The sequence below is a fragment of the Chromatiales bacterium genome (assembly GCA_014762505.1).
GTDB lineage: Bacteria > Pseudomonadota > Gammaproteobacteria > SpSt-1174 > SpSt-1174 > SpSt-1174.
This window is the reverse complement of record JABURS010000032.1, coordinates 162,520-211,449: the sequence shown is the minus strand read 5'-3', so window position 1 is coordinate 211,449 and position 48,930 is coordinate 162,520. Positions and strand designations below refer to the sequence as shown.

Below are 48,930 nucleotides of genomic sequence, written 5' to 3'. Positions count from 1 at the left end.
GCATTTTACCGGACGCCGATCCGCTTGTGGATTGGGTTTTTCAACAGCCTGCTAGGTTTGAAACTTCGATTCTCCCGCCTTTAATCGCCCTTTACCAGCCGCTTAAAAACCACACTCCCCAGCACCCGCCGCCGGATGGTTTCACTGTCCGCGTGGTTCGCGTGGGCCACCCATGAGGCGATGCGCTGGCGGATCTCCGCCGGGGCGATCAGACCCCTTGCGTACTGCCACTCCATCTCCCGCATCCGGCGCTTCATACGCCGCACCGAGTCCTTGCGCAGCAGGCGCTTATGGGGCCAGATCCGGTAGCCCAGAAAGTTCACGCCTCGGCTGGCCGGCAGCACGCTGGTCTTGCTGAACCGAAAGCCCATGCTGGCCAGCTTGTCGTCGAACGCCTGGCGCAGCGCCAGGGCCTCCTCTTTGGTGCGCACCAGCACCACCATGTCGTCCATGTAACGGGCGTAGCGCCGAAGGCCGATCTCGCGCTTCGCCCACTGGTCGATGCGGTTGCCCACCAGGTTGGCGATCCACTGGCTGGTCAGGTTGCCCACAGGGATGCCTACGGGGTCCGGGTCGGACGGGTCCGCCGTGCTGTCGATGATGGCATCCAGCACCCGCAAGGTGGCCGGGCAGCGCACGCGATCGCGCACCACGGCCTTGGCCAGATCGTGCCGGATGGAGAAGAAATACTTGCTGACATCCATCTTCAGCACCCAGGTGTCGCCGCTGGCGACCATGCCGCGCAGCCACTTCTCGACGCGATCCGCACCCACGTGGGTGCCCTTACCGACGCGGCAGGCGTAGTTGTCGAAGATCATGGCCCGGTCCCAGATCGGGCCGGTGATGTTGCAGATGGCGTGCTGCGCCACCCGGTCGCGGTAGGGTGCCGCCAGAATCTCGCGCCGCTTGGGCTCGTAGACCACGAAGGAGCGGTAGCGGCCCGGAGCATAGGTACCCCACAGCAGCTCCATCTGGAGCGCGCCCAGCTCCTCCCATAGATTCGTCTCGAAGGCTGCAACCTCGCCCCGGTCGCGCTTTCCGCGACGCGCCAGGCGGTGCGCCTCCAGCAGGTTGTCCCAGTCGATGATCTGCTCGATCAGTCGCTTATTCTTGCTTCCCATGTGTCGTCCATTTGATTCAGAGCGCCCGGGAGGGGCTTTCGCTCGGGGCTACTCACGCCGCCCGGGCTATCGTGTTCGGCCCACCGGAGCGGGACCGGGATAGATCGGCTGACCCCCCTGTTAGGGATCTCAGGTGACGGCAACACCGTTGCCGCCCTCTCTGGTATTGGTGGTCACAGACGCCGCGCAGCCCCACATTGCCATTCGCGTTCCACGGATTCGCATTGGAGTTCAGGCAGCGAGAGCCGCAGCGGACACCGTTGTCGAATTGACCGCCGCCAATGAAGCAGCGCCAATCGGCGTCGAAACCCGACCTACCCCTAAACGGTCAGGCGCCCAGCCGCTGGCGCCAGGCGCCGATCATGGCGCCGATCTCGGATAGCTGCTTGCTGGCATCGCCCACACGCTTGATGCCCAGCAGCTTGCGTTCTGCCGCATGACGCAGCAGGGCGTGAAGGTATCGGACCTGTTCATCTGCGCGGTAAACCTTGCTTTTCTGGTTGCTCATGGCCGCCTCGATCAGGCGCCGCACCAGCTCCCACAATCCGTCCTCCAGACGGAGGGCGTAGCGGTATCGCTGGCGCTTGGGGATTTTGTCGATATGCGGCCCCAGATCGAGTATCAGCCGCTCTGCTTTATTGACGATAACCAGGCCCCGCTGTCGCGGGGCCCTTTCAGGGCTCGGGCTCACAGGGCGTCACAGACGCAGCGCAGGCCCACATTGCCAGACGCGAGCCACGGAATCGCGCTGGAGCTCAGGCAGCGAGAGCCGCAGCGGACACCGTGGTCGAATTGACCGCCGCCAATGAAGCAGCGCCAAGAGGCGTGGGACACCGCACCGCGCGGGGTGCCGGAATCCTTGCCGACATTAACCACGGAGGTGGTCCAGGCGTAGGAGCCGCCCAGGTCGTGATGATTGTCCAGCCAGTCCCAAAGGTTGCCGGCCGCATCCACCACGTTGAACATGGAGACCGCCTTGGCCACTGCCCCGGCAGTGGTTGGGCCGGTGTTTCCGGTGGCTGACCACGCCGTGTCGTTGTTGCCGTCATTGCCCTGGGGCGCGCCCTCGGCGTAGGTCAGGAACTCCTCGGCGGACGGCAGGCGCTTGCCGGCATTGCGGGCCAGCAGGTGGAAGTCCACCCGGGCGTAGATGTCGTCCTTGATCGGCGGCACGCCGTAGCGGCTCACAGGGATGTTCTCCGGCCACGTGCCGCTGCCCTCACTGTTCAGGTAGATGTCCACCCACAGCTTGCCGGGGACCACTTCCACCATGCCGGTGGGGTCGCAGGTCGGGGAAGGGCCAGGAAGGCGCTACCGGCGGCAACACCACTCACATCACGGTGGGCGACATCGTGGTGGACTTCAAGGCCCTGGGGGGGGCGGCCCGCGATGCGCGGCGCCCGGCCTCCTTCGCCGAGCAGGAGGCCATGCTGCGCGAGCTGGCCCGGGCCAGGAAGGGCAAGGGCGGGGGCTGAGCGGGGCTCAGCAGATCCTGGGCAGCTGCTCGCCCACTAGCATGTCGACGATGCGCTCGCCGCCGAAACCCGTGGCCAGCACCACCATCTCGGCGGGCGAGGCGGTGACCTCGCCGATGGCGGCGCTGTCCCGCCCGGCCGGATGGGCCCGCATGGCCGCCAGCACGGCCTCGGCATGCTCGGCGGGCACCACCGCCACCAGCTTGCCCTCGTTGGCCAGGTACAGCGGGTCCCGGCCCAGCAGCTCGCACATGCCCCGCACGGGCTCGCGCAGGGGGATGGCCGTCTCCTGCAGGCGGATCCCGCAGCCGCTGGACTGGGCGAACTCATTGAGCACCGTGGCCAGGCCGCCGCGGGTGGCATCGCGCATGCAGTGGATGTCCGGGCAGGCCGCCAGCATCGCCTCCACCAGGCCGTTCAGCGGCTGGCAGTCGCTCGCGATGTCGTTGTCCAGCGCCAGCTCGCCGCGGGCATCGACGATGGCCGCGCCGTGGTCGCCGATGTAGCCGTTGACCAGCACCACGTCGCCCGGACGGGCGCGGTCGGCGCGGATGTCCACGCCCGGCGGGATTACGCCCACCCCGGCGGTGTTGATGAACAGCTTGTCGGCGGCGCCGCGATGCACCACCTTGGTATCTCCGGTGACGATGCGCACCCCCGCCGCGTCGGCCGCGGCCTTCATGGAGGCCACCACCCGGCGCAGGTCCTCCACCGCAAGCCCCTCCTCGATGATCATGCCGCAGGTGAGATACAGCGGCCTGGCACCGCCCACGGCCAGGTCGTTGACCGTCCCGTTCACCGCCAGGGCCCCGATGTCGCCCCCGGGGAAGAACAAGGGGTCGACCACATAGGAATCGGTGGTCAGGGCCAGGCGGTCGCCGGCGGTGGCCAGGGCGGCCAGATCGACCCGGGCCTGGTCCTCCAGGGTGGCGAGGATCGCATTGTCGAAGCCGCCGAGGAACAGGTCCTCGATGAGATCGCGCATGGCCTTGCCGCCGCTGCCGTGGGACAGGGTGATGACCTCCCCGCGCAGGCGCGCGCGGCCTCTGCGCATGGGTCCGCCCCCGGCGCTCACGAGACCACCTCCCGGCGGGCCGCCTGTGCCGCGGGCTTCACCGCGCCGTAGTTGTAGTAGGCGGCGCAGGCCCCCTCCGAGGAGACCATCAAGGCGCCCAGCGGTTGCTCCGGCGTGCACTGAGTGCCGTAGACCTTGCACTCCCAGGGACGGATCACCCCCTTGATCACCTCACCGCACTGGCAGGACTTGGGATCGGCGATCTTGAGATTGGGCACGGCGAAGCGGCGCTCGGCGTCAAAGCGCGCATAGGCCTCGCGCATGCGCACCCCGGAGTGGTCGATGGAGCCCAGCCCCCGCCACTCGAAGAACTCGCGCAGCTCGAAGACCCGGTCGATGGCCTGAAGCCCCGGGCGGTTGCCCTCGGCGGGGACCACCCGCGAGTACTGGTTCTCCACCTCGCAGCGGCCCTCGGCCAGCTGGCGGACGACCATCCACAGGCTCTGGAGGATGTCCAGGGGCTCGAAGCCGGTGATGACGATGGGCTTGCCGTACTGCCGTGCCACGAACTGGAACGGCGCCTCCCCCACCACCATGCTCACATGCCCCGGCGCGAGGAAGCCGTCGAGCTGCATGTCCGGCGAGTCCAACACCGCCTTGATGGTGGGCACGGTGGTGATGTGGTTGCAGAACAGGGAGAAGTTCCCGATGCCCTCGCGCTCGGCCTGCAGCACGGTGAGCGCGGTGCTGGGCATGGTGGTCTCGAAGCCTAGGGCGAAGAAGATCACCTCGCGGTCGGGATGCCGGCGCGCCAGGGCCAGGGCGTCCAGGGGCGAGTAGACCATGCGCACGTCGGCCCCGTCGGCCTTGGCCCCAAGCAGGCTCTTGCGCGAGCCGGGCACACGCATGGCATCGCCGAAGGTGGTGAAGATCACCTCCGGCCGCTCGGCCAGGGCGATGCAGTCGTCCACCCGTCCCATGGGCAGCACACACACCGGGCAGCCGGGGCCGTGCACCAGCTCGATGCCCTGCGGGAGCATGCGTTCCAGGCCGTAGCGGAAGATGGTGTGGGTGTGACCGCCGCAGAACTCCATGATCTGCAGCGGACGCTCGCGCAGGCGGGGCATGCCCGCCACCAGCGCCTCGATCTCCCTGACCAGGCGCTCGGCCAGCCGTGGGTCGCGAAACTCGTCGGTGTACTTCATGTCGACTGCCCTCCCGCGCTGCCGCGGTGGTCGGCCAGCAGCGTGTGGGTGAGGTCCCAGAGGATGTGGTACAGGGACACGTGCACCTCCTGCACGCGATGGATGGAGTCGGTGTCCACCACCAGGCAGTGGTCCAGCAGTCCGCTGCGGCGCATCTGGCCGCCGTCGCCGCCGGCCAGGCCGATGGTCACCAGCCCCAGCTCCCGGGCCTTGGCGAAGGCGCTCATGAGGTTCTCCGAATTGCCGCTGGTGGAAAAACCGATGAGCCCGTCGCCGCGGCGGGCGTGGGCCTGGAGCTGGCGGGTGAAGACGTGGCGCGGCCCCAGGTCGTTGGCCACGGCGCTGAGCATGGCCGTATCCATCACCAGGTTCATGGCCGCCAGTGCGGGACGCCCGGCGGTGACCGGGTGCTGGAATTCCACGGCGAAGTGCGCCGCATCACAGCTCGAGCCGCCGTTGCCCATGGAGAACATGCGCCCGCCGTGCCGATAGACCTGGGCGATGGCGCGGGCACAGGCCACCACCTCCTCGGCATGCTCGCGGTAGAAACGCGCCTTCACCTCCAGGCTGTGTGCGCTTTTCTGTCGGACCGACTCCAGCAGCGCCTGGTGCTCGCGCGCCGGGTCCTTGTGCCCGCCGTGAAGAAAGGGGTACAGCCCCGAAAGCGGCCTTTGCTCGTCCATCTCAGCCTTCCCCCTGCATAGCCGCAAGCTCCTCGCGGACCTCGCCCAGCTCCTGCAGTAGGGCCAGGGTCTTGCGCGCCTCGTCCTCGTCGATGCGGCTCATGGCGAAGCCCACGTGCACCAGCACCCAGTCGCCCACGCAGGATTCGGCGGGATGCTCCTGATCGATGACGCAGGCGATGTTGACCTCGCGCCTGACACCGGAGACCTCCACCTTGGCCAGGCCCTGCGCGCCGTCGACGATCTCCACAATCCGCCCAGGAATTCCCAGACACATAGCGATACCTCCGATTCGGACCAGGACGGGAGGCGCCCGTCCGATGTACGCGCTCAATGCACCGTGCAGACCATGCAGGGGTCGAAGGAGCGCACCACGTGCTGCAGGGCCACGGCCTCAGGCCCCTGCTCACCTACGGGCGTGCCCACCAGCGCCTGCTCCAGCGCCCCGGGCACCCCGCTGCCGTCGCGCGGGGAGAAGTTCCAGGTGGTGGGGGCGATGATCTGATAGTTCAGGATGCGCCCGTTGCGCACCCGCAGCCAGTGGCCCAGGCTGCCGCGCGCGGCCTCCACCAGCCCCGCGCCCTCACCCTCCTCGGGCAGCGGCGCGTGGGCGCAGAAGGCCGCCCCCGGCTTCAGGGCGCGCACCCAGGATTCCATGGCCGGTACCACGCGCGCCAACTCCAACACCCTGGCCACCACCCGGTTGCGGACGTTGCCGCCGCTTGCGGCCACCAGGTCGCGGATCAAGGGGTGTCCGTCCACCACCTGCCGGGCCAGGGCACCGGTCTCCACCACCTGACCGTTGAGCCGCGGCGCCTTGCACCAGCTGTAGGCCCCCTGCTTTTCGGCCGCCGGCAGCGTGGCCCCCTGATAGGGATGCTTGGGGCCGTTCTGGGACTGCATCCAGCTGCAACTGACGTCCTCGGTAATGCCCGCCGGATCCAAGGCCCTCAGTTCCCCGTCCCAGACCCCGCGCCGGAACAGGTGGCCGTCCTCCTGGGCATAGGCCCCGTAGCTCATGAAGCGGTCCGAGGCCCGACCCAGCGCATCCAGCCCCAGATCGTCGGAGAGATGCAGGAAGCGTCCGAAGTCGCTCTCGGCATGGGCCTCGGCCCATGCCGCCAGGGCCTGGGCCGAGTCCAGGGCCGCCACGTTCTCCAACCGGTCGGCGAACAGGGTGCGCTCCAGGAAGCGGCGGAACAGGCCCACCACGGCCGCCAGCTGTACCTTGTCCTGAGCACCGGCCGCGCGCGTGCTGCCGCCCGGCTGGATGGCGAGGCTGTGCGGCCACTTGCCGGCGAGGATGCCGGTGAGGTGCAGCAGCCGGGCGCGGGCCGGGAGCACCTCGCCGGCGGCGCTGCCGCTCTGCGCCTTGAAACGCGCACGCACGGCCTCGAACCAGGGGCGGTCCCGATAGGCCTCGCGGGCGAAATCCGGCATGAAAAACAGATAGAAATGGGTCAGATGATCGGCGAGGTTTTCGCAGGCCAGGATGAGATTGATCGCCAGGCGCCCGTTGGGCGGGGGCTCCAGGCCTATGAGCTCGGCTAAGGCCGCGGCCGCCGCCACCGATTGGGAGACCGAGCAGATACCGCAGATGCGCGGGGTATAGACCAGGGCGTCGCGCGGGTCCTTGCCGTGCAGGATCTGCTCGAAGCCGCGGAAAAGCGGCGGGTTGACCCAGGCGCCGGTGACCCGGCCGGCGTCGATCTCCACCTGCACCTCCAGGTCGCCCTCGACACGGTTGAAAGGGCCGAACAGACGCCGACTCACGGCCCGCTCCTGCGCTTGGTGGAGGGATGAATCTTGATGTATTCGGAGGTGGCGTTCTCGCGCAACCTGTCGGGGGTGGCCGCCTTGGCCAGGGTCGAGAGCGCCACGAACCAGGCCTTGGGCATGTCGCTGGGCAGGCCCACGGGGATGCCCGCGACCTTGGGCGTTTCGGTGAAGGGATGACCGGGCTCTTCGAACCGCGGGGCGGTGCAGTTGATGCAGGCATAGCCCCCCTTGAGGCAGGAGCCGCCGCCGTTCCAAGGACGGATATTGCAGTCGGCCCGCGCCTGGGTCCCGAGGCAGCCCATGTGCTCCATCATGCAGCCTTGATCGGCGGGCTTTTCGGCACTGGCCTTGTATTCGTAGAACTCGTTGCGCGGGCCACCGTGGTGGACCAGGTGGTCGGTGTAGCTGCGCGGCCGGCTAAGCTCGTCCAGGACGTCCTCCCCCAAGGCCCCGGCGGCCAGCAGCGCCAGGGTGTCCAGCACCCAGGCGGGATGGACCGGACAGCCGGCGATGTTGATCACCGGCAGCCCGCCCGGCGAACGCCAGTCCGCAGGCAGCACGGCACCCTCGGCCCAGCCGTCGTACTGCAGGCCGCAGGCCTCACCGGGGTTGCCGCCGGCCGCCGTAATCCCTCCGAAACAGGCGCAGCTGCCCACCGCCAGCGTGTAGCGGGCCCGCGCGGCCAGGTCCCGCACCCAGTCGATCATGGGCCGGCCGGTGCCGGCCAGCATATGGAAGCGCCCGGTGCCCTGGGGACCGCGCATCAGCGAGCCTTCGATACACAGGGCGTCCAGGCGGCGACGGCCCTGCACGATGGAGCGGATCAGCTCGATGAACTCCTCCGAACCCGCCTCGCTGAGGGAGGGATGCCAGAGCAGCTCGATACCGGCCAGATCCAGGGCGTTGTACAGATCGGGCGACTCGGCGTTGAGCAGCGACATGCTGCAACCGCCGCATCCGCCCGACTGCAACCACAACAGGGTGAATCGCTCAACCGTCTCCATCACTGGCCTCCACCGGTATGATCAGGGTGAACTCGGCCCCGCCCTCGGGATGGTTGCGCGCGGTCAAATCCCCCGCGCACTGGTCCTTGGCCAGGCCGTAGCTGATGTACAGCCCCAGCCCCGTGCCCTTGCCCACCGGCTTGGTGGTGAAGAAGGGATCGAAGATGCGGATCAGGTCATGTTCCGCGATGCCGGGGCCGTGGTCGCGCACGCTGACCATGGCCTGATCCCCCTCCTGCCAGACCCGAATCTCGACCACCGGCTCGCCCTGGCCCTCCATGGCATCCAGCGAGTTCTGCACCAGGTTGATGAGGATCTGGTGTACATAGCCCTCGGTGCCGTGGACACTGAGCTCCGAGGGCATGTCGAATCTCAGCTCGGGGGCGTGCCTGGCGGCCTTGGCCACCCAGCTGGCCGCCGAGTCCACCACGCGCACCAGATCGAAACGGTGGCGGTTGGGCCTTTGCGGGGTGGCGAAGCGACGCAGGTTCTGGACGATGTCGCTGACCCTCCCCGCGCCCTCCAGCGAGCCGTCGATCAGCGGGGCCATATCCTTGCGGATGCGGTCGATCTTCAGCTTCTCGCGCAGCGCATGCAGCTCCTCGGGGCCCACGCCCCGATGCACCGCGTCGAGGTACTGGCGCAGCCGGCCCTCGTAGCGCTTGAGCGCGTGCATGTTGCCGAACACGAAGCTGATGGGGTTGTTCAGCTCGTGGGCCACCCCCGCCACCAGCCGCCCCAGCGAGGCCATCTTCTCCGACTGCAGCAACTGCTGCTGGGTGCGCTTGAGCTCCTCATGGGCCTTGCGCAGGTCGCGGTAGGCGCGGCGCAGCTTGCCCAGCTCGTGCCCGGTGAGCACAATGCCCGAGAGGCTGCCGTCGCTGTCGTAGCGCGGGTTGCAGCTGATGGCGATGGGCACGCTCACCCCCTGGGCGTTGGGAATGAAGACCTCGCAATCGGCGATGGCGCCCCGGCGGATGCGTTCGGGAAACTCCCGCACCTGTTCCGCCGACTCCGGGCTGAACAGATCGGTGAGCAGACTGCCCACCAGCTGCGCCTCACCCCGCCCGGTCAGGTTCAACAGCGATTGGTTCACCCGCTGGATGCGCCCGTTCACGTCGGCCACGATCAGCACGTCGGACATGGCCGAGAGCACGCTGTCGATGAACCGCTGCGCCTCCTCCAGGACTGCGTTCTTCTCCTCCAGCTCCACCTGGGAGCGCACCAGGTCCGCATGGATCTCGTCCATGCGCCGGATGACCTCGATCCAGGCCTCCTCGCCGATGGCCTGCTGCGGCGTGGACGGCAGCGTGACCTGGCCGCTCAGCAGCGAACGGTCACCCGCGCCCACGGCCGCCTCTCCACGCGCCGCGACCGACATCAGCCGTTGCCCCTACGCTCATCCTCCACCTCACGGTCGATGCTGTCGATCTTCTCCAGGCCGTAACGCTCCAGCTTGCTGCGCAGCCCCACGCGCGACAGCCCCAGCTCCTGAGCCGCCCGCGTCTTGTTCCAGCGATGGCGGATCAAGGTCTCCTTCAGGATCTTGGCCTCCAGGGCCTCGATGCGCTCCTTGAGCGTGCCGTCGATGCCCATGAGCAGCTCCATGTCGGGGGCCGCCTCCTCCGGCGTGGCCCGCAGCACATGGGGTGAGATCAGCTCCGCGCCCAGGTAGTCCTCCTGGGCCAACACCAGCATGCGCTTGATCTCGTTTTGCAGCTCGCGCACGTTGCCCGGCCAGTCGTAGGCGCATAAGCAGTCGATGGCCTCATCGGTGAAGCCGCGCGCCTTCTTGCCGAGCTGCTCGGTGATCTCCTCCAGGATGCTGCGGGCCAGCAGCGGTATATCCTCCTTGCGCTCGCGCAGCGGCGGCACATGGACGGTGAAGGTGGCGATGCGGTAGTAGAGGTCGCGGCGGAAGCGGCCCTCCCGCACCTCCTCTTCGACGTTGCGGTTGGTTGCGGCGATGATGCGCACGTCTACGCTGCGGCGCTTGTTGCTGCCCAGCGGCCGGATCTCCCCTTCCTGCAGCACGCGCAGCAGCTTGACCTGGAAAGCGGGCGAGATCTCGCCGATCTCGTCGAGGAAGATGGTGCCGCCATCGGCCCGCTCGAACAGACCCACCCTGTCCTCCACCGCGCCGGTGAAGGCGCCGCGCTTGTGGCCGAAAAGCTCGGACTCCAGCAGCTCGTCGGGCAGTGCCCCGCAGTTCTCGGCGAGAAAGGGCTTGTCCAGACGCAGGCTGTTGTAGTGAAGGGCCCGCGCCAGCAGTTCCTTGCCCGTACCGGACTCGCCCGTGATCAGCACGTTCACGTCGTAGGGGGCGACCCGGCGCACCGTCTCGCAGATCCCGTCCATGCGGCTGCCGGGGGCGCGGATGATGCTCTCGCTGCAGCCGAAGCGCGCCTGCAGGACCCGGCGCTTCTCCGCCATGGCCTCGGCCAGGGTGGAGGGCTTGAGCTTGAGCTCCACCGACAGCTGCTCGTTGTCGCGTTGCAGGCGGAACAGCTCCACCGCGTTGCGCAGCTTGAGCAGCAGATCGTCCGGGTGCCAAGGCTTGCTGATGAACTGATAGATGCCCGCCTCGTTGACCGCGTCGATGATATCGCCCGCGTCAGTGTAGCCGGAGATGATGATACGGATCACCTCCGGCCACTGGTCACGCACCCGGGCGAGGAACTCCACCCCGCTCATGTCGGGCATGCGCTGGTCGCATAGGATCACCTGCACCCATTCGCGGCTCAGGATCTGCTCGGCCTCGCTCACGGAGGTCGCGGTGAAGACCTCGAACTCGTCCTCGAGGATGCGCTCCAGCGCCTCCACCGAGCGCGGCTCGTCGTCGACGACCAGTATGCTCGGCAGCGTGGGCATGGCCTCAGACCGCCCGGGCGCCGTCGGCCCGCACCTGCAGCACCGGATGTCCGATGAGCCGCGAGCGGCGGGTGAGACGTATCCATTGATACCAGTCGTCCATGCCCTCGCCGCTGGTGGCCGAGACCTTCAACACCTGGATGCCCGGATTCACCCGCCGCGCGTATTCCACGCACCTGTCCACGTCGAAGTTCACGTGCGCCAACAGGTCGATCTTGTTGATAAGCATCAGATCGGCGGCGTGGAACATATCCGGGTATTTGATGGGCTTGTCCTCACCTTCGGTCACCGACAGGATCACCACCTTATGCGCCTCGCCCAAATCGAAGGCCGCCGGGCAGACCAGATTGCCCACGTTCTCGATAAACAGCACCGAGCCGTCCTGCGGCGCGAGGCCCTCGAGGGCGTGGCCCACCATGTGCGCATCCAGGTGGCAGCCCTTGCCGGTGTTGATCTGCAGGGCCGGCACCCCGGTGGCGCGGATACGGTCCGCGTCCTGGCTGGTCTCCTGATCGCCCTCAATGACACACAGGGACAGCTCGTCCTTGAGGTCGGCCAGGCTGCGCGTGAGCAGCGTGGTCTTGCCCGAGCCGGGGCTGGAGACCAGGTTCAGCGCCAGCACGCCGTGGGCGGCGAACCAGCGCCGGTTCTGCGCCGCATAGCCGTCATTCTTGCTGAGTATGTCCTGCTCGATACGCAGCATGCGGCCCTGATCCATCCCCGGCGCATGCGCGCGGGCCGGGCCGAGGCCGTAGTGGTGGTGACCGTCCCCGTGGGCCTGCGCCCCCTCGTGCCCGTGATGGTCGTGGTGATGGTGATGGTGGTCGTGGTGATGGGCCTGTTCCAGGCCCTCGATCCGGGTCTCGCCCTCGCCGCATCCGCATACCGTGCACATGACTATTCCACCTCCAGTTCTCGAATTCTCATCTGGTCGCCGCCGGTGACCTGTACTTGGAAGCCACCGCAATCCGGGCAGGGGTCGTAGCGACGCATCACCGGCACGGACTTGGCGCAGCTCATGCACCAGCCCTGGCCCGGGATCTCATCGATGTGCAGCGCGGCCCCCTCGGCCAAGCTGTCACGACAGACCACGTCGAAGCAGAAACGCAGCGCCTCGATCTCCACCCCCGCCAGGGCGCCGATCTCCAGCCACACCGCCCTCACCCGGGAGAAGCACTGCTCCCGCGCCTGCGCCTCCAGCACCTGCACGATGCCCTCGCACAGCGACATCTCATGCATGGCCGGCCGTCTCCCTCAGGGCCGAGGTTTGAAGCTCCAGCCGATAGCCCACGCAGGGGTCCACCGCCTGGATCACCAGCGCCGCGTGCCCGCGCAGCTGTTCGGGGCGCTGCGCCTTGATCCCGCGGAGCATCTTCGACACCACGCCCTCGGGATGGAAATTCCATTCGGTGGGTGCGAGGATGCGGTAGCGCCGGATGCGCTCATCGTCACAGAGCACGCGGTGCACCAGGCGCCCACGGGAGGTCTCGACCGCCGCGAGCCCCGCCTGCACCGGGGGCCGCGCCAGGCCCTGCACCCCGGGCTGGGACAACCCCTCCAGGGCCGCGGCCAGCTCCACCAGGCGGGCGGCGAAGCGCGCCGTCAGCGTCCCGTCGCCTTGGCTCTCGAGCAGATCGCGCAGCAGCGGCCGTTGCACCTGACGGGCCAACGGGCCGGTCTCGCGGCAGCGCCCCTCCCAGGTGGGACGGGCGACGAACGGCAGCCAGTCCTCCCCGTCCAGCAGGGCCCGCAGGGGCACGGCCGCCAGCTCCGGCAGGGGGTCGACGAGCACCTCGGCGCCGCGCGGCGCGCGTCCCTCCAGCCAACGCAGGAACGCGGCGGGCAGGGTGGCGGCCTGCCGCGCCCAGCGCCGCAGGCCTTCGGCGGTCTCGATACCGAGAAAGGCGCGGGTACCCCCGGCCAGCAGTTCGCTCTCAACGAAGCCTCGCAGCGCCGCCACCGCCTCGATCAGCTGGCGCGTGTGCACGGCGGCGCGGCACGGATCGCGGCCCGCGGCCGCCGCCAGGGCCTCGGTCAGCGCCTTGACCTGGGCCAGGGGGCCCGGCCGCGGGCTGCGCCCCATCAGCACCGGCCAGTCCATGAACACGCGCAGCAGGTGCTCGCGCAGGTTCTCGGCCTCCACCCAAACCCTGCGGGCCAGCACGGTCTGATCGTCGGCCGCCGCACCCAGCGCGCCCTCGATGGCGTATTGCGCCGCCGCCAAATGCGCCCGGCCGCAGACGTGGAACAGGGCCGGCAACACGGCCTGGACCGCCGTCTCGGGGGGCTTGCCCTCCAACAGCCGTGCGGCCTGCACCGGGCGGGAGGATTCGATGCGCACCTGCCGGACGGCGGCCCCTTCCAGCCGCAGCGAGATCTTCAGACCGCCCTCCAACGGACCGCTCATCGCCGCCCGCCCCGCAGAAAGGCCCCGCGCAGCAGATCCCGGCGGCTCATGGGTTGCTTAAGGCGCGCCTCCATCACGCGCTCGGGCGCGCGCTGCTGCGCGGCCTGGCCATGGTCTTCGGCCTCGGGGAGCAGCAGGGCGTTCAACGCGGCCCGGGCCGTGGCCCGCGCCGCCTCCTGCGTCTCGAACTCGAACATGGGCGAGAACAGCGAACAGCTCTCGTAGTCGCCCAGCCCGGGCTCGTGGCCGCGGATGAAGGCGTAACTGCCGGAGGGCAGACGGTGCTCGCGCACGGTGCCCACCGCCACAGGCGCCCAGGCGCCCTCGGCGCCGGGCAGCAGCATGGCGTTCATGAACCAGGGCGTGAGCAGCACGCCGATCCAGTCCTCCTGCCAGCGCTGAAAGCCCACCGCCTCCACGCGCAAGGCGGCGTTCATCACCGGCAGCCCGCGCATGCGCCCCAGGGCGATGGCCTCGAAGACGCTCTCGATGCGGCGCGAGAGCGCAACAGCGGGGTCGGCGGCCGCGCCCGTCATGGGCCCTCCTGCACCACCATGAACTGGTCCTTGGCGCCGTCACACTCGGGGCAGCGCCAGTGCCCGGGCAGACGGCTGAACGGGGTGCCCGGTGGAATCTGCCAGTACTCGTCGCCCTCGGCGGGGTCGTAGACGTACCAGCAGATCTTGCACTCCATGCGCGCATCGTCGGGGATGCGGCTGTCGTCGCCGAGATAAGAGCCCTCGAAGGTCTTCATCGATACTGCTCCAGGATCTCCTTCAGCCGCTCGGTGCTGTCCTCGATGTCCTCGGGCGCGGCCATGGCCACGGCCGGGACGTCGACCACCTCGATGGTGTTGAGGATCAGCGCGTCCTGCGAGTTGTAGTACTTGATCCACCACAGATTGTCCTTGGCCGTGGCGCCGATGCGGCAGTTGCCGTAGCCGCGCGAGAGGATGGTGGTGGGGCCCACGCCCAGGCGCTCGCCGAGGAACACCAGGTCCTGCGCCGTCAGCGGCAGGAGGCTGAGATTGATCACGTGCGGCTCCATGCCCGGGCGCCACTCGCGGATCTTGTCGGCGATCTCCACCAGCAGCGCCGGCGCGTTGTGCACCCCCTCGGGGATCGCCTCCAGCCCCGTGTCCACCGTCTTGTCGCCGGAAAAACTGGCATCGCGCACCGCGGCGGGGATGTCGGCCACCTCCAACCACTCGCGCACGGGGCGCCGGCGCTCGTCCAGGCGGCGTACCCGCCAAAGGCCGGTGAGCACCGACTCCTGCGCCTGCACATGCAGGCCCGGCGCCTCGACGCTCACGCTCACCTCGCCCTCGCCGAGGATCTGGTTGACGAACTCCACCATGCGGGGCTCCAGCCCCTCCAGCTCCAGCGGGATGGCCGGATCGCCGGCGCGATAGCCGGCGATGGCCGTATACAGGCGCTCGAGCAGCTCGCGCAGCTGCGGCAGGTCGGCGAGCTCGTCCTTCTCGGGCAGGGACACGACCTCGTGCCGGAACATGCCCTTGGGCATCTCCAGATAGGCCAGCGCCTCGCCCTCCTCGGGCTGGGATCCGGGGCCGATGCCGATGACGGGGATGTCGATGGGTTTTGGCATGATCTGGCTCCTGGTTCAGGCGCTGACGACGGGGATGCCGACACTGGGCGGGCGCTTGGGCGGGCCCTGCAGCAGGGCCTCGATGGTCTGCAGATAATCGGACCAGTCCCGGATGCGGCAGATGCTGCCCAGGTATTCGCGCCCGCGCAGGAAGACCAACGCGGGCCAACTTTCGAAGCCGTAGAGCGCCTGCAACCGGGCCTCGTCCTCGTCGGCCACCAGGGCCGGGGCGAGGCGCCCGGCGAAGTGGCGCACCAGCTCGGGCAGCACCACGGCCACGTCGTTGGCCTCGGGATACTTCGCCGGGTCGCCGGCGAAGAACAGGACACTGTGAGCGTGGGCGTCGAGGAACTCGTTCAGGCTTTCCGTATCCACCCGGGGGTAGCCCAGCTCGGTGGTCAGCCGTTCGATCAACGGTGAGGACATGGCGGTCTCCTCGCTTGCATGCCGGTCACTCGGCCTCGCCGGTGGCCGCTTTGGGGGTGGCGGCCGCAAGCGGCCGCAGGTGTTCGGGCAGCTGGGGTTCGCGGTCGCCCAGGTCGGCGAACAGGTGGTCGATGTTCTGCTCGCCGTCCATGACCGCGCCCAGCGCCTTGAGCGCATCGTCGATGCGCTGGGCCTCCTGTGCCGAAAGCACCTCCCGGGCCGCGTCCAGGAAGGTCAGCACCCAGGTCCCGGCCGGCTGGGGCCCCACCAGCGAGAGGTCGATGTGTCGCCGCTCGCCCTCGCGCTCGCACAGGGCCCGCAGACCGTCGACGGAGACGATGCGCATGGGGACGCCGATACACATCAGTCCTGCCTCCGCCGGTCCAGGTCCACGCCCAGCGCCGGCCCCTCCAGGGGCGAGGGCTTGGGGTCGAAACGGCAGCCCTGCTGGAAGATCACCCTCGGATCGCCCACGCGCGGCGCCATCTCCTCGCTGGGGCGCCCGGCCTCGTAGCTGTCCAGGCCCACCTGTGGGGAGGCCAGCAGGGTGGACTCGGGCAAGGGCCTCGCGCGCCGCCTCAGCTGCACGCCGAGCCTGGCCAGCCAGTCCACCGCAACCCGTATGGCCGGTTCGATCTGGGCCTTTACGCAGGGACGCAGGCTGCCGCCGTAGTCCTCCAGCTCCTCGGGCTGCACCCCCACCAGCAACAGGCGTTGCGGATACGAACCCAGCAACTGGGCCATGGACAGCACCTCCTGAAACCCAGTCTGATGCAGGCTCATCTTCTTCGCCCCCATGAAACTGGGGACCTCGTCGTCCTCCACGACCTTGAGCGTGCCTGGGGCCAGGCCGTAGTCCACGGCGTCGAAGACCACCAGGTAGTCGGCCGCCTTGACGTAGGAGACCAGGTAGATCCCCTGGGTGCCGCCGTCCAACAGCGTCACGCCCTCGGGCGCCTCGTAGTTGCGGTTGAGCATCTCCACCGCCCGGACGCCGAAGCCCTCGTCCGCCCACAGGATGTTGCCGATGCCGAGGATCAAGGTTTGAGGTGTGGCTGCTTCGCTCATGGTGCGGAAAGTCAGTTTTCGATTCGACACCCGAATGCATTCGCAAGAGTCGGACCATCGGCCCTGCGGACGTTTAACTCACTGAAAAGCTGGGACTTTATCTCGAGACCCGGGCCCGGCCGGCGGCAAGAAAAGGAATGAATGCTTTCACCTAGGGTAGAAAACTGATCACCTTTCATCCAGTTTTACGCCGCGGTGGCTGAGAAACCGCAATTCCTGCGCCCTCGCAGCCCGGGCGGCAGATGAAAACTGGGTTTCCGCATTGAGCCGGCAAAAGGCTAGGGTCCATCAACCGGCACAGCGCCGCAGACCGGCCCCGGCGGAAAAACTCCTTTCTGATAAAGCCCTTAAGATTCCTGGCACGACTCCTGCTCTGGCAATGCCGTCCCAGACGCCACCGCGGTGGACAAATGCCTGACCACGACAGGAGGCAGATAAAGATGACAAGCACCGAAACGTTTTATGAGGTCATGCGGCGGCAAGGAATCTCGCGCCGCAGCTTCTTGAAATACTGCAGCCTGACGGCTGCGGCCTTGGGACTGGGTCCGCAGTTCGCCGGGCGCATCGCCCATGCCATGGAGACCAAGCCGCGCATCCCCATCCTGTGGCTGCACGGCCTGGAGTGCACCTGCTGCTCCGAGTCCTTCATCCGCTCGGCCCACCCGCTGGCCAAGGATGTGGTCCTGTCCATGGTCTCGCTGGACTACGACGACACCCTCATGGCCTCCGCCGGCCACCAGGCCGAGGCCATCATCGAGGAGACCATCGCCAAGTACAAAGGCAACTACATCGTCGCGGTGGAGGGCAATCCCCCCCTCAATGAGGACGGCATGTACTGCATCGTCGGCGGCAAGCCCTTCGTCGAGCAGCTGCGTTATGCCACCGAGCACTGTAAGGCCATCATCTCCTGGGGCTCCTGCGCCTCCTATGGCTGCGTGCAGGCGGCCCGGCCCAACCCCACCCGCGCCACGCCGGTGCACAAGGTCATCACCGACAAGCCCATCATCAAGGTGCCCGGCTGTCCGCCCATCGCCGAGGTCATGACCGCGGTGGTCACCTACATGCTCACCTTCGACCGCATCCCTGAGCTCGACCGCCAGGGCCGGCCCAAGATGTTCTACAGCCAGCGCATCCACGACAAATGCTACCGCCGCCCGCACTTCGACGCCGGGCAGTTCGTGGAGAGCTTCGATGACGAGGGGGCGCGCAAGGGCTACTGCCTGTACAAGGTGGGCTGCAAGGGCCCCACCACCTACAACGCCTGCTCCACCATCCGTTGGAACGAGGGCACCTCCTTCCCCATCCAGGCCGGCCACGGCTGCATCGGCTGCTCCGAGGACGGTTTCTGGGACAAGGGCTCCTGGTACGCCCGCCTCACCGACATCCACCAGTTCGGCATCGAGCAGAACGCCGATAAGGTCGGCGGCACCGTCGCCGGCGTGGTGGGCACCGCCATCGCCGCCCATGCCGCCGTCAGTGCCGTGAAGCGCGCCCGTCAGAAAGGAGACCAGCAATGACCGTGATCAAGACCCCCAACGGATATCAACTCGACAACTCCGGCCGGCGCGTGGTGGTCGATCCGGTGACTCGCATCGAGGGCCACATGCGCTGCGAGGTCAACGTGGATGAGAACAACGTCATCCGCAACGCCGTCTCCAGCGGCACCATGTGGCGCGGCCTGGAGGTGATCCTCAAGGGCCGCGACCCGCGCGACGCCTGGGCCTTCGTGGAGCGCATCTGCGGGGTGTGCACGGGCTGCCACGCGCTGGCCTCGGTGCGCGCGGTGGAGGATGCGCTGGGCATCCGCATCCCCAAGAACGCGCACCTGATCCGCGAGATGATGGCCAAGACCCTGCAGGTGCACGACCACGTGGTGCATTTCTATCACCTGCACGCCCTGGACTGGGTCAACCCCGTCAATGCGCTGAAGGCCGACCCCAAGGCGACCTCGCAGCTGCAGCAGGCCGTCTCGCCCCACCACCCCCTGTCCAGCCCCGGCTACTTCCGCGACGTGCAGACCCGCGTGCGCAAGTTCATCGAGTCCGGGCAGCTGGGGCCGTTCAAGAACGGCTATTGGGACAATCCCGCCTACAAACTTCCGCCGGAGGCGGACCTCATGGCGGTGGCGCATTATCTCGAGGCGCTGGATCTCCAAAAGGAGTTTGTCAAGGTCCACACCATCTTCGGCGGCAAGAACCCCCACCCCAACTATCTGGTCGGCGGCGTGCCCTGCGCTATCAACATGGACGGGGAGCTGGCCGCCGGCGCGCCGCTGAACATGGAGCGGCTGAACTTCGTGCGCGCCCGCATCCAGGAGATGGTGGACTTTTGCAAGAACGTCTACGTGCCCGACGTGATCGCCATCGCCAGCTTCTACAAGGACTGGCTCTACGGCGGCGGGCTGGGCGCCTACAGTGTGATGGACTACGGCGCCTACCCCAAGGTGCTCTACGACAAGTCCACCGACCAGCTGCCCGGCGGCGTGATCCTCAACGGCAACTGGGACGAGATCTACGAGATCGACCCCCGCGACCCGGAGCAGGTGCAGGAGTTCGTCGCCCACTCCTGGTACAGCTACCCCGACGAGAGCCGCGGCCTGCATCCCTGGGACGGCGTGACCGAGCCCAAGTTTGAGCTCGGCGCCGGCTTCAAGGGCAGCAAGACCGACATCAAGCAGCTGGACGAGTCGGCCAAGTACTCCTGGATCAAGGCGCCGCGTTGGCGCGGGCACGCCGTGGAGGTGGGTCCGCTGTCACGCTACACCCTGGCCTATGCCCAGAAGGTGGACTATGTGCGCAACCAAGTGGAGCGCAGCCTGGCCTTCTTCAACCAACTGGCGGGTACGCAGCTCGACGCGCGCACCGCGCTGCGATCCACCATCGGCCGCACCCTGGCCCGCGCGCTGGAGGCCGAGTACTGCGCGGACATGATGGTCGATGACTGGAACGAGCTGATCGCCAACATCAAGGCGGGCGACACCGCCACCGCCAACATGGACAAGTGGGACCCCTCCACCTGGCCCCGGGAGGCCAAGGGCGTGGGCACCGTGGCCGCGCCGCGCGGCGGTCTCGGCCACTGGATCCGGATCAAGGACGGGCGGATCGAGAACTACCAGTGCGTGGTGCCCACCACCTGGAACGGCTCGCCCCGCGACCCGGCCGGCAACATCGGCGCCTTCGAGGCCTGTTTGATGAACACGCCCATGGAGCGCCCCGATGAGCCGGTGGAGATCCTGCGCAGCCTGCACAGCTTCGACCCCTGCCTCGCCTGCTCGACCCACGTCATGAGCGAGGACGGCGAGGAGCTGACCCGGGTGAAGATCCGATAAACCGCAAGCAGCGGGGCCGCGGTGCGGCCGCGGCCCCGTCGGAGGATTCGTCATGTCGAGCAAGGCAGAGCACATCCATGCCGAACCGGCGGTCTACGTCTACCAGGCGCCCGTGCGCATCTGGCACTGGGTCACGGCGCTGAGCATCGTGGTATTGGCCCTCACGGGTTACTTCATTGGCTCGCCGCTGCCCTCGGTGCCCGGGGAGGCCAGTGACAACTACCTCATGGGCTATATCCGCTTCGCCCATTTCGCCGCCGGGTATGTCGTGGCCGTCGCCTTCTTGGGCCGAATCTATTGGGCCTTCGTCGGCAACGAGCACGCCCGCCAGATCCTGCTGCCGCCGGTGACCAGCGGCCAGTGGTGGTTGGGGGTGTGGAACGAGATCAAGTGGTATCTGTTCCTGGCCAAGGCGCCGAAGAAGTACATCGGCCACAACCCGCTCGCCACCCTCACCATGCACCTGATGTTCGTGTGGGGGATGGTGTTCATGATCGTCTCGGGCTTCGCCCTGTATGGCGAGGGCACGGGCATGGGCAGCTGGCAATACGAATTGTTCAGCTCCTGGATGATCCCGCTGTTCGGCCAGAGCCAGGACCTGCACACCTGGCACCACCTGGGCATGTGGTATGTGGGGATCTTCGTCATGATCCACATCTACGTGGTCATCCGCGAGGACATCATGTCCCGCCAATCGCTGATCAGCTCCATGGTCAGCGGTTGGCGCACCTTCAAGGACAGTCGTCGCGAACAGGGCGACGAGATCTGAACGCGCCAAGCAAGGGACTGCGCACTTCCTCCTCTAGTGAGTCTTACCCGGCCGCCAGGCCGGGTTCTCTTTGCGCAGGGCAAAGACGCCGCGGCGCGGCTCAGGAGGTCAGGGTGGCGAACAGCACGGGCAGCTTCTCCGGCAGGCGCTGCACGTGGTCGATGATCGTGTAGTTGTTGGCGCCGAAGATGCGCTTGACGTAACTGTCGGCGTTAGGGTCCAGGGTGAGGCAGTAGCTCATCACGCCCCTGGCATAGAGTTCCTCCACAGCCTTCTTGGTGTCGTGGCGCAGATGCTGAGGATCGCGCTCGTCGATGTCCGCCGGTTCCCCGTCCGTGACCACCAGCAGCAGCTTGCGGCGCTCTGGCTGGCGCAGCAGATGCCGGGCGGCGTGGCGCATGGCCGCGCCCATACGCGTGGACAGCGCCCCGCGCATCCCCGCCAGCCTGGCCTTCACCTCATCGCCCCACTTCTGTTTGAAGTCCTTGAAACGGAAGTACTGCACGTCGTGGCGCCCGTCGGAGCAGAAGCCGTGAATGGCGAAGGGGTCGCCGATGCCGTCGATGGCGGTGGCCACCAGCGCGCAGGCCTCGCGGGTCAGCTCCAGCACCGTCTTCTCCGTACCCGTCACCGTCTCGTTGGTGGACTCGGACAGGTCCAGGAGGATGAGCACCGCCAGGTCGCGGTTTTTAATGACGTTGCGCATGGTGATCCGCGGATCCGGGTGCTGCCCCATGCGGATGGCGACCATGGCGTCTATGGCCGCGTTTATGTGCGGGTAGTCAGCGGGATCTCTTTCACCCAGTGAAGCGGGCCACCAAGGTGCGGCGAGGCGACCTCTACGCCCAGGCTGTACTGGCCGGTGTTCTTCAAGCGCAACGGCCTGCGCCTGTGGCTGGTGTTCCTGGACAAGTTCGGCCAGCCCACCGCCAAGGGCACCTTCCCCCATTCTCCGTGCCAGTCCCTGGCTGCTGGTTGCCCTGGTGGCGCTGGCCCTGGTGACCTGGTGGAACTGGCCGCCCTGGTGCCGGGCTATGTGGGTCGAACCGCCAAGGACGGGTACCGGCTGATGCTGCACGAGGTGGCCGGGGTGGATTCCGCCAAGGACCAGCCCGACCTGGCTGTGGGCGGCGACCGACGCCATCGTGGCGGCGGGCTCGCTGGCCATCGACCCGGAGATGGAGGCGCGGGAAGCCCGCATCAAAGAGCAGGAGGCGGCGCTGGCCGTCGTACTGCGGCGCGTAGACGATCTCGCAGCCGAACGCGCCCGCCACCATATTGGCCAGCATGGCGATGTGTGCCGGCGGCGTCCTTGTCGCTGCTGACCCGCTTCTATCGGGGCGAGGCCGAGGCGGCGGACGTACTGCAGGGGGTCACCCTTGCGATGCAACAACTGGCCGGCCATCGTGTCATTTGTACCCCCTCGTCCAGACAGCACTCCAAACGCCGCCCCGCTCTGCACCTAGGCGGGCGCCAGGGGCGGGCCTAAGCTGAGAACAAAACAGCAACGGAGTCAGAATCATGCGGCCTTCCTTTCCGCTGAATCCCGATGCCCTTTGCGGGCCTGAGTGGTATCCTTACCCTGGTAACGGCTCGGCCAGATCTCGGCCGGATCGATGCCGATGGCGTCCGCAATCAGCTGCTGGCCTTTTGGCCAAGGGCGCTCCATGGCGACCGACAACGTGGTCGGGGAGGCATAGCCGTGGTGGGTCGCCAACCGGCGCAGACTCCAACCGGCCTTACGCAGTGCGGCCACGATGTCGGCGCGGTGCCAGTCCTTGAGGCTGGCTTTTTTTGGCGAGGTGCGTTTAGTCATGTAGTAAGGCTCTTTTTCGCTCGTTGGGTTACTGCATGACTTAAATATTGAACCAATATTGCGGTCACGTCAACCGAGATTTCGGTTGTAGCTTTGGCCGTGCGCGGTTGGGCGTGCCTAATAGCTCTAAGTAACTGTTTTAACAGGTGAAACTATGGAAGCTACAACCTTTCGAGAAGTGACAACCCGTGGTTGTAGCTTTGGGGGTGCGAAGTGACAACCGAGATCGGGGGCCGACTTGTTCAAATTCGCGGTCATAAAAGCCAGGCAGCGTTCGCCAGAGACCTGGGCGTCCACAAGAACACCCTGGGCGGCTATGAGCGAGGGGAGAGGAAGCCGGACTCTGAGTTCCTGTGCGCCTTGATGCGTGCAGGCTATAACGCGAACTGGGTGCTTACAGGCGAGGGGCCGTCGCTGCTGAAGGACCTGCAGGCGCCCTCCGGCCCGGCAAGCGGCATCGACCTGGACCTGCTGGAGCACGTGACGCGCACCACCTTCGAGGAGCTGCAGCGGCGCGGCCTGCGCCTGGAGCCGGCCGCCCAGGCCCGCCTGGTGCGGGTGCTGTATCGCCACTTCGCCAGCAAGGGCGAGCAACCAGACCACGACACAGTAAGCAATATCATAGACTTGGCCGCCTATAGGTAGCGGCAGCGCGGGGGATTCATGACAGACGAGGTAACAAAGGAGATCCAAGACATACTGGACCAGGGACAGGCCAGGCAGGACGACCGGGGTGGCTCAATCAACATCACGGTGGGCGACATCACGGGCGACAACAACACGGTCATCATCGGCGACCATCCGCGCCGGCGGCGGGAAGATAGGGAGGATGGCGACGGCAGCCACGGCCGGCGCGCCAGCGATCGCGCCCTCCACCAGGAGCTGCGCTCACTGCGCCGCCAGGTGCGCACCCTTAAACAGCTGGTAACCCACCTTTATGCGCGGTGTTCCGTAAACGCTGTTAAACGCCCTGAATGCGCCGCCGCGCCTTGTCGCACTTCTAGCGGCACAACTGGCGCTCACCAGGTCAATGTCTCAAACTATCACCCGCCAGCGTTCGCCGACCGGCAAGCTGCTGAATCCCGCGCCATGCGTGGCTTCCGCTCACATCAACCCACGCCAACCCACATTAACCCGGGTATCTCATTCCTTCTGGCCCCTAACAGAGGGGGTTTGTTACGGGTGCACTACGGCCATATTAATGTTTTCTAATTCTTGAGTTACACGACCGACCGGGCCGCGCTGCGGCCGGCCGGCGCTTTCATGCCCGGCCGAGGTGCAGGATGGCGTCCATCTCCACGCCGGCGCCCTTGGGCAGGCTGGCCACGCCGATGGCGGCACGCGCCGGATAGGGTTCGGCGAAGTACTCGGCCATCACCTGGTTGACCAGCGGGAAGTGCGCGAGGTCGGTGAGGAAGATGTTGAGCTTGACGATGTCGGCAAGCCGGCCGCCGGCGGCCTCCGCCACGGCCGCGAGGTTGTCGAAGACGCGACGGATCTGGGCGTCCATGTCGCCCTCCACCAGCGCCATGGTCTCGGGGATGAGCGGGATCTGCCCGGAGATGTAGACGGTGTTGTCGACCCTCACCGCCTGCGAATAGGTGCCGATGGCCTTGGGGGCCTTGTCCGTGGAGATGATGTCGCGCGCCATGGGTGCTCCTTGGGAAGTGCTGTGGGTGCGTCAAGAATGTGGCATCAGAGAATACCGGATCGGGCGCCGGCTGTAAGTGCCCGAACGGGGTCAGCCGCGGGCGCGGGCGATCTTCATCACGGCCGGGGCGTTGCGGATGCTGCGCATGATGCGCGCCAGGTGCCGGCGGTCGCGGACCGAGAGCAGGAAGGTGATGGTGGTGGTGGTGGCGTCGCGCTCCTCGAAGGAGACGTTCTCGATGTTGGCGTCCATGCTGGCGATCTTGCTGGCCAGCGTGGCCAGCACGCCGCGCTGGTTGGCGCTTTGCACGCGCACGGAGGCGGTGAACTCGCGATCGATGTCGTCCGACCACTGCAACGGCACCCACTTGTCCGGGTTGTCGCGGAACTCGGCGACGTTGCGGCAGCCCTCGCGGTGGATGACCATCCCGCGCCCGGTGCTCATCACGCCGACGATGGGGTCGCCCGGGATCGGGTAGCAACACTTGGCAAAGCTCACCACCATGCCCTCGGTGCCGCGGATGGCGAGCGGCGCGCGCTTGCCGTCGGCGGGGACCTCCGCGTCGCCGACCAGGCGGCGCGCCACCAGCGGGGCCATGCGGGTGCCGAGTCCGATGTCCTCGTAGAGACGTGCGACATCCGGGATGCCGAACTCCTCCAGCAGGGCGTGCATCTGCACCTCGTCCACGCCGTCCAGCGAGCGCCCGAGCGAGGTCAGGGCCTTTTCCAGCAGGCGGCGGCCCAGCACCCCGGCCTCGTCCTCCTTCAGGTTCTTGAGATGGTGGCGGATGTTGGCGCGGGCCTTGCCCGTGACGACGAAGCCGAGCCAGGCGGGGTTGGGCCGGGCATTGGGCGCGGTGATGACCTCCACCGCCTGCCCGCTCTCGAGCTGGGTGGACAGCGGCGCCAGCTGACGGTCGATCTTGGCGGCCACGCAGGAGTTGCCGATGTCCGAGTGCACGGCATAGGCGAAGTCCACCGGGGTGGCGCCGCGCGGCAGCTCCATGATGTCGCCCTTGGGCGTGAAGACGTAGACCTCGTCCGGGAACAGGTCGACCTTGATGTTCTCCAGGAACTCGATGCTGTCGCCCGCGCTCTGCTGCATCTCCAGCACGGTCTTCATCCACTCGCGGGCGCGTGCCTGGGCGGTGGCGGAATGGCGGTCGCCGCTCTTGTACAGCCAGTGCGCGGCGATGCCGGACTCGGCGACGTGATCCATCTCCTCGGTGCGGATCTGGATCTCCAGCGGGATGCCGTGCGGCCCGAACAGGGTGGTATGCAACGACTGGTAGCCATTGGCCTTGGGGATGGCGATGTAGTCCTTGAAGCGTCCCGGCACCGGCTTGTAGAGGTTGTGCATGATGCCCAGGCAGCGATAACAGGTGTCGACGTCCTCGACGATGATACGGATGGCATAGACATCGAAGACATCGGCGAAGGACAGGCCCTTCTCGCGCATCTTCTTGTAGATGCTGTAGAGGTTCTTCTCGCGGCCGATGATGCGCGCCACCACCCCGGCCTCCTCCATGCGGTTGACCACCGAGGCCTCGATGCGCTGCAGCACCTCCTTGCGGTGGCCGCGGGCGCGCTGCACGGCGCGCTCCAGGGTGGCATAGCGCTGCGGCCAGTAGGCGCGAAAGCCCAGCAGCTCCAGCTCGCGGCGCATGGCGTTCATGCCCAGGCGCTGGGCGATGGGGGCGTAGATCTCGAGCGTCTCGCGGGCGATGCGGCGACGCTTGTCGGGGCGCAGGGCGCCGACCGTGCGCATGTTGTGCAGGCGGTCGGCGAGCTTGACCATCATCACGCGCACGTCGCGCACCATGGCCAGCATCATCTTGCGGAAGTTCTCGGCCTGGGCCTCGGCCTTGGATTCGAAGTGCAGATGGGTCAGCTTGCTGACACCGTCCACCAGCTCCGCCACCTCGGCGCCGAACTCGCGTTCGAGCTGTTCCTTGGCGGTGGCCGTGTCCTCCATGACATCATGCAGGATCGCCGCCACGAGGCTGTGGTGATCCATGCGCATCTCGGCCAGGGTCTTGGCCACGGCGATGGGGTGGTAGATGTAGGGCTCGCCGGACTGGCGCGTCTGCCCTTCGTGTGCCTCGGCGCCGAAGAGGTAGGCGCGGTAGACCTCACTGATCTGATCGGGGTCGAGATAGGTCTCGAGAATCGAGCACAGGTCGCTGACCAGAAACCGCGTGGTGTCCTTGGGGTTCTGGGGACTCAGGAAACCGGTGGTCGCGCTCTCGGCCATACAGGGGGGCGGGCCTTCAGATCTCGGCCCGCACCTCGTCCTCGCTCACGCCCTGCTCGACGGGGGCGTGTTCACGGGCGTCGACCTCGTCGAGCACGCTCTTGCCGATCAGGCCCTCGGCGATCTCGCGCAGGGCGAGGACGGTGGGCTTGTCGTTCTCCAGCTCCACGTGCGGCTGATGCCCCAGGGAGATCTGGCGGGCGCGCTTGCTGGCGACCAGTACGAGCTCGAAGCGGTTTTCCACGTTTTCGAGACAGTCTTCGACGGTGATACGGGCCATGGGTTACTCCTGAAAAGTGCGGGCCGTTTTTCGACGGCGAACCGTTGATTCTATAGGATGCAGGCCGGTTCAGGCCAGCAGCGCGCGCAGCAGGCCCTCGTGCTCGGCCTGCTGGCGGGCGAGCCGCTGGCGATTGGCGACGAAGATCGCCTGCAGTTCGTCCAGCGCCTCCTCGAAGACCTCGTTGATGACGAGGTAATCGAACTCGGGGTAGTGCGACATCTCGTTGACGGCATCGCGCATGCGCCGCGCGATCACCTCGTCGCCGTCCTGGCCGCGCCCGCGCAGGCGCCGCTCCAGCTCCTCGCGCGAGGGCGGCAGGATGAAGACGGTCTCGCAGTCCGGCATCAGGCGACGCACCTGCTCCGCGCCCTGCCAGTCGATCTCGAGGATCACGTCCTGACCGGCGCGCAGCTGGTCTTCGACGGCCTGCTGTGAGGTGCCGTAGTAGTTGTCGAAGACCTGGGCGTGTTCGAGGAAGTCGCCGGCCTCGACCATCTTCAGGAAACACGCGCGGTCGACGAAGTGATAATGCACGCCGTCCTCTTCGCCCGGACGCATGGCCCGGGTGGTGTGCGAGACCGAGGCGGCCACGCCGTCGAGTCGTGCGACCAGCGCCCGCACCAGACTGGTCTTGCCTGCCCCGGAGGGCGCGGAGATCACGTAAAGCGTACCCTTGCTCACGGCTAACTCACTGATTTTTCGGAATGCCTGCCAGTCTACCCCGGATCACCCCCGGGGAAAACCGGCACCGTAAATGACAAAGGCCACCCGCTGGGTGGCCTTTGGAATTGGTCGGGCATGCAGGATTTGAACCTGCGACCCCTTCGTCCCGAACGAAGTGCGCTACCAGGCTGCGCTAATGCCCGTGGTCAGTCAGTGGCTGCGGTTGACGGAGAATTCCGCCAGGGCGGCCAGCGCCTCCCTGTAGGGTGAAGCCGGCAGGGAGGCCAGTCGCGCGATGGCCTGTTCGGCCTCCGATCGCGCAGACGCGGCAGTGTACTCGATTGCCCCCGTCGATTCAATGGCCGCCATGACCTCGTCGATGCGCTCCAGGCCGCCCTGTTCGATGGCCTCGCGCACCACGCGGGCCTGCGCCGGCGTGCCCTGGCGCATGGCGTGGATCAGCGGCAGGGTGGGCTTGCCCTCGGCCAGGTCGTCACCGACGTTCTTGCCCATCTCATCGGCCGAGGCCGAGTAGTCCAGCACGTCGTCGATGAGCTGGAAGGCCGTGCCCAGGTGCATGCCATAGGCCGCCAGGTCGTTCTCCACCGCCGCCGGCTGGCCGGCGAGCACGGCGCCGAGGCGACAGGCCGCCTCGAAGAGCTTGGCGGTCTTGGAGTGGATCACCTCCAGGTAGCGCGCCTCGGTGGTATCGGCATCGTGGCAGTTCAGCAGCTGCTGGACCTCGCCCTCGGCGATGGTGCAGGTCGTGCTCGACATGATCTCCATCACCCGCATGGAGCCCACCGCCACCATCATCTCGAAGGAGCGCGAGTAGAGGAAATCGCCCACCAGCACGGCGGCGGCATTGCCCCACACGGTGTTTGCGGTATCCTTGCCACGGCGCAGGTCGGATTCGTCCACCACGTCGTCGTGCAGCAGGGTGGCGGTGTGGATGAACTCGACGATGGCGGCGATGTCCACGTGGCGGTCGCCGTCGTAGCCGCAGGCACGCGCGGCCAGCAGCGCGAGCTGCGGGCGCAGGCGCTTACCACCGCTATTGATAATGTATTGGCCGAGCTGGTTGATGAGGACGACGTCGGACTGGAGACGCGCCTCGATCAGCGCGTTGACCGCCTGCATGTCGTCGGCGATCAGGGCCTGGATCTGGCTCAGTTCCATCGGGGCTGCCGGTTTCAAGGTCTGCGCATGCTAGGAAGCGCCCCGCGGGGTGTCAAGCCTGTGTGGCGCCGCGCCCGGCAGCCGGGCGCGGGCGCCGCACAGGGGGTTTGACGCGGGCCCCGACTCCCGTTAGAATTCCGCCTCTTTTTCAAGCACCGTTTCCGGAGTAGTACCATGTACGCCGTTATCGCCACGGGTGGTAAGCAGTATCGAGTCGCGGAAGGCGACGTGATCCGCGTTGAGAAGCTCAGCGCCGAGGCCGGTTCGTCGGTTGATTTCGACAAGGTCCTCCTGGTCGGCGAAGGCGAGAGCGTCAAGGTCGGCGCCCCCTACGTCGAGGGCGGCAAGGTCTCCGCGACCGTCACGGCCCATGGCCGCGGCAAGAAGATCGAAATCGTCAAGTTCCGTCGCCGCAAGCACCACCGCAAGCAGATGGGACACCGTCAGGATTACACCGAAGTGCAGATCACCGGCATTTCGGGCTAAGAACGCAGTCGAGGTAGTACACAATGGCTCACAAAAAGGCAGGCGGCTCTACTCGTAACGGTCGCGATTCCATTTCCAAGCGCCTCGGCGTGAAGCGCTTCGGTGGCCAGCTCGTCAGCGCCGGCAGCATCATCGTCCGCCAGCGCGGCACCAAGGTGCACCCGGGCGTGAACGTGGGCTGCGGCAAGGACCACACCCTGTTCGCCAAGGCCGACGGCAAGGTCGTCTTCGAGGTGAAGGGCCCGCTGAAGCGCAAGTTCGTCAGCATCCAGCCGGTCTGAGCGCGGCCCAGGCCCGCTACCGAAAAGCCCCGCGACGCGGGGCTTTTTTCGTTGGGCGCGGTACACTCTCGTTTCCAGGCACTCATCCACATCTACGTAGCATCGCCATGAAATTCGTCGACGAAGCAGTCATCAAGGTCAAGGCCGGCGACGGCGGCAACGGCTGCGTGAGCTTCCGTCGCGAGAAATACATCCCCTTCGGCGGCCCGGACGGCGGCGATGGCGGCGACGGCGGCAGCGTCTACCTGGTGGGCGACTCCGACCTCAACACCCTGATCGACTTCCGCCACGAGCGCTACTACGAGGCCGAGCGCGGCCAGAACGGCCAGGGCCGCAACATGACCGGCAAGGCCGGCAACGACAAGTTCGTGCCCGTGCCGCTCGGCACCCTGGTCTACGATCGCGACACCGACGAGCTCATCGGCGACATCACCGAGGCCGGCCAGCGCCTGCTGGTCGCCCAGGGCGGCTTCCATGGCCTGGGCAACACGCGCTACAAGAGCTCGACCAACCGCGCCCCGCGCCAGTCCAAGCCCGGCACCCCGGGCGAGCGCCGCGAGCTGCGCCTGGAGCTGAAGCTGCTGGCCGACGTCGGCCTGCTGGGCATGCCCAATGCCGGCAAGTCCACCTTCATCAGCGCGGTCTCCGCGGCCCGGCCCAAGATCGCCGACTACCCCTTCACCACGCTCTACCCCAACCTCGGCGTGGTGAAACTCGGCGCGGGAGAGAGCTTCGTCATCGCCGACGTGCCCGGGCTCATCGAGGGCGCGGCCGAGGGTCAGGGCCTGGGCATCCAGTTCCTCAAGCACCTGCAGCGCACCCGCCTGCTGCTGCACCTGGTCGACATCGCACCGCTGGACCCGGATGCCGACCCCGCCGAGGAGGTGCGCATCATCGCCGACGAGCTGGTCAAGTTCAGCCCCGAACTGGCCGGCCGCGAGCGCTGGCTGGTGATCAACAAGATCGACCTGCTGGCCGAGGACGAGCGCGATGCGCGCTGCCAGGCGCTCATCGGGGCCCTGGCCTGGGATGGCCCGGTATTCCGCGTCTCGGCGGCCACCCACGAGGGCACGCAGGATCTCGTCAACCACATCCACCGGTACCTGAAGGCGCATGACGAAGAACAGGACAACGCTGGGTAGCGCGCAGCGCTGGGTCATCAAGATCGGCAGCTCGCTGATCACCAACGACGGCCGCGGCCTGGACCACGCCGCCATCGCCACCTGGGCCGAGCAGATCGCGCGCCTGCGCGAGGCGGGCAAGCAGATCGTGCTGGTCTCCTCCGGCGCCGTGGCCGAGGGCATGAGCCGCATGGGCTGGAAGCGCCGCCCCCACGCCCTGCACGAGCTGCAGGCCGCCGCGGCCATCGGCCAGATGGGCCTGGTGCAGGCCTACGAGCACCACTTCAAGGGCCACGGCCTGCACGCCGCCCAGGTACTGCTCACCCACGAGGACCTGGCCGACCGGCGCCGCTACCTCAACGCCCGCAGCACCCTGCAGACCCTGCTGGGGCTGGGCGTGATCCCGGTGGTGAACGAAAACGACACCGTGGCCACCGACGAGATCCGCTTCGGCGACAACGACACCCTGGGGGCGCTGGTGGCCAACCTGGTGGTGGCCGATGTGCTCGTGATCCTCACCGACCAGCAGGGCGTCTACGATCGCGACCCGCGCCAGCATGCCGATGCCGAACTCATCCACGAGGCCGCCGCGGAGGACCCGCGCCTGCTGGAGGTGGCCGGCCCCTCCGGCACGCTGATCGGCAGCGGCGGCATGACCACAAAGATCACCGCCGCCCGCCGCGCCGCCCGCTCGGGCGCCGCCACCCTCATCGCCTCCGGCCGCGAGCCCGGCGTGCTCATGCGCCTGGCCGAGGGCGAACGCCTGGGTACCCTGCTCACCCCCGGCCAGGAACCCCTGGCCGCCCGCAAGCAGTGGCTCGCCAGCCACATGCGTGCCAAGGGGCGCCTGCAGCTCGACGCGGGGGCCAGCCGCGTCATCCGCGAGTCGGGACGCTCCCTGCTGCCCGTGGGCGTGAAGGCCGTGGACGGCCAGTTTGCCCGCGGCGACGTCGTCGGCCTCATCGACGATCAGGGGCGGGAGATCGCCCGCGGCCTGGTGAACTACTCGGCCGACGAGGCCCGCAGGATCATCGGCAGGCCCAGCGAGGCCATCGAGGCACTACTGGGCTACGTGGACGAACCGGAACTGGTGCACCGGGACAACCTGGTGCTGGTGTAGGGATGTGAGGAGTGAGGCGGATTTTCATACCGACGCCTCACGCGCATAAAAAAGCCGGCCCAGGGCCGGCTTTTTTATGCGCTGCAGGCTGGGACTCAGTCCATCGCCTTGATGGCAGCGTTCATGCGGCTCTTGTGACGAGCGGCCTTGTTCTTGTGCATCAGGCCCTTGGTCACGCCGGCATCCATCATCGGCACGGCTTCCTTGTAGGCGGCCTGCGCGTTGGTCTTGTCACCCGCGGCAATCGCGTTGACGACCTTCTTCATGTAGGTGCGCATGCGCGAGCGCAGGGCCACGTTGTGTTCGCGACGCTTTTCGGCCTGACGGGCGCGCTTGCGGGCGGAAGCTGAATTGGCCAAGGTACTCTCCTGAAAAATTCGGTGTAAAGCCTGAAGGCCGCGTAGTCTGCCCGTTTCCACCCGCGATGTCAACGCCCCGTTCACCGGCGAAACCGTGCGGCACGGCGGCTTTGCGGGTCGGCCCGGTTTCCGGTAAAACCCCTGTGATCGGCCCTCTCATGCCATGGAGCCCCCACTGAGCCGCAAACTCTTCAGATCCGGCGCGATCGTGAGCGCGATGACGCTGGTCTCGCGCCTGTTCGGCTACCTCCGCGATGCGGTGATCGCGGTCATCTTCGGCGCCTCGGGGGCCACGGACGCCTTCGTCGTGGCCTTTCGCATCCCCAACCTGCTGCGGCGCCTGTTCGCCGAAGGGGCCTTCTCGCTGGCCTTCGTGCCCGTGCTCTCCGAATACAAGGAGCGCCGCAGCCGGGAGGACATGCAGGCCCTGATCGACCATGTCGCGGGCGCCCTGGCGCTGATCCTGTTCCTGGTCACGGCCGTGGGCATCCTGGCCGCCCCCTGGATCATTAACGTCTTCGCCGCGGGGTTTCACTTCGAGGACAAGCCCGAACAGCATGCGCTGGCCACCGAGATGCTGCGCATCACCTTCCCCTACATCCTGTTCATCTCGCTGACGGCCTTTGCCGGGGGGATACTCAACAGCTTCGGTCGCTTCGCCATACCGGCCTTCACGCCGGTATTCCTCAACCTGGCGCTGATCGCCTGTGCCCTGTGGCTGGCCCCGCTCATGGCCGACCCCATCACGGCGCTGGCCTGGGGGGTGTTCATCGCGGGGGTGCTGCAGCTGGCCTTCCAGCTCCCGTTCCTCTGGCGCCTGGGGCTGGTCCCCCGCCCGCGGGTCGACTTCCGTTTCGAGGGGGTGCGGCGCATCCTCCGGCTGATGCTGCCCACCCTGTTCGGCTCCTCGGTGGCGCAGGTGAACCTCCTCATCAACACCACCATCGCCTCGTTCTTCGTCACCGGCAGCCTCACCTGGCTGTACCTGTCGGACCGCTTCGTGGAGCTGCCCCTGGCCCTGATCGGCGTGGCCATCGGCACCGTGATCCTGCCCAGGCTCTCCCAGCAGCACGCGGCGGAGAGCGCGGACGGCTTCAACGCCACCCTGGACTGGGCGCTGCGCCTGGGCGTGCTGGTCTGCATCCCGGCCATGGCGGGCCTGATCGTGCTGGCCGCCCCCATCCTGTTCACGCTCATCCAGTATGGCCAGTTCACGCGCCTGGACGTGGACATGGCGGCGCTGAGCCTGATGACCTATGCCACCGGCCTGCCGGCGTTCATCCTGGTCAAGCTCCTGGCGCCCGGCTTTTATTCGCGCCAGGACACGGCCACGCCGGTGAAGATCGGCATCACGGCGATGTTCGCCAACATGGCCTTCAATGCCCTGATCCTCACGCCCTGGCTGCTCACGGACACGCCGGCGCCGCACGCCGGCCTGGCCCTGGCGACGGCCCTGGCGGGCTTCGTCAACGCCGGGCTGCTCTATGTCAACCTGCGCCGGCACGGCATCTACCGGCCGCGGCCCGGCTGGCTCGCCACCTGGTCGCGTACGCTCGCCGCCACGGCGGTGATGGCGGCGGTACTGCTCGCGCTCAACCCGGCAGCCGACCAGTGGGAGCTCATGGGCGGGGCCATGCGCGCGGCCTGGCTCGCCGGCCTGGTCGCTGCCGGTGCGCTCAGCTATTCCGCGGTGCTGGTGGCACTCGGCCTGCGCCCGGCGGACCTGACCCGCGACTGACGGCGCAAAGCCACGTATAATCGGGCCTTTTCCGCGTCGGCCACCGGCCGCGCCCAGCCCGACTGCCCATGGAACTGATACGCGGCCTGCACAATCTGCGCGAGCGTCATCGTGGTTGCGTTGCCACCATCGGCAATTTCGACGGCGTGCACCTCGGCCACCAGGCCGTGCTCGGCCAGCTGGCGGAGAAGGCCGACGCCCTCGGCCTGCCATCCACGGTGATCACCTTCGAGCCGCTGCCGCACGAGTACTTCCTCGGCGACCAGGCCCCGGCCCGGCTGACGCGGTTTCGCGAGAAGCTGCAGGCGCTGCGGCGTTTCTCGGTGGACCGGCTGCTGTGCCTGCGCTTCGATGCGCGGCGCGCCGCCATGCCGGCGCAGGACTTCATCGAGCGGGTGCTGGTGGACGGCCTGGGCGTGCAATACCTGGTGGTGGGCGACGACTTCCGCTTCGGCCAGGGCCGTGCGGGGGACTTCGCCATGCTCCAGGCCGCCGGCGCGGCCCGGGGCTTCCAGGTGGTGAACATGCACACCTTCCGCATCGGCGCGGCGCGGGTGAGCAGTACGCGCATCCGCGAGGCCCTGGAGGCGGGCGACATGGCCGCGGCCGAACAGCTGCTCGGCCGCCCCTTCCGCCTCTGCGGGCGGGTGGCGCATGGCGACAAGCGCGGGCGCAGCATCGGCTTCCCGACCGCCAACCTCAAGCTCGAGCGCCAGATCTCGCCGGTGCGCGGCGTGTTCGCGGTGGAGCTGTTCGGCGTGGCGGGCGAACCGCTGCCCGGCGTGGCCAACGTGGGCCGGCGCCCCACCGTGGACGGGGTGGAGAACCGCCTGGAGGTGCACCTGCTGGACTTTGACGGCGACCTCTACGGCCGCCACGTGCAGGTCGACCTGCTGCACCGGCTGCGCGACGAGCAGCGCTTCGACTCGCTCGACGCCCTGATCGCGCAGATCGGCCGCGACGCCGAGGCCGCACGCGCCTTTTTCGCCAACAAGTATTCCGACCCGGCCTAACGTTCAATAAACGGGATTTGATGTGACCGACTACAAGCACACGCTCAACCTGCCCGACACCGAGTTTCCCATGCGCGGAAACCTTGCCCAGCGCGAGCCCGACATGCTCGCGGCCTGGGACGCGGCGAAGCGCTACGAGAAGATCCGCGAGATCAGCGCCGGCCGGCCGAAGTTCATCCTGCACGACGGCCCGCCCTACGCCAACGGCGACATCCACATCGGTCACGCGGTGAACAAGGTCCTGAAGGACATCATCGTCAAGAGCAAGACGCTGGCCGGTTTCGACGCCCCCTACGTGCCGGGCTGGGACTGCCACGGCCTGCCCATCGAGCTGCAGGTGGAAAAGAGCGTCGGCAAGGCCGGCGTGAAGGTCGATGCGAAGACCTTCCGCGACAACTGCCGCGCCTACGCCGCCGAGCAGGTGGCCGGGCAGAAGCGCGACTTCCGCCGCCTGGGCGTGCTCGGTGACTGGGACCGCCCCTACCTCACCATGGACTACGCCTTCGAGGCGAACATCATCCGCACCCTGGGGCGCATCATCGACAACGGCCACCTGCACAAGGGCGAGAAGCCCGTGCACTGGTGCGTGGACTGCGGTTCGGCCCTGGCCGAGGCGGAAGTGGAATACGAGGACAAGACCTCGGCGCAGATCGACGTGCGCTTCGAGGCGGTCGACCCCGATGCCATGGCCGCCCGCTTCCAGGATACGACGGGCATGGGCCCGGTCTCCATCGTCATCTGGACCACCACCCCCTGGACCCTGCCGGCCAACCAGGCCGTGGCCCTGCACCCCGAACTCGAGTACCTGCTGCTGCAGGCCGGCGACGAGCGCCTGGTGCTGGCCGCCGAGCTGAAGGACGCCGCGCTCGCGCGCTTCGGTCTCGAGGTGGCGATCACCGAACTCGGCCGCTGCCAGGGGGCCGACCTCGAACACCTGCTGCTCAAGCACCCCTTCTACGACCGCCAGGTCCCGGTGATCCTCGGCGAACACGTCACCACCGAGAGCGGTACCGGCGCCGTGCACACCGCGCCCGGCCACGGCCAGGACGACTACATCGTCGGCCGCCGTTACGACCTGCCGGTGGAGAACCCGGTGGGCGGCGACGGCTGCTTCCTGCCCGACACGCCGCTGTTCGCCGGCGAATCGGTGCACAAGGTCAACGGGCATGTCATCGAGGTGCTGCGCGAACACGGCACACTGGTGGCCGACGGCAAGCTGCGCCACAGCTACCCACACTGCTGGCGCCACAAGACGCCGATCATCTTCCGCGCCACGCCGCAGTGGTTCATCAGCATGAACCAGAACGGCCTGCGCGACGGCGCCGTCGCGGCCATCGGCAACGTCGAATGGATGCCGGACTGGGGCCAGGCCCGCATCCGCGGCATGGTGGAGAACCGCCCCGACTGGTGCATCTCGCGCCAGCGCACCTGGGGCGTGCCCATCGCCCTGTTCGTTCACAGGCAGACCGGCGAGCTGCACCCCAACACCCACGAGCTCATCGAGGAGGTGGCCCGCCGTGTGGCGGCAGACGGCATCGACGCCTGGTTCGCGCTGGAGCCCGAGGAACTGCTCGGCGCCGAGGCCGGCGACTACGACAAGGTCGCCGACACCCTGGACGTGTGGTTCGACTCGGGTGTGACCCACGCCTGCGTGCTGGACGACCGCGACAACCTGCGCAGTCCGGCCGACCTGTATCTCGAGGGCTCGGACCAGCACCGCGGCTGGTTCCAGTCATCGTTGCTGACCTCGGTGGCCGTGCACGGCCGCGCGCCCTACCGGCAGGTGCTCACCCACGGTTTCACGGTGGACGCCAAGGGGCAGAAGATGTCCAAGTCCAAGGGCAACGTGGTCGCCCCGCAGAAGGTGGTCAACAGCCTGGGCGCCGACATCCTGCGCCTGTGGGTGTCGAGCTGCGACTACTCGCGCGAGATGACCGTCTCCGACGAGATCCTCAAGCGCACCGCCGACGCCTACCGCCGCATCCGCAACACCGCGCGTTTCCTGCTGGCCAACCTCAACGGCTTCGATCCCGCCGCACACATGGTCGCGCCCGAGGACATGCTGGCGCTGGACCGCTGGGCCGTGGACCAGGCCCAGCAGCTGCAGGCGACGCTCGCCCGCGCCTACGAGGAATACGCCTTCCACACCATCTACCAGGAGATCCACAACTTCTGCTCGGTGGAGCTCGGCAGCTTCTACCTCGACATCATCAAGGACCGCCAGTACACCACGCAAAAGGACAGCATCGCGCGCCGTTCGGCGCAGACCGCGATGTACCACGTGATCGAGGCGCTCACCCGCTGGATCGCCCCGGTGCTGAGCTTTACCGCCGAGGAGATCTGGCCGCTGATCCCGGGCGAGCGCGGCGAATCCGTGTTCTTCGAGACCTGGTACGAGGGCCTGTTCGCCCTGGACACCGACGAACCCATGAACGCCGACTACTGGGCGCAGGTCATCGAGCTGCGCGAGGGCATCAACCGCGAGCTGGAGCGGGTGCGCGCCGCCGGCGACATCGGCTCGGGCCTGGAGGCCGAGGTCGATCTCTACGTCGAGGACGACGCGACCATCGCCGGCCTGCTGGCCATGCTCGAGGACGAGCTGCGCTTCGTGCTGATCACCTCCTACGCCCGCCGCCACCCGGCGGCCGAACGCCCGCAGGACGCCGTCGCCGTGAAGCTCCGCAACGGCGAGACCGTGTGGGTGACGGTGTCGAAGAGCGCACACGCCAAGTGCAGCCGCTGCTGGCACCACCGCGAGGACGTGGGTGCGGACGCCGAGCACCCCGAGCTCTGCGGTCGCTGCGTGAGCAACGTCGCCGGCGGCGGCGAACAACGCAGCTTCGCCTGAGGCCATCCGGATGCTGCGCTGGCTGTGGCTCTCGGTGGCGGTGATCCTGGTCGACCAGGCCAGCAAGCTCTACGCCGAGCATGCCCTCACCCTGTATGCGCCCAAGGCGGTGTTGCCCTTCTTCAACTTCTCACTGGCCTACAACCCGGGGGCGGCCTTCAGCTTCCTGGCGGACGCCGGCGGCTGGCAGCGCTGGTTCTTCGTCGCCCTGGCCCTCGGCATCGGCGCGCTCATCATCCACTGGCTATGGCGCCTGCCGCGTGAGGAAAAGGTGGTGGCAGCGGCGCTCTCGCTGATCCTCGGCGGGGCCGTCGGCAACCTCATCGACCGGCTCTGGCATGGGCACGTGATCGACTTCCTCGACTTCTACTACGGCCGCTATCACTGGCCGGCCTTCAACATCGCCGATTCCGCCATCACCATCGGCGCGATCCTGCTCATCGCCGAGGCCCTGTTCCTCTCGCGCAAGTCGCGCACCTGAGTGTCATGACCGGATTCGTGCGCCGGCTGCAGTCACGTCTTCGCGCCATCGGGCGCGACCCCGGACCGCGCCGCCCGCAGGACGACCCCAGTGGCCGCATCCCGCCCGGCCAGCGCGTGGTCGACCGCTTCCCGGTGCTGGACCTCGGGCATCGGCCGAAGATCCGGCCGGCCGACTGGCGGCTCACCCTCAAGGGGGCGGTGGAACGCCCGCAACGCATCGACTGGGCGCAGCTCAATACGCTGCCGATGGTGGACATCACCTGCGACATCCACTGTGTCACCCGCTGGTCGCGGCTCGACGTGCCCTGGCGGGGCGTGCGCCTGCGTGACGTCCTGGCCCTGGCCGGACCGAGACCGGAGGCCCGCCACGCCCTGCTGCACGGCATGGACGGCTACAGCGCCAACCTGCCACTGGAGCTGCTGCTGGCGGACGATGCCCTGCTCGCCATCGCGGCGGACGGCAAACCGCTCAGCACCGAGCACGGCGGCCCGGTGCGCGCCCTGGTGCCGAGCCGCTATTTCTGGAAGAGTAGCAAGTGGCTGGTCGCGATCAGCCTGCATGCAGAAGACGAACCCGGGTTCTGGGAGACCCGCGGCTATCACAACGAAGGCGACCCCTTCAGGGAACAGCGCTATGCCGGATCCAAGACCTGAGATCGGCCCGGGCAGCCGGGTCACCCTGCACTACACCGTCATGCTGGAGACCGGCCTGGTGGTGGACAGCACCGAGGGCGACGCGCCGCTCGAATTCACCCTGGGCGACGGTACCTTCATCCAGGGCCTCGAGCTCGCCCTGATGGGACTGCGGGCCGGCGACACCCAGACCCTGCGCATCGGCCCCGAGAGCGCCTTCGGCTTTCACGACCCGGATGGCATTCAGGAGCTCACCCGCGCCGACTTCCCCGGCGACATGGAGCCCGAGGTCGGGCAGATCATCGGCTTCACGACGCCGGCCGGCGACGAGATCCTGGCCGCCGTGAAGGAAATCGACGGCGAGCGCATCGTCATGGACTTCAACCACCCGCTGGCCGGCCACGAGATCACCTTCAGCGTGGAGATCCTGGACGTGCTGTCGGGTGCGTGAGGTCCTTGGCCACTGGGTAAAAACGGCACCGTAGGAGCACTGCAAGGCGCGATCGAGGAACGTCAACCAATGCCAATCGCGCCTTGCAGCGCTCCTACGACACCATGGCCGGCGAATTCCCTTTTGCCGAATACCCATATGTCCCATCCGGGAACTGTTGCCCGTCCCCGACAAACCCCCTAAGCTTCCGCCCATGCAGGTACTCCTCGCCAATCCCCGCGGCTTCTGCGCCGGCGTCGACCGCGCCATCGACATCGTCGAGCGCGCGCTCGAGCTCTTCGGTGCGCCCATCTATGTGCGTCACGAAGTGGTGCACAACAAGTTCGTCGTGGAGGGTCTGCGTGCGAAGGGCGCCGTCTTCGTCGAGGAACTCGACGAGGTGCCGAACCAAGCCACCGTGATCTTCAGCGCCCACGGCGTCTCGCAGGCCGTACGCCGCGAGGCCGAGGCCCGCGGCCTTCGCGTCTTCGATGCCACCTGCCCGCTGGTGACCAAGGTACACATGGAGGTGGTGCGCTACAGCCGCGAGGGACGGGAGACCATCCTCATCGGCCATGCCGGCCACCCCGAGGTCGAGGGTACACTCGGCCAGTACGACGTATCCCAGGGCGGAAAGATCTACCTGGTCGAGTCACCGGCCGACGTGGCCACACTCGAGGTCGACGACCCCGAGCACCTCGCCTTCGTCAGCCAGACCACCCTCTCGGTGGATGACACCGCCGAGGTCATCGATGCCCTGCGCACCCGCTTCCCGGCCATCGTGGGCCCGCGCAAGGACGACATCTGCTACGCCACCCAGAACCGCCAGGACGCCGTGAAGAAGCTCGCCGAACAATGCGACCTCGTCCTGGTGGTGGGCTCACCCAACAGCTCCAACTCCAACCGCCTGCGCGAGATCGCCGAGAAGAACGGCATCGAGGCCCATCTCATCGACAACGCCGGCGAGATCCAGGACCAGTGGCTGGAAGGCAAGACCGCCGTCGGCGTCACCGCCGGCGCCTCGGCGCCCGAGATCCTGGTGAAGGAGGTCATCGACAACCTGCAGGCGCGTGGCATCACCACCGTGAGCGAGACGCAGGGGCTGGAAGAGAACGTGGTCTTCGCCCTGCCCCGGGAATTGCGGACCGCCTGACACCCGAACGGCTCAGACAGCCCCAACGAAAAGCGGCGCCAAAGGCGCCGCTTTTCGTTGCTAGAGTCCAAGAAGAAAGGACACTACCACTTGTCTGCCGGCAGCTTCTGCCCCCGGGAATCATAGGTCAGGTTGCCATCCACAACCTGCACGCCCTGCGCCGTCGCCGTCAGGATCACACAACTGGTCAGAGCCGTGGCACCGCCATCACATTGTGCAGCACTGACTTGATAGAAGCCTTCGTCAGACTCCAGGGGATCGGCCGGGAAGTTGAGATCGCCAGCCAGGTCGGTGCTGTAGGTCCCGGTACGGGTGAAATAGCGCTCCTGGGCCTGCATCACGCGCATCAGCGCCGCCTGACCGTCCGTACGGCGTGTCTCCTGCGTATAACGCTGGTAGGAGGGATAGGCGAAGGCCGCCAGGATACCGATGATCATCACCACGATCATCAGCTCGATCAGGGAAAACCCCTTTTGCCTTGCAGGGCATGAACCTTCCTGTCTTCTCATAGCATCGATCCCGTTTATTCTTCTATCCAGAGTTTGTTGATCGCCGGCCCACCCTGCTCGCTGCGCCCCAGTTCATAGCCCACCAGGCGCCCCTGCAGGTCCTCGTACTTGAGGTCCTTGAAGGCCTTGATCTCGCCGGTGGGCAGGTAGATCACCGTGCGCTCATCGAGCCGATAGCGTGTGCCGTCGATGTAAACCGCCTTGGCCGCCAGGTCGACATTCGAGATGGTGGCCATGACCTCGTAGTTCCGAGGTCCTGCACTCACATACAACGGTGCCAGGCAGGCGCCCACCAGCACGCCAACAAGGGCGATTCGCTTCATTGCCGTATATTTCATGTACATCTCTCCCTGCACTTACTGCAGCTGACGCCAGGACTGGCGGCCGTATGCCGAGCCACCACCGGCCTCATCCGTGACCACGATATTCCCGTCCGAGGTACTGGTGTACTTGTATTCGACTTCACCGGCCGAGATGATGCCGGGCGTCTTGCCGATACCGTCCATGCCACGACCCGATACCGGCACCTTGCTGCCGTCCGGCAGGGTGACGAAGTCGTTGTCATCGATGATGCCATCACCGTTGGCGTCAAACACCGAGTAGCTAAGGCGTCCACCGGTCACCGCATCGAGCTCCATCAGCCAGCTGTTGCCACCGAAGTCGCACTCATCCTGTGACGGGATCACCGTGTTGAAGATGATGCGTCCGTTACGCAGCACCGCCTGGCTGATGACCCGCTCGCCCTCGATCCCGTTCACGGGCGAGACAAGGTCGATGAACCAGCCGGACTTGGACGCATAGTCCACCGGGTTGTTCGAGATCGCGCGGATATCGAACTGGGTATTCGCCGCAGCGGCCGTCGCCTCCAGCAGGATGGTCTGCTCCTGCAGGTTGTTGCGGCTGGACACGCGCGATCCGTTGTCGCGAATCCCGTAGAAGGCATCGACCTCGGTCGAGGCATCGACGACGTTGTCACCGTCCTCGAAGTACTTGCCGGTACCGAAGTACACCATCACGCCGCCATCGGGATGACGGCCAACCGTCGGGCGTACCGTGATGGGTCGCGGCTGTGTGCAGTTCGCATCGGCACAGGCCTGATACAGGGGCTTGGGCGTATTGCCCTGCTTGTAGGCGATACCCCAGCTGTTGCTGTTGGTCGCCGTCAGATCGAACTTCCACATGTTGCCCTGCAGATCCCCGGCATAGACGTAGTCCGTTACCCGGTCGCCATCCATGTCCACCGGCACGGGCGTGCCCAGACCATTCGGCACCGTGACGTCACCCACCCCGGTATCGATGGTCTTGATCAGGGAACCGTCTGCCAGGTCGACGATGAAGAGCTGCGCCTTCAGGCTCAGGCTGTCGTAGCCGTTGCCGAAGATCGCCACCCAGCTCTCATCCGCCAGCCTCGCGATCGTCGGCTGCCCGATCGTGTAACCGAGCTCCGCGTTGGTGAACTCCCACATCACATCCGTTTCATCGAACGAATCGGGGTTGGTCACATCCAGCGCGAACACGGAGCGGCCGCCGGCACCGGTGGAGCCGAGCAGCACCGTCTTCCAGGTGCTGTTCAGGTAGGCATCCCCGGCCCGCGGAGCCCCATCCACGAAATAGCGGTGGTTATAGTCCGGATCGGTCAGTTGGTTCAGTGCCGGAATCACTTCGTTCGGCACGAAGGCGAACTTCTCGACACCCGTTTCGGCATCGAAGGCATGCAGCATGCCGTCATTCGCCCCGACGTAGAGCATCTTGGTCCGGTTCAGGTACGCACTGCTCGCACGGAATGTCGAGTAGTTCAATCCCTCGTCACCACCGTCACCGTCAAGGATGCGATAACCGTAATCATCGGTACCGACATAGGCCGGATCGGAGTTGACGATGTCGCCGAGCACGCGATCGCGGTTACGGAAGGTCCCGCCATTATTGCCCTCGACCGACTGATCGCCGCGGATGAAGGCCACGCGGTCTGCACCGAGACTGTCTACCGCGCCGGTCATGTCCTGGTTCAATGCAGCCTGCTGGGCCGCATTCAGGCTGCCCCAGAGGAACTCCACGCCATCACCGATCGCATCGTCCCAGGTAAAGATATCCCGGCTGCCGTGTGCAGGGATCAGGCTGGCGGCGTCCCAGATGATATCGCCCACCTGCCCGTTGGGCAGGATATCGTAGGCCAGCAGCTGCCCCGTCCAGTCCTCGCTGTCGAAACGCGCCTGGTAGATCAGCGTATTGGTATCGAGTCGCGTGGAGTTCGTCGCCACTGCCGATGCGGAAGCGATACGCCCCAGGATGGTGTTCAATGAATTGGTCAGCGATTCGGCGAACTTCTCCGGATCCTGGGCGCTGTAGTAACCGCCCCGACCATTGATGGCCGCGTGCCAGAGATCGTCCACCCGGCGTTCGTCCTTGTTGTTCCCGGAGGCATCCGGCCACTGGATGCTGCCGTCGATCAGCCCCTGCAGGTCGGTTTCCGGATCCAGCGTGCCCGACACACCCAGGCCGATGGTGAAGGTGGTCATGTGCTGCCAGAAGGCCTCGTCTGCCGGGCTCGGGGGCACCTTGTTCGGCAGATCGGTTCTCAGATCGCGACTCCAGTAATACATCGCGACGTCTGCCAGGGTCTCGTCATAACTGTCCTCGAACGGCGGCTCCGGTGTATAGGTGTAGGTGCCACCACTCGGGTTGCTGATGGTCGGACCCGTCGTGCCATCGACGTTCCCCGAGACGGTACTCAATGTGGTCTCGTCCCAGTAGCCATCGGTCATGACCACCGTGTAACTGCCACGACAGGCGGAATGGGGGCTGTCACCGCCTGCCTCACCCGGCGTATTGCTCCAGGGTCCACGGTCATCGGTGCTGCGGTAATAGTTGCCAACTGCTTCCAGGGCGCGTGGCAGCGGCGTGCCGGCCGCCGGGATATCCACACCGTAGAGCTCATCGAAGAAGGCGTCCACGTTGGCGTCCTTGAATTCCCTCACACCACGGACGATCGAGCGCGTATAGATGCCATCGATGGTCTCGAAGCCCTTGTTGAGCGTGGCAAACCCGATACGCACCGTGCTGTTGCGCTGCTGGGCAAAGGCGAAGCCGGCACCGGCCCGCGCCAGCAGGGCACGTGAGCGGTAATAGGTGTACCAGTTGGCGAAGTTCTGGATTTCCTCCTCGAAGGTACAGGCGCTGGGATTGGCGCAATCCTCACGCGCCGGGCCACCGGGGTAGGTCGCTGTCTTGTTATTGATGACCGTCTCGGTGTAGTTCGCCGTATTCCAGCGGGCCGCGTCGTAATGACCCGCCGCGGCCGGCCCGGTATAGGTGTAGTAGACGGCCGGCCAGAACGTCTCCGTCCGCGTATTCAGGTTGCGCCCGATCCCCACACCCGGGTTCAGCCAGTTGAAACTGGTCCAGCGGACGTAGGCGCTGTTACTCACAGGATTGGGGACAGTGCTCGCATCCCCATCGGCATCGACATCGGTGAACTGCCGACAGCCGGCACCGGTGTTGTATGGATTGTGCGGCGCACAACTCGTGCTCGCATTATCGAACTGCGTACCGTCCGGCTTCGACCACGGGCGATACCGGACCTGGGGGTTGTAGTAGATCGAGTTGTTCGCCGACGAGCGCATGAAGCGGTTGAGCTCGTCATTGCTGTCAAATGTCGGCACCTGGTTGGTGTAGTCGCCGGCGCCATAAACACTGTCGGCACGCGGGTACATGTATCTTTCAATAGTAATCGCATCCGGCATGGCTTCGAACTGCATGGAACCGGAGTCATCCAGCAGGAACATGATGTTCGCCGGTGAGTTGATACTGAGAAACAGCGGCTTCTGGGCGACCGTTCCCGACCAGGCATGGCCACTGAACAGTGCAGCGACGCTGATGGCGAAGGCAAAACCGGTTTTGATGAACTTGCGCATGACTTGATCCCTCATCACACCCGTGCGGCCTAGCGCCGGTAGGTGGACTGCACCATGACCGTTGTCGCGGTCGTCTGCCCGAATCCCCGGGCGGTTACACGATAGAACTGGATGTCACCCAGCGGCTCGTCGGCCGCCAGACTGCCCTGCGGGTCCTGCCTGGGCGGCATTTCCTCGACGATGTACTGGGGCTGCTGTGTGACCTCGGGCAGCGTGCCCGGTCGCGTGATCCAGCCGGTTGTCGGGTCCTGCCAGATATACCGGAAGTTGCTCGTCGCACCTTCATTCGGCTGATAGAGCCCGTTGACCGAGCCATCGAACGGGCCGATGACCGCCTGCTCCAGATAGGCCTCGCCGGTACGCAGGGCCGCCTCGGCACTCTGGAAGGCCCGGTTCACGTCCAGCGTGTTACCCACCATGCGTTCCTGCAGATTCGATGTCTGCGTGGCGGTGACACCGATCAGCGTGAGGATCAGCAGAAAGACCAGCGCGACGACCAGTGTTGCGCCACGCTGAGCTTCCACTCCTGAGATCTTTGCTTTGAGAGCCATCATGACGCCCTGTTTCGCAGAGTGATGGTGGTGGTGAACACCTGACGCAACCGGCGATCATCGACCGGGTCGACGTCCACGCCACCGACATCGAAGGTATTGGTCTCGGGTTCCGGAAGGGAGTTCTCGGGGCTGCGCACCAGCAACGAAATGCGTGCGCTGACGACCTGACCCCAGTCGGCCACGTTGTCCGCTTCACGGTACGCATCCGCCGTGCGGTCGCCATTCGTGTCCTCGCCGTAGAGCACCTGCATGTTCTCCACGCCTTCCACCAGCTCGTCGCTCACCAGCTGCACCCCGCCGCCGGCGTTGCGCAGCGAGCGCTGGAACAGGGCTGGCCGGCCGCTGGCACCCTGCCCGACATAGAAGACGCGCATCTCCGACTTCATGATCTCGCCGCCTTCGGTGTACTCCTGGTCACTGCCCCACACCGAATTGCTGTTGCCGGGCGTCATGTTCGCCTGACCATGCACCGTATTGGTACCAAAGCCCGTCGACTGCACATTTGTCGCCTGGAAGACGGATGCCTTCTGGCAGTCGGTGACCATCAGAATGTCACCAATCTGCAGATCATTGGGATTTGAGACAAAGATCTGTGCGCTGTCGTTGAACGGATCGACCAACGCCACGGATGATGGCGCCGCGTTGCGCACGACGATGACATCCGTACCGGGGAGCACCCGGCCGACCAGGTCGGCATCCAGCGCGGATGACCAGCCGGCCGCGTTACCCGAAGGCGCCGGGTTTTCCGCCGTGATCGTGTAGGCGTCTCCGGGCGACGTGCCATTGGCCTCGAATCCCTCGATGCCGACCGAGAAGTTGTTGGCAAACGTGGCGGCATTGTTGAGGTTGTTGTGCATCGTGATCAGGCCAGCGTTGGACAGGCAGCCCATATAGCCCGCCATACGCACATGGCGCGCCAGGTAGTCGACCGCGAACCGGCCGTTCTCCTGCAGCCGCGAGAGGCCGTCCTGTACCTCGTAGGTACGCTTGGAGCTGATGAAGAGCTGGGTGACCCCGGCCAGCAGGATCAGGCTCAGCGTCACGGCCACCAGGATCTCGACGATGGTGAGGCCGCGCTGGTGGCCTGCCACCCTGACTTCATTGCGTGCAAGCATGCTCATAATCCCGTCACCAGCATGAACTGGGTGGTTTCCTCGGCGGCACGGGCGTCATCGCTGTCCGCGCCGCGACTGTCGTCCCACTGCACCACGATGACGAAGACATCGCCCGAACCATCGCAGCTGCCCAACCCCGTCGGTGCATTGTTACTGGTGCGACAGACCGCGCCATCTCCGCTGGGCAGCAGGGCGTTCAGCGCATTGAGCCATTCCGTCAGGTCCTGCGAGGCGATCGATCCCGCTCCCGGAGGGCCATCACCCAGGCCCAGTTCGTAGCCACCGGAGAGTGCGGCAGAGCGATTGGCACGAATGCGATCCGACATGTCGTAGGCGAGGTTGATGGCCTGGGTGCGCATGTAGGCGCTGTGGTTGAACTTGAGCGAGCTCGCCTGCAGGCTCGCCAGTCCCAGCAGACCGATTGCCAGCACGACCAGCGCCACCAGCACCTCGATGAGGTTGAAACCGGCCTGGCGGCCCGGATGATTGCTGTATTGCATCATGACCGCCCTCCTAGCAGTTCACGCGCGTCACCGAGGGACGCCCGACGAAGTTGATCTCGATATCCCGCGCCGAATCCCCGGTACAGTTGGGGATGCGCAGCTCGAAGGTCGGCACGGGGTCGCCTGCGTTGGCGAGGAAGATGTAGCCGTTCGCCAGATAGCGCACCTCGGTATGTCCGTTCACGCTGGTCAACGTGGTGCCGCCCTCCAGCGCCTCGAACACGCGCAGTAATTCACTGGCGTCTTCACTGCCATTGCCGTTGTCATCGACCCAGAGGCGCCAGCCGCCGCCCCAGGCCGTGTTGCCGCTTGCAGACGACACGTACACGTCACGCCCCCGCTTCACGGCCTCACTGCGCGCGAGGTTGATCGCCGTTATGAAGCCATTGGCCTGGGTGGCAATCCGGTTGTTCTGCACCATGGTGCGAAACGACGGGACCGCAACGGCCGCGACCACGGCGATCAGGATCACCGTAATCATCAGTTCGATAATCGTAAAACCGGATTGTCTGTTCATGCCGGCTACTATAGATGTCAAACCCTGACAAAGAAGTAAAAAACTGACGAACGCGAGATTTTAGGCTCCAGACGGCATGTCCGGGCAGTGCACCCGACTGGCGCGCACCCGGCCGACCCTGTTCAGTGTGATGGCACGGCCCTCGCCCACCTCGCCGCACAGCGTGAGCGTTCCCGCCTGGAAGGCGCCGGCCAGGGTGCGCGAGTAGCCCCGTCTGTCGAATGAGACATAGTCGGCAACCATGCGGTTGCCGGTGATGGACGGCCCGGACGGGTCATCGAAACGCCGTATCGACAGCACCCGTTCGCCCGCATCGACGAGACCGTTGCGCTCCCGGTCCTCGAATACCAGCCAGCCCGGGGTATATCCCGCATTGCTGCCACAGTTCATGCCATCGGCGGAGGCACAGAGCATCACGTCCACGCCCCGCTGGATCGCGGTCGTCCGGGCCAGGTGCAGTGCGGTCACCAGCTCGTTGGTGCGCACCGTCAGGCGCTGCTGTTGCAGAAGATGGGAGAGAGAGGGGATGGCCCAGGCCGCCAGTACGGCAACCAGCACCATGGAGACAACCAGCTCGATCAGCGTCAAACCATCCTGGTTCCGCATGCGCACCTCCCTGTGAGCAATCGGACGAAAAACCAACCAGGGCGAGCTTAGCAGAAATGGTGCCGTTGAGAGGAGTCGAACCTCCGACCTACTGATTACGAATCAGTTGCTCTACCAACTGAGCTACAACGGCACGGGATACCGGGAATGGCCGCCACAACGGGCGTTTGCCCGCTCTGGCAGGGGGCTAAGGATAGAAGAAGCGGGGGGAAAGCTCAATCAGGAATCGCGGCCGCGTACGCGGATGATGACCTCGACGCCATCGATTTCGGTGCCCTCGGGCAGGCTGGGCAGGTGGCCGATGCTGACCTGGTCGGCCGCCACGTCCTCGAGCCGGCCGCTGTCCACGTGGAAGAAGTGGTGATGCGGCTCGAGGTTGGTGTCGTAGAACAGACGGCTGGGATCGACCACCACTTCGCGGATCAGGCCCTTGTCGGCAAACAGCCCCAGGGTGTTGTAGACGGTGGCCTTGGAGACGTTGCTGTCCACGTCGACCAGACGCGCGAGCACCTGCTCGGCCGAGACGTGCTGGGCGCAGCTGAAAAGGATCTGCCCGATCTCCACGCGCTGCTGCGTGGGCGTCACGTCGTGCTCGCGCAGGAGGGCGATCACCTCTGCGCGCGACCTGGCCGGGCTGTGAAACGGTACTGTCATGGATAGGTAGTATACGCGCTTTTTAGATCGAGTCTATTTTTTGCCGCTAGCCCCTGTTAACCATGGCTTTAATGGGGTGAAGCGGGCGCGTAGGGCTGCGGATCGAGCACGGGGCTGCGACCGAGCAGGAGATCGGCCGCCAGCCAGGCCGAGGCAAGCCCCAGCACCACGCCGTTGCGGTAGTGCCCGGCGTTGACGTAGAGCCCCTCGACCTCCGGATGCGCGCCGATGTAGGGGATGCCCTGCGGCGAGCCGGGCCGCAGGCCGGCCCAGTGCTTCACCACCGGGTAGC

General features: G+C 66.6%; 53 protein-coding genes, 2 tRNA genes and 1 pseudogene (1 of these 56 only partly in view). 16 read left to right on the top strand and 40 right to left on the bottom strand.

Features of this window, described 5'->3' with window-relative positions; all coding sequences use genetic code 11:
• Positions 1 to 80 precede the first annotated feature (80 nt).
• The 20 genes from HUJ28_05995 to hybD form a co-directional block, all read right to left on the bottom strand.
• The gene (locus HUJ28_05995; GenBank protein MBD3619003.1) at positions 81 to 1,121 is read right to left on the bottom strand and encodes an RNA-directed DNA polymerase; all 1,041 of its coding nucleotides are present in this window, start codon (positions 1,119 to 1,121) and stop codon (positions 81 to 83) included.
• Between the two features lie 328 nt (positions 1,122 to 1,449).
• Positions 1,450 to 1,812: a diversity-generating retroelement protein Avd gene (gene avd, locus HUJ28_05990; GenBank protein ID MBD3619002.1), complete on the bottom strand. Its 363-nt coding sequence runs from the start codon at positions 1,810 to 1,812 to the stop codon at positions 1,450 to 1,452.
• Entirely contained in the window at positions 1,809 to 2,393 is a 585-nt protein-coding gene (locus HUJ28_05985; GenBank protein ID MBD3619001.1) for a hypothetical protein, read from the bottom strand. Before HUJ28_05985 ends, avd begins: the two co-directional genes overlap by 4 nt.
• A gap of 210 nt (positions 2,394 to 2,603) precedes the next feature.
• On the bottom strand, positions 2,604 to 3,650 hold the full coding sequence (hypE, locus tag HUJ28_05980; GenBank protein MBD3619000.1) for a hydrogenase expression/formation protein HypE: 1,047 nt from the start codon (positions 3,648 to 3,650) through the stop codon (positions 2,604 to 2,606).
• 17 nt (positions 3,651 to 3,667) lie between these two features.
• The gene (gene hypD, locus HUJ28_05975; GenBank protein MBD3618999.1) at positions 3,668 to 4,816 is read right to left on the bottom strand and encodes a hydrogenase formation protein HypD; all 1,149 of its coding nucleotides are present in this window, start codon (positions 4,814 to 4,816) and stop codon (positions 3,668 to 3,670) included.
• Positions 4,813 to 5,499 carry an SIS domain-containing protein gene (locus HUJ28_05970; GenBank protein MBD3618998.1) on the bottom strand — a complete coding sequence of 229 codons (687 nt, stop codon included), beginning with the start codon at positions 5,497 to 5,499 and terminating at the stop codon, positions 4,813 to 4,815. Before HUJ28_05970 ends, hypD begins: the two co-directional genes overlap by 4 nt.
• A gap of 1 nt (position 5,500) precedes the next feature.
• The gene (locus HUJ28_05965) at positions 5,501 to 5,776 is read right to left on the bottom strand and encodes a HypC/HybG/HupF family hydrogenase formation chaperone (GenBank protein MBD3618997.1); all 276 of its coding nucleotides are present in this window, start codon (positions 5,774 to 5,776) and stop codon (positions 5,501 to 5,503) included.
• Positions 5,777 to 5,829: 53 nt separating this feature from the next.
• Complete coding sequence (locus tag HUJ28_05960) at positions 5,830 to 7,272, bottom strand: nickel-dependent hydrogenase large subunit (GenBank protein MBD3618996.1); 1,443 nt, start codon at positions 7,270 to 7,272, stop codon at positions 5,830 to 5,832.
• Positions 7,269 to 8,282, bottom strand: a complete 1,014-nt coding sequence (locus HUJ28_05955) for a HupU protein (protein MBD3618995.1) — start codon at positions 8,280 to 8,282, stop codon at positions 7,269 to 7,271. The genes HUJ28_05960 and HUJ28_05955 overlap by 4 nt, the downstream gene beginning before the upstream one ends.
• Complete coding sequence (locus HUJ28_05950) at positions 8,269 to 9,663, bottom strand: PAS domain-containing protein (GenBank protein ID MBD3618994.1); 1,395 nt, start codon at positions 9,661 to 9,663, stop codon at positions 8,269 to 8,271. The genes HUJ28_05955 and HUJ28_05950 overlap by 14 nt, the downstream gene beginning before the upstream one ends.
• Positions 9,663 to 11,153 carry a sigma-54-dependent Fis family transcriptional regulator gene (locus tag HUJ28_05945; protein ID MBD3618993.1) on the bottom strand — a complete coding sequence of 497 codons (1,491 nt, stop codon included), beginning with the start codon at positions 11,151 to 11,153 and terminating at the stop codon, positions 9,663 to 9,665. Before HUJ28_05945 ends, HUJ28_05950 begins: the two co-directional genes overlap by 1 nt.
• A 4-nt stretch (positions 11,154 to 11,157) precedes the next feature.
• Complete coding sequence (gene hypB, locus HUJ28_05940) at positions 11,158 to 12,048, bottom strand: hydrogenase nickel incorporation protein HypB (GenBank protein MBD3618992.1); 891 nt, start codon at positions 12,046 to 12,048, stop codon at positions 11,158 to 11,160.
• A gap of 2 nt (positions 12,049 to 12,050) precedes the next feature.
• Positions 12,051 to 12,392 carry a hydrogenase maturation nickel metallochaperone HypA gene (gene hypA / locus HUJ28_05935; protein MBD3618991.1) on the bottom strand — a complete coding sequence of 114 codons (342 nt, stop codon included), beginning with the start codon at positions 12,390 to 12,392 and terminating at the stop codon, positions 12,051 to 12,053.
• Positions 12,385 to 13,560 (bottom strand): nickel-dependent hydrogenase large subunit, encoded by a 1,176-nt coding sequence (locus HUJ28_05930; protein ID MBD3618990.1) that lies wholly within the window; start codon positions 13,558 to 13,560, stop codon positions 12,385 to 12,387. Before HUJ28_05930 ends, hypA begins: the two co-directional genes overlap by 8 nt.
• Positions 13,557 to 14,096, bottom strand: coding sequence for a [NiFe]-hydrogenase assembly chaperone HybE (gene hybE / locus HUJ28_05925; protein ID MBD3618989.1), 540 nt, complete (start codon positions 14,094 to 14,096; stop codon positions 13,557 to 13,559). The genes HUJ28_05930 and hybE overlap by 4 nt, the downstream gene beginning before the upstream one ends.
• A complete protein-coding gene (locus HUJ28_05920; protein MBD3618988.1) occupies positions 14,093 to 14,314 on the bottom strand; it encodes a rubredoxin in 222 nt (73 codons plus the stop codon). The genes hybE and HUJ28_05920 overlap by 4 nt, the downstream gene beginning before the upstream one ends.
• Positions 14,311 to 15,168, bottom strand: coding sequence for a hydrogenase expression/formation protein (locus HUJ28_05915; protein ID MBD3618987.1), 858 nt, complete (start codon positions 15,166 to 15,168; stop codon positions 14,311 to 14,313). The genes HUJ28_05920 and HUJ28_05915 overlap by 4 nt, the downstream gene beginning before the upstream one ends.
• 15 nt (positions 15,169 to 15,183) lie before the next feature.
• Positions 15,184 to 15,594 carry a hydrogenase-1 expression HyaE gene (locus HUJ28_05910; GenBank protein ID MBD3618986.1) on the bottom strand — a complete coding sequence of 137 codons (411 nt, stop codon included), beginning with the start codon at positions 15,592 to 15,594 and terminating at the stop codon, positions 15,184 to 15,186.
• Between the two features lie 25 nt (positions 15,595 to 15,619).
• Complete coding sequence (locus tag HUJ28_05905; GenBank protein MBD3618985.1) at positions 15,620 to 15,958, bottom strand: HypC/HybG/HupF family hydrogenase formation chaperone; 339 nt, start codon at positions 15,956 to 15,958, stop codon at positions 15,620 to 15,622.
• Positions 15,958 to 16,662, bottom strand: coding sequence for a HyaD/HybD family hydrogenase maturation endopeptidase (hybD, locus tag HUJ28_05900; protein ID MBD3618984.1), 705 nt, complete (start codon positions 16,660 to 16,662; stop codon positions 15,958 to 15,960). Before hybD ends, HUJ28_05905 begins: the two co-directional genes overlap by 1 nt.
• 440 nt (positions 16,663 to 17,102) lie before the next feature.
• On the opposite strand from hybD, the gene HUJ28_05895 reads away from it, so the two are divergent.
• From HUJ28_05895 to cybH, 3 genes are read left to right on the top strand one after another with little or no spacing between them, the layout of a single operon-like run.
• Complete coding sequence (locus HUJ28_05895) at positions 17,103 to 18,179, top strand: hydrogenase small subunit (GenBank protein ID MBD3618983.1); 1,077 nt, start codon at positions 17,103 to 17,105, stop codon at positions 18,177 to 18,179.
• Positions 18,176 to 19,990: a nickel-dependent hydrogenase large subunit gene (locus HUJ28_05890; protein ID MBD3618982.1), complete on the top strand. Its 1,815-nt coding sequence runs from the start codon at positions 18,176 to 18,178 to the stop codon at positions 19,988 to 19,990. Before HUJ28_05895 ends, HUJ28_05890 begins: the two co-directional genes overlap by 4 nt.
• A 52-nt stretch (positions 19,991 to 20,042) precedes the next feature.
• Positions 20,043 to 20,759: a Ni/Fe-hydrogenase, b-type cytochrome subunit gene (cybH, locus tag HUJ28_05885; protein ID MBD3618981.1), complete on the top strand. Its 717-nt coding sequence runs from the start codon at positions 20,043 to 20,045 to the stop codon at positions 20,757 to 20,759.
• Positions 20,760 to 20,859: 100 nt separating this feature from the next.
• On the opposite strand, the pseudogene HUJ28_05880 reads toward cybH, so the two are convergent.
• A pseudogene (locus tag HUJ28_05880) lies at positions 20,860 to 21,531 on the bottom strand (nitric oxide reductase activation protein NorD).
• Between the two features lie 747 nt (positions 21,532 to 22,278).
• Entirely contained in the window at positions 22,279 to 22,575 is a 297-nt protein-coding gene (locus HUJ28_05875; GenBank protein ID MBD3618980.1) for a helix-turn-helix domain-containing protein, read from the bottom strand.
• Between the two features lie 213 nt (positions 22,576 to 22,788).
• Between HUJ28_05875 and HUJ28_05870 the strand changes: the two genes are divergently transcribed.
• Both HUJ28_05870 and HUJ28_05865 read left to right on the top strand, forming a co-directional pair.
• Positions 22,789 to 23,220, top strand: a complete 432-nt coding sequence (locus HUJ28_05870; protein MBD3618979.1) for a helix-turn-helix transcriptional regulator — start codon at positions 22,789 to 22,791, stop codon at positions 23,218 to 23,220.
• An 18-nt stretch (positions 23,221 to 23,238) separates the two neighbouring features.
• A complete protein-coding gene (locus tag HUJ28_05865; protein ID MBD3618978.1) occupies positions 23,239 to 23,787 on the top strand; it encodes a hypothetical protein in 549 nt (182 codons plus the stop codon).
• A gap of 49 nt (positions 23,788 to 23,836) precedes the next feature.
• On the opposite strand, the gene HUJ28_05860 is transcribed toward HUJ28_05865, so the two are convergent.
• The 6 genes from HUJ28_05860 to ispB all read right to left on the bottom strand — a co-directional run bounded on the left by HUJ28_05860 (position 23,837) and on the right by ispB (position 28,604).
• Positions 23,837 to 24,226: a RidA family protein gene (locus HUJ28_05860; GenBank protein ID MBD3618977.1), complete on the bottom strand. Its 390-nt coding sequence runs from the start codon at positions 24,224 to 24,226 to the stop codon at positions 23,837 to 23,839.
• A gap of 90 nt (positions 24,227 to 24,316) precedes the next feature.
• Complete coding sequence (gene spoT / locus HUJ28_05855; protein ID MBD3618976.1) at positions 24,317 to 26,479, bottom strand: bifunctional GTP diphosphokinase/guanosine-3',5'-bis pyrophosphate 3'-pyrophosphohydrolase; 2,163 nt, start codon at positions 26,477 to 26,479, stop codon at positions 24,317 to 24,319.
• A gap of 16 nt (positions 26,480 to 26,495) precedes the next feature.
• The gene (gene rpoZ, locus HUJ28_05850) at positions 26,496 to 26,759 is read right to left on the bottom strand and encodes a DNA-directed RNA polymerase subunit omega (protein MBD3618975.1); all 264 of its coding nucleotides are present in this window, start codon (positions 26,757 to 26,759) and stop codon (positions 26,496 to 26,498) included.
• Positions 26,760 to 26,828: 69 nt separating this feature from the next.
• Positions 26,829 to 27,443 (bottom strand): guanylate kinase, encoded by a 615-nt coding sequence (gene gmk / locus HUJ28_05845; GenBank protein MBD3618974.1) that lies wholly within the window; start codon positions 27,441 to 27,443, stop codon positions 26,829 to 26,831.
• Between the two features lie 108 nt (positions 27,444 to 27,551).
• Positions 27,552 to 27,628, bottom strand: a tRNA-Pro gene (locus HUJ28_05840).
• 7 nt (positions 27,629 to 27,635) lie between these two features.
• Positions 27,636 to 28,604, bottom strand: coding sequence for an octaprenyl diphosphate synthase (gene ispB, locus HUJ28_05835; GenBank protein ID MBD3618973.1), 969 nt, complete (start codon positions 28,602 to 28,604; stop codon positions 27,636 to 27,638).
• Positions 28,605 to 28,778: 174 nt separating this feature from the next.
• Here ispB and rplU point away from each other — a divergent pair, with 174 nt between their 5' ends.
• The 4 genes from rplU (at position 28,779) to HUJ28_05815 (ending at position 31,612) form a co-directional block, all read left to right on the top strand.
• The gene (gene rplU, locus HUJ28_05830; GenBank protein ID MBD3618972.1) at positions 28,779 to 29,090 is read left to right on the top strand and encodes a 50S ribosomal protein L21; all 312 of its coding nucleotides are present in this window, start codon (positions 28,779 to 28,781) and stop codon (positions 29,088 to 29,090) included.
• A gap of 23 nt (positions 29,091 to 29,113) precedes the next feature.
• Positions 29,114 to 29,371: a 50S ribosomal protein L27 gene (gene rpmA / locus HUJ28_05825; protein MBD3618971.1), complete on the top strand. Its 258-nt coding sequence runs from the start codon at positions 29,114 to 29,116 to the stop codon at positions 29,369 to 29,371.
• Positions 29,372 to 29,478: 107 nt separating this feature from the next.
• Positions 29,479 to 30,513 (top strand): GTPase ObgE, encoded by a 1,035-nt coding sequence (obgE, locus tag HUJ28_05820; GenBank protein MBD3618970.1) that lies wholly within the window; start codon positions 29,479 to 29,481, stop codon positions 30,511 to 30,513.
• Positions 30,485 to 31,612, top strand: a complete 1,128-nt coding sequence (locus HUJ28_05815; GenBank protein ID MBD3618969.1) for a glutamate 5-kinase — start codon at positions 30,485 to 30,487, stop codon at positions 31,610 to 31,612. Before obgE ends, HUJ28_05815 begins: the two co-directional genes overlap by 29 nt.
• A gap of 95 nt (positions 31,613 to 31,707) precedes the next feature.
• On the opposite strand, the gene rpsT is transcribed toward HUJ28_05815, so the two are convergent.
• Positions 31,708 to 31,971, bottom strand: a complete 264-nt coding sequence (gene rpsT, locus HUJ28_05810; GenBank protein ID MBD3618968.1) for a 30S ribosomal protein S20 — start codon at positions 31,969 to 31,971, stop codon at positions 31,708 to 31,710.
• A gap of 163 nt (positions 31,972 to 32,134) precedes the next feature.
• Here rpsT and murJ point away from each other — a divergent pair, with 163 nt between their 5' ends.
• From murJ to ispH, 7 genes are all read left to right on the top strand, one after another.
• Positions 32,135 to 33,709 (top strand): murein biosynthesis integral membrane protein MurJ, encoded by a 1,575-nt coding sequence (gene murJ / locus HUJ28_05805; GenBank protein MBD3618967.1) that lies wholly within the window; start codon positions 32,135 to 32,137, stop codon positions 33,707 to 33,709.
• A 68-nt stretch (positions 33,710 to 33,777) separates the two neighbouring features.
• Complete coding sequence (gene ribF, locus HUJ28_05800; protein ID MBD3618966.1) at positions 33,778 to 34,722, top strand: bifunctional riboflavin kinase/FAD synthetase; 945 nt, start codon at positions 33,778 to 33,780, stop codon at positions 34,720 to 34,722.
• Between the two features lie 22 nt (positions 34,723 to 34,744).
• Positions 34,745 to 37,570: an isoleucine--tRNA ligase gene (gene ileS, locus HUJ28_05795; GenBank protein ID MBD3618965.1), complete on the top strand. Its 2,826-nt coding sequence runs from the start codon at positions 34,745 to 34,747 to the stop codon at positions 37,568 to 37,570.
• 10 nt (positions 37,571 to 37,580) lie between these two features.
• Positions 37,581 to 38,051, top strand: a complete 471-nt coding sequence (locus HUJ28_05790; GenBank protein MBD3618964.1) for a lipoprotein signal peptidase — start codon at positions 37,581 to 37,583, stop codon at positions 38,049 to 38,051.
• A 5-nt stretch (positions 38,052 to 38,056) separates the two neighbouring features.
• A complete protein-coding gene (locus HUJ28_05785) occupies positions 38,057 to 38,707 on the top strand; it encodes a molybdopterin-dependent oxidoreductase (GenBank protein MBD3618963.1) in 651 nt (216 codons plus the stop codon).
• Positions 38,688 to 39,137, top strand: a complete 450-nt coding sequence (locus HUJ28_05780; protein ID MBD3618962.1) for a peptidylprolyl isomerase — start codon at positions 38,688 to 38,690, stop codon at positions 39,135 to 39,137. The genes HUJ28_05785 and HUJ28_05780 overlap by 20 nt, the downstream gene beginning before the upstream one ends.
• 193 nt (positions 39,138 to 39,330) lie before the next feature.
• Entirely contained in the window at positions 39,331 to 40,269 is a 939-nt protein-coding gene (gene ispH / locus HUJ28_05775; GenBank protein ID MBD3618961.1) for a 4-hydroxy-3-methylbut-2-enyl diphosphate reductase, read from the top strand.
• Between the two features lie 83 nt (positions 40,270 to 40,352).
• Here the strand turns inward: ispH and HUJ28_05770 are convergent, their stop codons facing one another.
• From HUJ28_05770 to thiO, 11 genes are all read right to left on the bottom strand, one after another.
• Positions 40,353 to 40,778: a type IV pilin protein gene (locus HUJ28_05770; GenBank protein MBD3618960.1), complete on the bottom strand. Its 426-nt coding sequence runs from the start codon at positions 40,776 to 40,778 to the stop codon at positions 40,353 to 40,355.
• Between the two features lie 14 nt (positions 40,779 to 40,792).
• Positions 40,793 to 41,116: a hypothetical protein gene (locus tag HUJ28_05765; GenBank protein ID MBD3618959.1), complete on the bottom strand. Its 324-nt coding sequence runs from the start codon at positions 41,114 to 41,116 to the stop codon at positions 40,793 to 40,795.
• Positions 41,117 to 41,134: 18 nt separating this feature from the next.
• A complete protein-coding gene (locus HUJ28_05760) occupies positions 41,135 to 44,689 on the bottom strand; it encodes a pilus assembly protein (GenBank protein MBD3618958.1) in 3,555 nt (1,184 codons plus the stop codon).
• 29 nt (positions 44,690 to 44,718) lie between these two features.
• Complete coding sequence (locus HUJ28_05755) at positions 44,719 to 45,213, bottom strand: hypothetical protein (GenBank protein MBD3618957.1); 495 nt, start codon at positions 45,211 to 45,213, stop codon at positions 44,719 to 44,721.
• A 26-nt stretch (positions 45,214 to 45,239) separates the two neighbouring features.
• Positions 45,240 to 46,358: a PilW family protein gene (locus HUJ28_05750; protein MBD3618956.1), complete on the bottom strand. Its 1,119-nt coding sequence runs from the start codon at positions 46,356 to 46,358 to the stop codon at positions 45,240 to 45,242.
• Positions 46,359 to 46,360: 2 nt separating this feature from the next.
• The gene (pilV, locus tag HUJ28_05745) at positions 46,361 to 46,858 is read right to left on the bottom strand and encodes a type IV pilus modification protein PilV (protein ID MBD3618955.1); all 498 of its coding nucleotides are present in this window, start codon (positions 46,856 to 46,858) and stop codon (positions 46,361 to 46,363) included.
• A gap of 13 nt (positions 46,859 to 46,871) precedes the next feature.
• On the bottom strand, positions 46,872 to 47,342 hold the full coding sequence (locus tag HUJ28_05740; protein ID MBD3618954.1) for a type II transport protein: 471 nt from the start codon (positions 47,340 to 47,342) through the stop codon (positions 46,872 to 46,874).
• A gap of 96 nt (positions 47,343 to 47,438) precedes the next feature.
• Positions 47,439 to 47,984 (bottom strand): GspH/FimT family pseudopilin, encoded by a 546-nt coding sequence (locus tag HUJ28_05735; protein MBD3618953.1) that lies wholly within the window; start codon positions 47,982 to 47,984, stop codon positions 47,439 to 47,441.
• Between the two features lie 57 nt (positions 47,985 to 48,041).
• Positions 48,042 to 48,117 (bottom strand) — tRNA-Thr (locus HUJ28_05730).
• 86 nt (positions 48,118 to 48,203) lie between these two features.
• Positions 48,204 to 48,638, bottom strand: coding sequence for a transcriptional repressor (locus HUJ28_05725; GenBank protein MBD3618952.1), 435 nt, complete (start codon positions 48,636 to 48,638; stop codon positions 48,204 to 48,206).
• Positions 48,639 to 48,706: 68 nt separating this feature from the next.
• Positions 48,707 to 48,930 carry the end of a glycine oxidase ThiO gene (gene thiO / locus HUJ28_05720; protein ID MBD3618951.1) on the bottom strand. 871 nt of this gene lie beyond the right edge of the window, so 224 of the gene's 1,095 nt are visible here — the last part of the coding sequence; the start codon falls outside the window, past its right edge; its stop codon occupies positions 48,707 to 48,709.

Excerpts from the sequence above, each read along its gene's own strand:
- HUJ28_05995 (MBD3619003.1), bottom strand. The coding sequence starts at position 1,121 with ATGGGAAGCAAGAATAAGCGACTGATCGAGCAGATCATCGACTGGGAC.
- HUJ28_05985 (MBD3619001.1), bottom strand. The coding sequence starts at position 2,393 with ATGGTGGAAGTGGTCCCCGGCAAGCTGTGGGTGGACATCTACCTGAAC.
- hypE (MBD3619000.1), bottom strand. The coding sequence starts at position 3,650 with ATGCGCAGAGGCCGCGCGCGCCTGCGCGGGGAGGTCATCACCCTGTCC.
- hypD (MBD3618999.1), bottom strand. The coding sequence starts at position 4,816 with ATGAAGTACACCGACGAGTTTCGCGACCCACGGCTGGCCGAGCGCCTG.
- HUJ28_05970 (MBD3618998.1), bottom strand. The coding sequence starts at position 5,499 with ATGGACGAGCAAAGGCCGCTTTCGGGGCTGTACCCCTTTCTTCACGGC.
- HUJ28_05965 (MBD3618997.1), bottom strand. The coding sequence starts at position 5,776 with ATGTGTCTGGGAATTCCTGGGCGGATTGTGGAGATCGTCGACGGCGCG.
- HUJ28_05955 (MBD3618995.1), bottom strand. The coding sequence starts at position 8,282 with ATGGAGACGGTTGAGCGATTCACCCTGTTGTGGTTGCAGTCGGGCGGA.
- HUJ28_05950 (MBD3618994.1), bottom strand. The coding sequence starts at position 9,663 with ATGTCGGTCGCGGCGCGTGGAGAGGCGGCCGTGGGCGCGGGTGACCGT.
- HUJ28_05945 (MBD3618993.1), bottom strand. The coding sequence starts at position 11,153 with ATGCCCACGCTGCCGAGCATACTGGTCGTCGACGACGAGCCGCGCTCG.
- hypB (MBD3618992.1), bottom strand. The coding sequence starts at position 12,048 with ATGTGCACGGTATGCGGATGCGGCGAGGGCGAGACCCGGATCGAGGGC.
- hypA (MBD3618991.1), bottom strand. The coding sequence starts at position 12,392 with ATGCATGAGATGTCGCTGTGCGAGGGCATCGTGCAGGTGCTGGAGGCG.
- HUJ28_05930 (MBD3618990.1), bottom strand. The coding sequence starts at position 13,560 with ATGAGCGGTCCGTTGGAGGGCGGTCTGAAGATCTCGCTGCGGCTGGAA.
- hybE (MBD3618989.1), bottom strand. The coding sequence starts at position 14,096 with ATGACGGGCGCGGCCGCCGACCCCGCTGTTGCGCTCTCGCGCCGCATC.
- HUJ28_05920 (MBD3618988.1), bottom strand. The coding sequence starts at position 14,314 with ATGAAGACCTTCGAGGGCTCTTATCTCGGCGACGACAGCCGCATCCCC.
- HUJ28_05915 (MBD3618987.1), bottom strand. The coding sequence starts at position 15,168 with ATGCCAAAACCCATCGACATCCCCGTCATCGGCATCGGCCCCGGATCC.
- HUJ28_05910 (MBD3618986.1), bottom strand. The coding sequence starts at position 15,594 with ATGTCCTCACCGTTGATCGAACGGCTGACCACCGAGCTGGGCTACCCC.
- HUJ28_05905 (MBD3618985.1), bottom strand. The coding sequence starts at position 15,958 with ATGTGTATCGGCGTCCCCATGCGCATCGTCTCCGTCGACGGTCTGCGG.
- hybD (MBD3618984.1), bottom strand. The coding sequence starts at position 16,662 with ATGAGCGAAGCAGCCACACCTCAAACCTTGATCCTCGGCATCGGCAAC.
- HUJ28_05895 (MBD3618983.1), top strand. The coding sequence starts at position 17,103 with ATGACAAGCACCGAAACGTTTTATGAGGTCATGCGGCGGCAAGGAATC.
- HUJ28_05890 (MBD3618982.1), top strand. The coding sequence starts at position 18,176 with ATGACCGTGATCAAGACCCCCAACGGATATCAACTCGACAACTCCGGC.
- cybH (MBD3618981.1), top strand. The coding sequence starts at position 20,043 with ATGTCGAGCAAGGCAGAGCACATCCATGCCGAACCGGCGGTCTACGTC.
- HUJ28_05875 (MBD3618980.1), bottom strand. The coding sequence starts at position 22,575 with ATGACTAAACGCACCTCGCCAAAAAAAGCCAGCCTCAAGGACTGGCAC.
- HUJ28_05865 (MBD3618978.1), top strand. The coding sequence starts at position 23,239 with ATGACAGACGAGGTAACAAAGGAGATCCAAGACATACTGGACCAGGGA.
- HUJ28_05860 (MBD3618977.1), bottom strand. The coding sequence starts at position 24,226 with ATGGCGCGCGACATCATCTCCACGGACAAGGCCCCCAAGGCCATCGGC.
- spoT (MBD3618976.1), bottom strand. The coding sequence starts at position 26,479 with ATGGCCGAGAGCGCGACCACCGGTTTCCTGAGTCCCCAGAACCCCAAG.
- rpoZ (MBD3618975.1), bottom strand. The coding sequence starts at position 26,759 with ATGGCCCGTATCACCGTCGAAGACTGTCTCGAAAACGTGGAAAACCGC.
- ispB (MBD3618973.1), bottom strand. The coding sequence starts at position 28,604 with ATGGAACTGAGCCAGATCCAGGCCCTGATCGCCGACGACATGCAGGCG.
- rplU (MBD3618972.1), top strand. The coding sequence starts at position 28,779 with ATGTACGCCGTTATCGCCACGGGTGGTAAGCAGTATCGAGTCGCGGAA.
- rpmA (MBD3618971.1), top strand. The coding sequence starts at position 29,114 with ATGGCTCACAAAAAGGCAGGCGGCTCTACTCGTAACGGTCGCGATTCC.
- obgE (MBD3618970.1), top strand. The coding sequence starts at position 29,479 with ATGAAATTCGTCGACGAAGCAGTCATCAAGGTCAAGGCCGGCGACGGC.
- HUJ28_05815 (MBD3618969.1), top strand. The coding sequence starts at position 30,485 with ATGACGAAGAACAGGACAACGCTGGGTAGCGCGCAGCGCTGGGTCATC.
- murJ (MBD3618967.1), top strand. The coding sequence starts at position 32,135 with ATGGAGCCCCCACTGAGCCGCAAACTCTTCAGATCCGGCGCGATCGTG.
- ribF (MBD3618966.1), top strand. The coding sequence starts at position 33,778 with ATGGAACTGATACGCGGCCTGCACAATCTGCGCGAGCGTCATCGTGGT.
- HUJ28_05790 (MBD3618964.1), top strand. The coding sequence starts at position 37,581 with ATGCTGCGCTGGCTGTGGCTCTCGGTGGCGGTGATCCTGGTCGACCAG.
- HUJ28_05785 (MBD3618963.1), top strand. The coding sequence starts at position 38,057 with ATGACCGGATTCGTGCGCCGGCTGCAGTCACGTCTTCGCGCCATCGGG.
- HUJ28_05780 (MBD3618962.1), top strand. The coding sequence starts at position 38,688 with ATGCCGGATCCAAGACCTGAGATCGGCCCGGGCAGCCGGGTCACCCTG.
- ispH (MBD3618961.1), top strand. The coding sequence starts at position 39,331 with ATGCAGGTACTCCTCGCCAATCCCCGCGGCTTCTGCGCCGGCGTCGAC.
- HUJ28_05770 (MBD3618960.1), bottom strand. The coding sequence starts at position 40,778 with ATGAGAAGACAGGAAGGTTCATGCCCTGCAAGGCAAAAGGGGTTTTCC.
- HUJ28_05765 (MBD3618959.1), bottom strand. The coding sequence starts at position 41,116 with ATGAAATATACGGCAATGAAGCGAATCGCCCTTGTTGGCGTGCTGGTG.
- HUJ28_05760 (MBD3618958.1), bottom strand. The coding sequence starts at position 44,689 with ATGCGCAAGTTCATCAAAACCGGTTTTGCCTTCGCCATCAGCGTCGCT.
- HUJ28_05750 (MBD3618956.1), bottom strand. The coding sequence starts at position 46,358 with ATGCTTGCACGCAATGAAGTCAGGGTGGCAGGCCACCAGCGCGGCCTC.
- pilV (MBD3618955.1), bottom strand. The coding sequence starts at position 46,858 with ATGCAATACAGCAATCATCCGGGCCGCCAGGCCGGTTTCAACCTCATC.
- HUJ28_05740 (MBD3618954.1), bottom strand. The coding sequence starts at position 47,342 with ATGATTACGGTGATCCTGATCGCCGTGGTCGCGGCCGTTGCGGTCCCG.
- HUJ28_05735 (MBD3618953.1), bottom strand. The coding sequence starts at position 47,984 with ATGCGGAACCAGGATGGTTTGACGCTGATCGAGCTGGTTGTCTCCATG.
- HUJ28_05725 (MBD3618952.1), bottom strand. The coding sequence starts at position 48,638 with ATGACAGTACCGTTTCACAGCCCGGCCAGGTCGCGCGCAGAGGTGATC.